Source organism: Myxococcus sp. SDU36, assembly GCF_030168875.1.
In the GTDB taxonomy this organism is placed as follows: Bacteria; Myxococcota; Myxococcia; order Myxococcales; family Myxococcaceae; genus Myxococcus; species Myxococcus vastator.
This window is the reverse complement of record NZ_CP077414.1, coordinates 6,281,752-6,338,967: the sequence shown is the minus strand read 5'-3', so window position 1 is coordinate 6,338,967 and position 57,216 is coordinate 6,281,752. Positions and strand designations below refer to the sequence as shown.

The window sequence follows — 57,216 nt, the reverse complement described above, 5'->3', positions numbered from 1 at the left end:
GCGCACCGTCATCGCCACCGCGGCGGTGCAGAACCTGCTGGGCGGGGATGAGACCATCCGCGGCTGCCGGACGCCGGAAATCATGGCGGACGCGGCCTACGCCATCCTCACCAAGCCGAGCCGCGAGTTCACCGGCAACTTCTGCATCGACGAGGAGGTCCTCCGCGGCGTGGGCGTGACGGACTTCGACAAGTACCAGCTGGTGCCCGGGGCGGAGCTGCTCCCCGACTACTTCATCTGAGGCATGCTCACGGCCCTTGTCAGGGGCGCCGCGTGCGCCGAGGGGATGTCCCCGTGCGGTGTCAGGGCGCGCTGAAGAGGGAGACCTCTCGCAGCGTGCTGATGCTCTGCTTGAAGGGAGGCGGCCCCCCGTCGGGACGCGGCTTCCCGAACCACACGCGCACCTCGCGGACCTCGGGCACGTCCACCGGCAGCTCCAGTCGCACATAGAGCTCCTGGCTGCCCGAGTCCGAGTTCGTCTCGTCCAGGTAGGGACCTGAGGTCGGGTCGGGAAGCACGGGGCTCGTGCTCAGGAGCTGCCAGTCCTTCCCGTCCACCGAGCCCTCCACGTGCAGCACCTGCCCGGGAGGGCCCACCACCCCGGCACCTCGGATGACGACCTGCTGGGGCCGCACCGGCCGCGGCAGGATGAGCGTGAGCTCCGTGGCCAGTGCTTGGGGCGGCCCCGGGGCGTTGACGGCTTCGAGCCGGCCATCCGTGAAGGGGCAGGGGCTCACGACGTTCCGGCCTCCGCGGCAGTCCGCGCCCCGGCTGATGGGCACGCGTCCTTCGAAGGGCAGCCGGAAGGGCGGCGCGTCGTGGACGGCGAAGTAAGGAAGTGACGTGTGGACCCAGACGCGCGTGCCCGAGGAGAACGCCTGGACGTGCGCGTGTCCGTCCGTGAAGTCCTCGAGGAGTTCCGGGCCCAGCCAGGGCGCCTCCTGCTCGCCGGTCCGGATGAGCCACGCGCGTCCCGTGGGGCCGCGCGCCTCCACGAAGTAGCGGGGCTCCGGGATGTCCGCCACCTGCGGCATGTCATCCCACGCCAGCATGACGCCGCCCGGAGCCTCGGTGGCTCGCACGTTGCTGTTCCACTGGCGCAGGGGCGGCGCGTCCGAGTCCCGGTTGAGCTCCATGGCAATCAGGTCCCTGCCACCGTCCGCGCGCGGCGGCAGCACGAGCTGGAAGGCATTGGGGGCCGCCCAAGGGATGGGACGCACAATCTCGTCCGCGCCGGTCTCCCTCGCGGTGAGGCGGTGGAGGAAGAGGCCGGCCGCGTCGGGAGTCACCTCGGCCCAGGGCTCGAAGCGCACGCGGGGCGGCGTGTTCGGCGGGACGGGGACGGGCCGTGGGCGGGTGAGGAGGAGCGGCCCTCCGCGCCAGGGCGAGCCATCCGCTTCCTGCGCGGTGCCGGAGAGGAACACGGGGTCATCCGGCTCCATCGCGCACGCGAGGAGCGACAGGCACAGGGGGAGCAGGGGCGTGAGGCGAAGCATGGTCAGAAGGTCCCCTTCGCGCCCAGGGTGGGCAGGATGACGGGCACGCCGACGGTGCTGACGCGCAGCTTGTCGATGGCGCCCGTGGAGGCCTCCTCGAAGCCGTACTTGCGGCTGATGACCTCACTGCGCGCGGTGACGTTGAAGACGTCCAGGTAGATGTCGAGCACGAAGGTGTCGAAGGCCCAGCTATGGGAGGCGCGCACGTCCAGCCGGAAGAAGGGCGGCAGGCGCCCCACGGCGTCGCGGCTCACGGGCCGCCACTCCGGCGTGCCGTCCTCCGTGGTCCCCGGCTGCATGGTGCGGTAGCCGAACTGGCCGCTCTCCGGACGGCCGGTGTTGAAGTGCGCCACCGCGCCCACGGTGACGAAGGGGAAGCGGTAGCTGAGCGCGGCCTTGAGCGTGTGGGCCTGCTCGAAGGCGTAGGGCAGGTAGCCTTCGGCCTGGCCCACTTCCTCGCCGTTGGGGCCCACGCGCGCGTAGCGTTCGAAGCGCTGGCTCTGGTTGAAGCCGTAGGTGGCCCAGCCGAACCAGTTGCGTCCCAGGGGCCGGCGCACCATCAGCTCCACGCCGTAGGTGCGGCCACGTCCCTGGAGGTCGTCCGCTTCCAGGCCACGTCGACGCAGGTTGCTCAGGACGTCCTCGAAGTTGAACTCGAGCGTGCGCAGCAGCGGGTTGAAGTAGGCCTCCGCGAGGATTTCCAGCTCCGGGCTCGGGCGCCACTCCGCGCCCGCGGAGAGCTGCATCGCGCGTTGCAGCCCCCGGTCCAGCGCGAGCATCTCCCCGGCGGGCACCGGCAGCAACACGGTGGCGGGCTGGTGGTAGAGGCCCCCGCCCGCCTTGAGGGTGAGGGTGTCCGTGAGCGCATGGCGCACCGCGAGCCGGGGCTCCACCGCGAGCATTGTGGGGCTCCCGAAGCCGTGGTAGCTGTCCACCCGCACGCCGGGCACCAGCGTCCAGCGCGCGGAGGGTTTCAGCGTGAGCTGCGCGCCCACGCCCGCGAAGGTGGCCAGGAGGTCGGGCCGGTTGTACGCGTCCGGGCCCTCCACGGGGCCGACGGGCCGGAAGATGCCGACGGCCACCACGTCCGCGCTGCGCCGTTCGAGCTGTCCGAAGAGCTCCAGCCGCGCGGCGTCCGACAGCTCGCGCGTGAAGCCCGCGCGCAGCGCCACGTTGCCCTGCCGCAGGATGTATTCGCCGTCGTACTTGCCGTCGTCGGCGAAGTCGATGCCCAGCTTGTCGTAGCCGAGCGTCAGGCCGAGCTCGGCCTCGCCGCCCGCGAAGGGGTGACGGCCGCGCACGTCCAACCGGTGGAACAGCAGCCCCACGCCGCCGGAGTCCTGATTGGGCGCGCGCGCCGACAGGCCCACCGCGTCCGAGCTTCCCAGCGCGAGCATCCGGAGCTGGCCCTGTCCCACGCGCTGGTCCACGCGGGCCTGGTAGTCCCAGTAGTCCGCGTACATCTTCGGGTCGCCGCCGCTGGTGAGCTGCCCGCCGTTGGATGACGTGTACGAGGACGGCGCGGTGAGGGCGTTGGCCACGCGTGTGACGATGAGGCCCGTGTAGCTGATGCGCGCGGCGGCGGCGACCACGGTGCCCGTGTCCTTCAGCGGCACCTCGAGAAAGACGCCGCTGTGGATGAGGTCCAGGTAGGCGCTGCCGTGGATGCCGTCCTCGCGAGGACGGCTGATGTGCGCGTCCACCGCGCCGCCCAGCAGGCTGCCGTAGCGCGCGGAGGGCACGCCGACCTGGAAGTCGAGCGTCTCGATGAAGTCGGGATGCACCACCGCGCCGCCCACCAGGAGGTGGTACAGGAAGGGCACGCGCACGCCGTCCACGTAGAAGGCGCTGGCGGCGGGCTGCACGCCGCGCACCACGGGGTAGGAGAGGCCGGAGGCCAGCGTCGTCACGCCGGGCATCAGCATCACCACGCGGAAGGGGTCGCCCATGGTGCCGGGGACCTCGCGCAGCTCCTGGTCATGCAGGGTGATGCGGGAGACCTCGGTGCGGGGCCGGTCGCCGCGCACCACCGTCTCGTAGGGATTCAGCGCGAGCGGCTCCAGGCCGTAGAGGACCTCCAGGCGCTGGTCGGCTTCCAGAATCTCCTTCAAGTAGAGGAGCCGGTGTCCGGGCGAGGTGATGTGCAGCGTGTGCTCGCCGGGCGGGAGCGCGAGCTCGAAGTGGCCCCGCGGGTCGGCCTCCGTGACGTGCTCGCCGCTGCGCACGATGGCTCCGGGGAGCGGCTTGCGTGAGCCCTTCGCCCGGATGTGGCCGGTGAGCACGGCGGCGCGGATGGCGGGCTCGAAGTGGTAGGTGAAGGGCAGGCGCACCGCGACGGGCGTGTCCCCCGCCATGGCCGGGTGGAAGCGCAGGCCCGTGGCCGCATGCAGCGCGGCGCGGATGAGCTCGGGCGGAGCGTCGTCTCGCGCGACACGCACGGCCGTGACGTCACCTGCTTCGTCGAGCGTGAGCTCCAGCTCCACCACCACGGAGTGGGTGAGCGGAAAGCCTTCGGGCAGCCTCGCCGGCGAGTTCTCCAGCAGCCTGGGCGGAACGGGTGGGGCGTTCGTGGCTGGCGCTTCGCTGGAGGCCGGAGGCGCCTCGTCAAGGTGGGCGGACGCGTGGGATTGCGCCACCGGCGACATCGCGAGCAGGGCTGATATTGCCAAGCCAACGCCTTGCATGCGGTGCCCCGGACGCGCCCAGTCCCTCCGCGGCCGACGCGAGACCTGGGCTGGCACTCCTGGACTGGATGACCCATCCATCTGGCCTGCTCCGACGCACTGATGCCGGGGGCGTGCTCCATGCGCGCCGCGGGGCTGCTCACACCTTGGGACATCGTGTCATACGCGCCGAGCCCTGGAACCGGGTCGTACAGGGCGGCAAAGACGCTCGAATGCGGGGTTTTGATCAACCTTTTGAGAGGGATATGGCGGGTTGGTGCCTCGGGCCGTGGCGCCTTCCCGGTAGGAGCGCCTGCCGGCTCGCCCGTCCCGGCGCGCGCAGTCTCCATTCGCGCACCGGGGCAGGTGCGATAGGTAGGGGAGCCACATGGACCTGCGGCACCTCCGAATCCTCCTGCTGTCGGCGCTGGGGCTCCTCGCCTCGGCCTGTCCGAGCCCCACCCGCGCCCCCGTCACCAGGCCCGAGGACGCGCTCCTCGGGCTGTCCCGGAAGATGGAGCCCCGGGACGATGGTGACGTCGCGTCCCTGCGGACCGCCGTCGCGGAGAGCCTCGTGTGGCTGCGGAGCCGTCCGTCCGACCACCGCTTCATCTACGGCGCGCGGCAGGTCTCCCTCGCCGAGCTGCGGACCGCCCTGGAGCGCCTGCACGCGCGGCTTCGCGAGGACCTCACGCCGGAGGCGCTGTGGGCCCTGGTCCTGGAGGACTTCGAGCCGATGGAGGCCGCCGGAGGCGAGGACGGCCAGGTGCTCTTCACCGGCTACTACGAGCCCACCATCGAGGCGAGCCTGACGCGCACGGACGTGTACAACGTGCCCATCCACGGGCCTCCGTCCGACTTGATTGAAGTCCCGCTGGAGCCCTTCGCGGAGCGCTTCAAGTCAGAGCGAGTCTTCGGCCGGCTCGACGGGCGGAAGGTGGTGCCGTACTGGTCTCGCGGGGACATCCGTGGGGGGCGGCTCAGCGGACGGAAGCTGGAGCTGGCGTGGGCCAGGGACCCGGTGGCGCTCTTCTTCCTGGAGGTGCAGGGCAGCGGCTCACTGCTGTTGCCAGATGGGAGCCGGCGCCGCATCGGCTACGCCGCGTCGAATGGGAAGCCGTACCGCAGCATCGGCTCGCTGCTCATCCAGGAGGGCGCCATCCCCAAGGAGGCGATGTCGATGCAGGCGCTGCGCGCGTGGCTGGCCGCGAATCCTCAGCAGTGCCACCGGGTGCTCGACCACAACGAGTCCTACGTGTTCTTCCGCTTCCTCAACACCGCGTCGGTGGGCTCGCTCGGGCGGCCGGTGACGGCGGGGCGCTCCATCGCGACGGACGCGCGGCTGTTCCCCAAGGGCGGCCTGGCCTTCATCCACACCGAGCGTCCCGTGCGCATGGCGGATGGCTCCGTGCAGTGGAAGCCGCTGTCGCGCTTCGTGCTCAACCAGGACACGGGCGGGGCCATCCGGGGCGCGGGGCGGGTGGACGTCTTCTGGGGCGCGGGCCCGCGGGCGGAGCTGGCGGCGGGGATGATGAAGCAGAAGGGCCGGCTGCTCTTCCTCGTCCCCCGGCCCGGCCGCGCCGCGCCCCTGGTGGCCCCGGTGCCCGTCACGCCCCCGAAGTGAGGTGCACCGGCGTGGCGTTGGCGCGGCCCTGAATATCTTGAAGGCGCCCGCGTCGGTGATGCCGCGCGCCATGTTCTCTCCGACGGTACGGACCTCGCCGGTAGACAGTGGGCCTTCCCTGCACGGGGGCAGGGAGGCGAGCAGGGGCTTTCGGCCCGCCACCGGGAGACGCAGGTGGCACGCATGCGCCCAAACCGGGCAGTATGGCACCCGTCTCCCTTGTCACGGGTGGCCTGTGCACACCCTGCCCGGCGCGGATGCCGGTGTGGCGCCGTGGGGAGAAGACACGAGGCACCTGGGATGAGCAGCGACGTGGTGGAAACGAAAGACGGAGTGGTTCTTCTCGACTATGCGCAGCTCGCGGCGGGCGCGGACCTGAGCGCCGCCATCGAGCGCGCCTACGGGCATGACGGCATTGGCCTGCTCGTCGTCCGGGGCATTCCCGGGCTGGCCGAGCTGCGCGACAACCTGCTGCCCCTGGGCTTTCGCTTCGCCGCGCTGCCCACCGAGGTGAAGGACCGCTACGTCCACCCGCGCAGCAGCTACTCGTTCGGCTGGAGTCACGGGAAGGAGCTGCTGCGTCCCGGCCAGTTCGACGAGTTCAAGGGCTCGTACTACAACAACCCCCAGTACGACGTGCCGCACACCGACGCGGCGCTCATCGAGAAGCACCCGGAGAACTACCACCCCAACGTGTGGCCGGAGGCGGACTTCCCGGAGCTGCGGCCCGCCTTCATGGCGCTGGGCCAGCGGATGGTGGACGTGGGCGTGCTGGTCGCCGAGCAGTGCGACCAGTACGTGCAGGCGAAGCTGGGCAGCCGCCTGTCACCGGACGCGGCGCTGGCGCGGACGATTCGCGATTCGCGCGCGTGCAAGGCGCGGCTGCTCTACTACTTCGCCATCAACGAGGACGCGACGCCGCGCACGCGGGACTCGTGGTGCGGCTGGCACAGCGACCACGGCTCGCTCACGGCGCTCTGCCCGGCCATGTACTTCGAGGCCGAGCCCGGCGCGAAGGAGCCGGCGCGCAAGGACATCCCGGTGCCGGACCCGGAGGCGGGCCTGTACGTGCGCACGCGGTCCGGCGAGGAGCGCAAGGTCGTCATCCCCAAGGACAGCCTGGCCTTCCAGATTGGCGAGAGCTCCCAGATTGTCACCGGCGGGCTGCTGCGGTCCACGCCGCACGCGGTGCAGGCGCTGGCCCATCCGGCCAGCCGCAACATCTCCCGCGCCACCTTCGCGGTGTTCATGCAGCCGGACAATGACATGCACCTGCGCCCGCCGGAGGGCGTGGACCCCGCCGAGCAGAAGGTGGGCGCCTTCCAGCCCGGCATGACGTTCGGCGACTTCGCCAAGGCGACGTTCGCGAAGTTCTACAACCCCTACGCGTAGCGTGCTCCGCCCCCGCGGATATCCTGCGCCGTTGACCTGAGTGGAGAGGAGACAACCCATGCGTGCTCTCGGATTGGCCGTCGTACTTTCAATGGCGGGGATGCCGGTGGCGGCGGAGGCGGCCTCGCTCCGCTGTGGCCAGACGCTGGTGGCGGATGGGGCGCTCAAGCCCGAGGTGCTCGCCAAGTGCGGGGAGCCGGCGGCGAAGAACTTCCGCACGGTGACGGACTCGGCGGGTTCGGTGACGCCGGACAGGAATACGGGGGGCGTCACGACGGAGCGGCGGACCGTCACCCGGGAGTACGAGGAGTGGACCTACAACTTCGGGCCTCGCCGCTTCATGCAGGTGGTGACGTTCGAGAACGGCCGCCTCATCGACGTGCAGAGCGCGGGCTACGGCGGCGAGTAGCCGGGCCGGGATGGGCCGCCCGGACGGAGAGTGATAGCCTCCGGGTTCCACTTCTGGCGCCGGGGGGCCGTCCGATGATGCACGGGTTTCGCTGGGGCCTTGGCCTGAGTGCCATGGCGGCGGTGCTCGGGTGCCTGGGCCTGTGGCGTGCGGAGCAGGTGGCGCAGCCGGTGCTCGTGGAGGTGTCCTTCCCGGCGTTCGCGCAGCTCCCCTCGCTGCCGCCGCTCCCGCTGCCGCCGCCGACGATGGATGCTCCGGCGGATTCGATTCGGGTTCGGGTCGTCTCCGGGAGCAGCGGTGCGCCGCTGGCGGGCGCCCGGGTGTCGCTCATCCGTGGACTGTTCATGGCCGTGACGGGCGACACGGTGCCCGACGAGACGACGCTGACGGACGCCTCGGGCGTGGCCTTCTTCGAGGCGCCCGGCGCGGGGGTGATGACCGTATGCGCGCGAGGGGGCGGGCACTCCGAGTCCTGTGAGCGGGATGTGGGGGTGGTCTCAGGGGGCTCGCTCTCCGTTGCGCTGAAGCTGCCACCCGGGGCCGTCGTGGAGGGGCAGGTCCTCCAGCATGACGGGACGCCGGCGGCGGGCGTCCGGCTGGTCGCGCCCGGGGACAACCTGCTCGCGGAGATGACGCCTACCGGGTCCGCGACGGATGCGCAGGGCCGCTACAGGCTGGATGGCGTGGCGCCGGGCTTTGTCCACCTGAGGCTCTTCGCGCCCCAGGGGCGGGCGCTCGACCGGGACCCCGGGGCGGCGATGACCGCTGGCGAGGTGCGGCGATTCGACATCCAGCTCGGGGCGTTCGTCCCCGTCACCGTCAAGCCGGTGATGGGCCGCAAGCGTGGGGCGGAGTCGGTGGAGTCCGTTCATGTGAATGTCCGGCTCGAACTCCAGCAGGATGGCACCTTCACGGGCATCGCCGAGTCGGGCCGCCACTCTGTCTCCATGTGGGGCCGCCGGGACGGGCGGGAGGTGGCGGCACGGAAGGACGTGACGCTGGCGCCCGGTGCTCCGGCGGTCATCGTGTTCCCCTTCTCCGAGCTCAAGAGCGCAGGGAGGGTGTTGCCGTGGTTCTCCAGCGACCCTGGCGTGTTCGAGGTCTCCGGCCGCGTCTTCCTTTCGGACGGCACGCCGGTGAAGGGGGCCTGGATTGGGGCGCAGAAGCCCGGTCCACGCGGGCGGCGGTGTGGCAACTCGCCCGATGACCACGCGCACGTCCGCTTCGATGGCCCTGAATTCGTGGTGACGCCCCGGGTGGGAGCAGGGCGAATCTTCGCGTGGCTGCCGGATGGCCGCGCGGGCAGTGCCGCCGTCCGGGGCAGGGAGGGGGAGCGCGTGTCCGTGGACATCCACCTGGAGGAGACGGGCGCCGTCGCCGCGGTGATGGATTTCGGAGACGGCCACCTCTGGGGCAGCCGGCAGGAAATCACCGTGGACGGCCGTTGGGTCGGTGCGTCGCACTACACGCTGTGGGATGGCAGCATCTTCGTGCCGGGGCTGAAGCCGGGCAGACACGTGCTGAACACCTCCAACGGGAGCGTGGCGTTCAACGTCAACGCCCGCGAGGTGACGAACCTGGGCGTGTTGAGACGGCCGCCGGAGCCTGAGGCCGCGCGCTCTGATTCAGAGGTCGCGGCCTCGGCGCCGTGACTACCGCGCCGCCTTCCGCAGCTCGTCGTCGATGATGGCGCGGAAGTGCTCCACCGGACGGGCGCCCGTCACCTGACGGCCGTTGATGAAGAAGGTGGGCGTGCCGGTGGCACCCACGCGCATGGCCTGGGCGACGTCCGCGGACACGTGCGCGTCATGCTTGCGCGAGTCCAGCGCAGCGTTGAAGCGGCCCACGTCCAGCCCCACCTGCCGCGCGTAGCCCTCCAGCGACGCCCGGTCCAGCTGGCGCTGGTTGGCGAAGAGCACGTCGTGGAACTCCCAGAACCGGCCCTGCGCGTGCGCCTCCATGGCTGCCTCCGCCGCCAGCTTCGCGTTCGCGTGCTGCGTCAGGGGCTGGTGCTTGAAGGCCACGCGCAGCTTGCCGGGATACGCGGCCTCCAGCGCCTTCATCGTCGGCACCACGCGGGCGCAGAACGGGCACTCGAAGTCCGAGAAGGCCACCACCGTCACCGGCGCGTCGGCCGGGCCCCGGGACGGCGCGGCGCCCACGTCCACCTGCTGGATGGCCGGCTCCTCGGGCATCATCTGCTGCGTGGGTTGGCTGTCCTTCCCGGCGGAGATGGTGCGTGCGTACACCTCCACCGGCCGCACGCCCGTCCGCACCAGGGCCTCCGCCTTGCTCAGCTCCTCGTCCATCACACCCGTGAAGACCTCCAGCGGCTGGGCCCCGCTGATGAAGCGGCCATTCACGTAGAAGGCCGGCGTGCCGGTGGCGCCCAACTGCATCGCCAGCGCTTCGTCCTGGCGGATGCGCTCCGCCAGCCGCGGGTCGGCGCGGTCCTGGTTCCAGCGCGAGACGTTCAGGCCCACCTTCATGGCGTAGCGCTCCAGGTCGGCCTCGCTCAACGCGCGCGGGTTCGCGAAGAGCGCCTCATGCATCTCCCAGAACCTGCCCTGCTCACCCGCCGCCAGCGCCGCCAGCGCCGCCGGCCGGGCGCGCGGGTGGTTGGCCAGCGGGTGGTGCTTCATCACCACGCGCAGCTTGCGGCCATAGCGCTCCTGGAGCTGCTTCACCGTACCGTTCGCGCGCGAGCAGAACGGGCACTCGTAGTCGGAGAACTCCACCAGCGTGATGAGCGCGTCCTCCGCGCCCGCTGTCGGCGAGTCATTCACCGGCACCTTGTAGACGGTGGGCGAAATCGGCGCACGGGGCCGCGCGCCGGGGGCGGGCGCCTTCGCCGCGACGTTGGCCGCATGGGCCGTTCCCGTGGCCAGCTCCGTGGGACGCGCCACGCGCCCCCCCGCGAAACCCAACGCCAGACCGATACTCAGGCTCACCCAGACAGACGACTTGGACATGGTGTTCTCCAGGAAAAGACACACCCGTGGCGCCGCGGTCCGCCGCGTGACACCACCGGACCAGGCTTGCTCAGGCCCGGCGCCCAAGGAGTGACGCGAGGCCATTCGGAGTTTCAGCGCCGCCTTGAAGAACTTCCGCGCCGCTGACGGTCCCCATGGGAGCAGGCAGGGCCCCGCCAGGTGGGTGGCGCTCCAAGCGCATCCCGGCCAGGCCGGTGGTTGTCCGTCACCCGGCAGGCCCCACCTTTGAAGCAGGAAGGAGGTCAGGGCCTCATGCTGCGCAAAGCAAGCGGGTGGGTGTTGGGCCTCGCGGGGCTGTCGATGCTGCTCTGTGGCGACGCGGCGACCGCGCAAGACACACAGCAGGAGCCCGCGCGGACGGAGCAGGCGCCAACAGGGCAGTCCCTGACTTCGACGGACGCCGCGGCGCTCCAGCGCGAAGTGAATCAGCTTCGCGCCGAGCTGTTGCAGCTCCGCCAGGAGGTGACGCAGCTGCGCGGGCAAGTCGCGGGCACGGGCGGCGCGGGCCTCCCTCCAGGCGCGAGGGTGGTGAGTCCTCAACGGGACACGGCCGCCCAGCAGGACACCGGCGCGCAGCCAGGCACGGGAGGCACCGGTTCCGCGGGCGTCGTCAGCGACGTGCCGCCCGCGGGCGCGGACGTGCCATCGCCTCCCGGTACGGCCGTGGTGGATGCCGTCTACACCGGCGTGGTGCGCGCCGTGGGCGACACGGAGGTGGCCATCGCCGTTGGGGAGGGTCCGCCGCTGACGCTGCGCGTGGACCCCCAGACGCGGGTGTTCCGGGACGGGCGCAACATCGCCTTGCGGAAGCTCGAGCCCGGCGAACAGGTCCGCGCGGTGGTGAACCTGATGGATGAAGAGCGGACGATGGAGATTTCCGTGCTCCCGTCCAATCCGCCCCGGAAGTGAGGTGCCAGGCCCATCCACGCCGCGTCAGTCGCACGCCCGATGCTCGTCCCCGAGGCGGAGGTTCCCATCATGTCTGCTTACGACCGTTACCGTGCACTCCTGAACAAGCTGCGGCTCGCCCGCGCCCGGCACCCTGAAGGCGATTCGCCCGAGGAGGACGGGCTGCTCGACGACATGGATGACGTCTGGATGGAGATGAGCGAGGGCGAACGCTCCGCCATCGCCACCGAAAGGGCCCGGGTGCTGGGCCTCCCCGAAGCCCAGCCCGCGGACTCGGCGGCGCAGCCCTGACGCCGCGGCCCTACTTGCGCACCGGCGGCAGCGAGGAGCCCGCGCCGCCGGACTCCGGCTTCATCCGCCGCGGGCCGGCGTCCCGCTCCCGCGCCTTCAGCACCGCGTGGGAGTAGTCCACCACCGAGGCGAACGACAGCACGCCGATGAGCGCGACCAGGGGCACCACCGCGGGTGGAAACAGCAGCACGCACAGCAGCGTCACCAACTGCAAGGAAGTGACGGCCTTGCCCAGCATCCGCGCCTTCAGCTCGACGGAGCGCAACCCGGGCGCCAGGCGGGCGACGAAGAAGCCCACGGTGGTGCCGACGTCGCGCAGCACCAGCAGCAGCACCGCCACCCCGCTGATGAGCCCGTCCAGGTAGCAGACGAGGAGGGCTGTCATCATGAAGGCGCGGTCGGCCACCGGGTCGATGAGCGCGCCCAGCCGCGTGGCGAGCCCCCTGTGCCGGGCAATCCACCCATCCAGGAAGTCCGTGAAGGCGGCCAGCACCACCAGCCCCGCGCGAACCCAGGCATCCGGGACGAGGATGAAGGCCACCGCCAGGGGCAGCCGGGTCAGCGACAAGGTGTTGAGCAGCGCGAGGCTCGCCTGACGGCGCATACGACTCAAGGTAGTGCTCGGTCCCCGCCGCGCACGTTCCGGGGGCGGCGAGCGTTCAGCGGTAGACCCACCCCCGGGAACACAGGGCAGGCAGGGAGCGGCCGGATTCGAGCGGACGTGAGGGAACTCCAGGCCCGTGAGAGACCTCCAACCCGCGGCGCCACCTTTCGTGCCGCCCTCACTCCTGGAGATGGCTGCTTCGTGTCCGCGTTCGACTGCCCGCCGTGCCCGTCCTCCTCGCCCTTTCCTCCCACCGAGGGCCGCGTTCGTCCGTGGGCCTGGACGCTCCTGTGGGCCTTGTGCCTGCTCCCCGCGCCCGGGTGGACCGCGGAGGAGGGCTCGCCCCGGCCCGCGACGAAGGAGGAGCTGGCGCGCTACGCATGGCTGCCAGCCCAGGCGGTGGTGCGTCCCCTGGAGGCCGCGGTGGCGCCGCCGGAGGGCTACACGCGGGTGCCGGTGGTGAAGGGCTCCTTCGGGGCCTGGCTGCGAGGCCTTCCGCTGCGGCCGGAGGGCACGCCGGTGCTCAGCCACCAGGGCGGGCGGATTCTGGCGCCGGAGGACGCGCGGCTGGCGGCGGTGGCGGAGCTGGACGTGGGCACCGCGAACCTCCAGCAGTGCGCGGACTCCGTCATCCGCCTCCATGCGGAGTGGCGCTGGGCCAGCGGCACGCGGGAGCGCCTGGCCTACCGCTTCACCAGCGGGCACCTGGCGCAGTGGTCTCGGTACGCGGAAGGGGACCGGGCGCGGGTGTCGGGCTCGAAGGTGGCCTGGGTGCGCGGCGCCGCGCCGGATGCCTCACGCGCCAGCTTCCGCGCGTGGCTGGACCTGGTCTTCACCTACGCGGGCACGCACTCACTGGAGTCCCTCAAGGGGCGGCCCTCGCGCGAGGACGTGCGGCCCGGGGACTTCTTCGTGCTGGGTGGAAGTCCCGGGCACGCGGTGCTGGTGCTGGACGTGGCGGCCAACGCGAAAGGGGAGAAGGTGGCGCTGCTGGGGCAGGGCTTCATGCCCGCGCAGGACTTCCACGTGCTCTCCGCCGGAGGCGACACCGGACCCTGGTTTCCGCTGGAGGGCGAGGACGTGGTGACGCCCTTCTGGAAGCCCTTCCCCTGGTCCTCACTGCGGCGCTTCTGACCGCGGGCCTGCCGCCTCGCCGGCCATCCTGGGTGGAGCCCCCCGGCTTCACCTGGACGGCACGGGGCGAGGCCTGGCCTCACGGTGCCATCACGAGTGGAGCGGCTGGCCCAGGCTCGGCTGCTGGGACGCGGTGGCCGCGGCGGCGGAGGACTCCGGCTCACGCGTGAGGTACTGGATGAGGCTGTTCTCCTTGCCCAGGTACGTGTCGAACTGATTCACGCCGTCCTCCAGCAAGCCGGCCTGCTCGAGCTGCGCGTGCATGGCGGGCAGGTTGTAGAAGGGCACGGAGGGGAAGGCGTGGTGGGTGAGGTGCAGATTCACGTTGAGCGGCGCGATGAAGAAGTTCTCCAGCGCGGTGCCCAGCACGTCGCGCGTCTCGCGCGTCTCGTCACCGGACGTCGTCTCCTCGATGGGGTGCTCACCCAGGGCGCGCATCCGGAAGAAGGCCATCATCACCGTCGTCGTCGGCAGCACCCACAAGAGCAGCCAGTGCAGCCACGCGCCCGTCGTCACCAGCACCGTGACGAGCGTGGCCACGTACAGCCAGTAGCGCAGGTGCTCGCCCGCGGAGATGCGGGGCTGGGCGCGGCCCACCAGACGGCCCCAGTACGTCCACGGCAGCACCACCTTCAGGTGGTTGGGGGCGTACAGGCCCAGCGCGTCCGCCAGGAAGACGGCCGTGGCGCGCATCGGCGTGCGGGGGAAGTGCCAGGAGGCGTCCACCAGCTGCCCGGCCAGGTACGGGTCCCGCGCCGTATTCACATAGCGGTGGTGCAGCATGTGCTCGTGCCGGTAGCCCGCCGTCGTCATGTTGAGCGGGAAGGCGCAGAGCAGGTCGCTGACCACGTCCGACACCTTGCGGTTGGACAGGAAGTGGTAGTGCGCCGCCTCGTGCATCAGCGCCAGCAGCGCGTGCTGCCGCGTGGCGATGAGGACGGCGGCCAGCGGCCAGGCCCACCAGCGGTCCACGAAGAGCACGAAGGCAAATGCCGCCACGATGACCAGCCACTGACTGGCCATGGCCCACAGCGCCCGACCATTGTTCACCTGGGACATCTCCCGGGTGATGGCGGCCAGCGCCTTGCGGTCAACTCGGTGCGCGAACTGAATGTCTGCCTCATCCACCACTTGAGCGTACATGTCGGGGGGCTCCTTCTGCTTTACTCGGAAGCAGGGTGTTCCTGGACTCTTTCGCGCGGAAATAGGTGGTGAGGCAAGAAAATTCTTTTCGGAATGCACGCATTCCAGAGTGAAGGGCCTCTTCGGGTCCTTCTGTACCCCATGGGGGTCTGACTTGTCCCGCCCATTCACTCAAGGTGGGGTGGGTTTCTACCCTTCTTTGTGGGAAATCGCCCGCTCCTGGGTGGAGGTCGCAGACCTCCGGACATGAAAAGGGCCTGGAGACCGGTGTGGGTCGCCAGGCCCTCGTTCACTGCGGGGTGGGGGGCTCAGGTGGGGGTCCACGCCACCTTCAGGTGCTTCATCTGCCGCAGCACCAGGCTCTGCCAGGTGCCGAAGTCCTGGCCGGGGACGAGCTTCGGGTCCGGCAGCCGGTCCAGGAGGATGTTCGTCGTGATTTCGAACTGGAGCCGGGCCAGGGGCGCGCCCAGACAGAAGTGGGTGCCGCGGCCGTAGGTGAGGTGCTGGGGCACCTTCTCCCGGTCCACGTCCAGCTTGCTGGCGTGGGGGCAGAGGGCTTCGTCCCGGCTGCCGGCGGCGAAGAGGAGCAGCAGGCGCGAGCCCTGGGGAATCTTCACCCCGCTCAGCTCCACGTCCTCCTTCGCGGTGCGAATCATGGCGTGGGAGACGGAGTCGTAGCGGCTGGACTCCTCGAGGAACTTCGGCACCAGGGCGCGGTCGTCGCGCAGCCGCTGCCACAGGCCATGCTGCAGGGCCACCTTCCAGGCGTTGGCCATCAGCGCGGTGGTGGACTCATGGCCGGCCGACAGCATGGACGCGCCCACGGCCATGACGAGCTCGTGCATGCTCAGCGCCTCGCCGTCGCTCTCCACGGCCACCAGGTAGCTGGTGAGGTCCTCCTGGGGGTGCTTCTTCCGGTCCTCGATGAGGCGGATGCAGTACTGCTGGAACTCGATGACGCCCTTCGCCATCTCCGCCTGGAGCTCGGGGGCCACGTACTCGAAGACGAGCTGCTGCCAGTCCGAGCTCCAGCGCTTGATTTTCCAGACGTCCTCCTGCGGCACGCCCATGACGCCGAGGATGACGTGGACGGGCAGCGGCCAGGCGAGCTGCTGCACCAGGTCCGCCTGGCCGTCCTGGGCGAAGCGGTCCACCAGGGTGGTGGCCATCTGCTGGATGAAGGGGCCCATGCCGGCGATGCGCTGCGCGGTGAAGCCCCGGTTCATCAGGCGGCGCAGGCGGGTGTGCTCGGGCGGGTCCATGCCCAGCAGCACGTGCGCGGTGGGGAAGCCCTGGTCCAGGATGGCCTTGGCCTCGTCCGTGAGGTGGGTGCCGCTGCCCAGCATGTCCCGGTTGGAGTACTGCGCCGGGCTCTTCAGCACCTGGGAGATGTCCTCGTAGCGGCTCACCAGCCACATGTTCAGCATGGGGCTGAAGCTGACGGGCTCGTCCTTGCGAAGCTTCTCGAAGAAGGCGTGTGGGTCCTCCGCGTGGGGGCCGGTGAAGGGGTTGTACTGGGCACCCAGGTGGGGGCAACGGCCCGCGGATGCGTGGGCGGGAACTCCGGTCTCTTCCTGCTTTTGCGCGGACACAGGCATGGCGGGCTCGCCAGACGAGCGCGGCCCCCCGGCACGCGGTTCGTCTGCAACGGGTGGGGTAGCAATGGAGGGGCCAGGCCCCTACAGGCGGTGCGTCAGGGGTGTGGGGAGCCGGCGAGGAACGACCGGGCGGGATGGGGCTCCCCTAGTCCGCCTATACAACGAATCCTGGCTTTATTGCCAGTGAGGGCACACTTTTTCATTTTCACTGGTTTTTGGTATTGACGTTCGATTCCAGTAAAAGTGCGTCCTGTGTCGGCTGGTGTGTGGGAGTTTTACTTGGAGCGCGACTTCCGGGCGGGCCGCGGGCACACCTGGAGCGTGCCCACCGGGTGGGGTGATGGGCGGGGCTCCAGGGCTTGGGGGGGAAATGGGGCGGAAGGCTCAGCCCAGCTTCTTCTTGTGCTTCTGGCGGTGCTGCGCCACCCAGGCGCGCGCTTCTTCGTGGTCCTTCACGAAGGTCGTCTCGAAGCGCGCCTTGCCGGTGAAGAGCATGCCCAGCGCGATGACCTTGCCGAAGGTCTGCTGCACCACGTCCGCGCCGACGTACACGGTGCCCTTGAACCAGTCCGCCTTGCCGTTCTCCGACAGGTAGCGCCGGGGCTCCGCGCCCAGTTGGGACTGGCCGATGTCGGCGATCAGGTAGTAGGGCCCGTATTGCTGGGCAATCTCCCCGTACACGTCGACCGCGCGCTTGATTTCATCCAGGTCGATGGGGCCGATGAAGGTCGCCTGCACGACGTCAGGCGCCTCATAGCGCACCGAGTGGGCACCGAATTTCCATTCCAGTTGCTGCATGTCACTCCCTTCAGAAACCCTGGTGAGCATAACGCCCACCAGGGAATAGCGCGAGATGCATGCCTGTCAATTTGGGCGTGGAATTCCTGACCCACTACCCTGCTTTGCTCTTGAGCCGGAGCCGGTGCTGGGCCACCCAGGCGCGGGCTTCCTCCTGCGTCTTCACGAACACCGTCTCGAAGGTCGACTTGCCGGTGAAGAGCAGCGCCAGGGCAATGGCCTTGACGAAGGTCTGCATGACGATGTCGGCGCCGACGTAGATGATGGCGTGAAACCAGTCGGAGCTGGCCTTCTCCGACATGTACCGGCGCCCGGCCGCTTCGAGCTGCGAGCGGCCGATGTCCGCGATGAGGTAGTACTGGCCGTGCTCGGTGGTCGTCTGCTGGTAGAGCGTCACCGTCTCCTTCACCTCTTCCAGGGTGATGAGGCCGTTGAACTCGGCGATCAGGGTGTCCGGCTCCTCGAAGTGGGCCCGGTGGGCTCCACACTGCCAATCCCGAGGCTGCTGTTTCATCGCTTCCCCCTCCCAGTTGTTCCTGCCTGGGTGAGAATACCGCTGAGGCAGCGTCCAAGCGAATCGTGGCTCTCCCTTGGTTCATGATGACTCACCGGGCGTGATTGGTTTTGCGGGACGCGCCTGGAGGTCTGGAAGGTTTGTTTTCATTCAGTGCGCCAGACTTCCGGGGTGTTGACGCGCGGACCGACTTGGATTCCCGGGCTTGACGGGGATGGGTGTGGCTGGAGTCATGCCCGCGCATGAGACGCGTCTCCACCATCGTGCTCGCGCTGGGCCTCGTCGTGGGCCTGGCCATCTGGGGCTGCCGGCGGCAGGACGCGTCGGGCGAGGCCGGGGGGCGCACGCGGCTGGTCTTCAAGTATCAGCCGCTGTGGGGGCCGCCGGAGCCGTTCCGGGAGCTGCTGGCGCGCTTCGAGCGGGAGCATCCGGAGGTGGAGCTCGTCACGGAGGCGCTGCCCAACGCGTCCGACCTGGCGCACCAGTTCTTCCTCACGGCGCTGGAGGGCGGGGCGCGGGACTTCGACGTGCTGGTGGCGGACGTCGTCTGGGTGCCCGAGTTCGCGCGCGCCGGGTGGATTGCGGACCTGTCCGCGGAGTTCCCGCCCGAGCAACTGCGTGAGGACTTCTTCCCCGGCCCCGTGGAGGCCGTGGTGGTGGAGGGGCGCACGTACGCGGTGCCCTGGTACCTGGACGTGGGGCTGCTCTACTACCGCACGGACCTGGTGCCGCGCGCGCCGCGCACCTACGCGGAGCTGGAGCGCTTCGCGCGCGAGGCGATGGCGAAGACGCCCGGGCTCCAGGGCTACGTGTGGCAGGGGCGGCAGTACGAAGGCCTGTCCTGCAATGTGTACGAGGCGCTGTGGGGGCACGGCGGCCAGGCGCTGTCGGAGGAGGGGCGGGTGCTGCTGGATGACGCGCCCGCGCGCGAGGCGCTCGCGTATCTGCGAGGGCTGGTGGAGCGCGGGGTGTCGCCCGCGACGGTGACGGGCTTCTCGGAGGAGGAGTCGCGGCGGGTGTTCCAGGAGGGGCGCGCGGTGTTCATGCGCAACTGGCCGTATGCGTGGAGCGAGGCGCAGAAGCCGGACTCGCCCATCCGCGGCAAGGTGGGCATCGCTCCGCTGCCGACGGTGAGCGGCGAGCCGGGCGCGGGGGCGCTGGGCGGGTGGCAGCTGGCCGTGAATGCCCATGTGTCGCCGGAGCGGCGGAAGCTGGCGGCGCGGCTGATTGCGCACCTCACGTCCCCGGAGGCCAACCGGGTGCTGGCGCTGAACTACGCGCGCAACCCGCCTCGACCCGCCGTGTACCAGGACGCGCGCCTGCGCGAGGAGGCGCCGTTCATCGCCGGGCTGCTGCCCCTGGTGGAGCGCGCGAAGCCGCGGCCGGTGACGCCGTATTACAACCTGATTTCGGATGTGCTCCAGAGCGAGTTCTCCGCCGCCGTGGCCGGGCTGCGCACGCCCGAGGCCGCGCTGAAGCGCGCGCAGCGGCAGGTGGACCACCTGACGGGGGAGGGGCCGTGAGCCGGCGGGGGAGCATGGCGCGGGAGCGGCGGCAGGCGTACCTGCTGGTGGCGCCGGCGGTGCTGGTGCTGGGCGGCGTGGCGCTGTACCCCATCCTGGCCGCGGTGTGGCTGAGCCTGCACCGCTTCATCCTCGTCTTCGGCGAGCGGCGCTTCACGGGGCTGGAGAACTACGCCTACCTGCTGGGGGACTCGCGCTTCTGGGCGGCGCTGGGGAACACGGCGTACTTCACGGCCGTCGCCGTCACGGTGGAGCTGTTGCTCGCGGTGCCGCTGGCGCTGCTGCTCCAGCGGGCGTTCCCGGGCAGGGGGCTGTTGCGCGCGTCGGTGCTGGTGCCGTGGGCGATTCCCACCGTGGTGAGCGCGCGGCTGTGGGCGTGGATGTTCAACCCGGAGTACGGCGTCATCAACCGGCTGCTGCCCGGACAGGACATCAACTGGCTGGGGGCGCCGGGGTACGCGCTGCACGCGGCCATCCTGGTGGACGTGTGGAAGACGACGCCCTTCGTGGCGCTGCTGGTGCTCGCGGGCCTGCAGGGCATCTCCGAGGACCTGTACAAGGCGGCGCGGGTGGACGGGGCCTCGCCGTGGCGGACGTTCGTGTCCATCACGCTGCCGCTGCTCAAGCCGGCGCTGCTCTTGGCGCTGCTGTTCCGCTCGCTGGATGCATTCCGGGTGTTCGACGCCATCTACGTGCTGACGGAGGGCGGGCCGGCGAACACGACGGAGACGCTGAGCATCTACGCGTACAAGACGCTGATGCGCTCGGGGGACTTCGGGTACGGGAGCACGCTGTCGGTGGCGACCTTCCTGTGCGTGGTGTTGCTGGCGGCGGTGTGGCTGCGGCTGCTCGGGCGTGAGGAGGCGGCGCGATGAAGCGGCCGGGGCTGGGCACCGCGCTGGCGGTGGTGGCGTTCCTGACCTTCTTCCTGGGGCCCTTCTGCTGGCAGGTGCTGACGAGCCTGTGGCCGGATGGCGAGCTGACCCGGCCGTGGCCCTCGCACCTGACGCTGGAGAACTACGCGAGCGTCCTGTGGGGCCGGCCCTTCCTGCGCGTGGTGTTGAACTCGCTGCTGGTGGCGGCGCTGACCACGGGCTTCTGTCTCACGGTGGGGGCCGCGGCGGCGTTCGCCCTGGCGAAGCTGGAGTTCCGAGGCAAGGGGCTGCTGCTGAGCGCGGCGCTGGCGGTGAGCATGTTCCCGCCCATCGCCACGGTGAGCCCGCTGTACCTGATTCTGCGCACGGTGGGGCTGCGGGACAGTCTGGTGGGCCTGGCCTTGCCGTATGCGACGTTCGCGTTGCCGCTGACGTTGTGGGTGCTGACGTCGTTCTTCCGGGCGCTGCCCGACGAGCTCTACCGCGCCGCGCGCGTGGACGGCTGCACGCCGTTCCAGGCCTTCCGGCAGGTGCTGCTGCCTTTGGCCGCGCCAGGGCTGGCGACGACGGCGGTTCTGGTCTTCATCTTCGCGTGGAACGAGTTCCTGTACGCGCTGACGTTCCTCTCCACGCCGGAGAAGCGCACCGTGCCGGTGGCCATCAGCCTGTTCGCCAGCGAGTACCGCGAGCCGTGGGGTGAGATTGCCGCGGCCTCCGTGGTGGCCACGCTGCCCCTGGTGGCGCTCACGGTGCTGTTCCAGCGGCGGATTGTGTCCGGGCTGACGGCGGGCGCGGTGAAGGAGTAGGGGAGCGCGGTCAGTGCTTCGGCGCCGTGAGGACGGCGCGCAGCTCGGTGGCCGCGGCGTCCGGGGTGGTCACGGCCTTGTTGACGAGGGCTTTCAGGGCCGCGGCGCCGAGGTGGGAGAGACGCTCCTCGACATCGGGTGGCTGGGGAATCCCGCGTGCGTTGGCGAAGGTCAGCAGTGTCTCGACGCGCTCGTGCACCTCGACTCGTTTTCTCTCCAGTGCGCGCTGCTCTTCCCAGAACGGTGAATCAATCATGATGTCCCTCAAATAGTGACTGAGCCTGTCCTGCCCGAACCGGCGGGATGCCAGCGTGCCGAGTACCACGAGCAAGTCTAGGCGCTCCTCTGTCGAAAGGCTCGGTGCCTGATGGATGCGGGACTCGGCCCATGCGATTCGCTCAGGCCCCGCGCGAGATTCCAGGACAGAAAGGGGAAGCAGGGCGGTGGCCGCCTGCAAGGCACTCCTCGGGTTCAGGCGGGGTGTGAAAGACTCTGGCCTGGACGATTCAAGGGCTGGACTGAAAATGCCCCTGTGGCGCAGGCTCCGCCGTCTTGACTCAGCCTGTTCAAACCCAGCTTGGTCCCTATCGGCTCCTGCGCCTGCTCGGCAGCGGTGGCATGGGGGAGGTCTTCGCGGCCGTCCACGAGAGCGTGGGCAACCCGGTGGCCTTGAAGGTGCTGTCTCCCTCCGCGGCGGAGGACCCGCAGCGCGTCGCGCGCTTCCTTCAGGAGGCCCGGGCGCTGGCGCTGCTCGAGCATCCGGGCGTCGTCCGCATCCTCCACTGTGATCGTGTCGGCGACACGGTGTACCTGGCCATGGAGCAATTGCAGGGACAGTCGCTCCGGCAATGGATGCAAGCGCAGCCGAACATCCCAATGGCAACCGCGCTGGCCCTCTGCGCGCAGGTGGCTGCCACCATGGTGGACGTCCACGCGCGGAACATCGTCCACCGGGACTTGAAGCCAGAGAACCTCTTCCTGTGCCCGGACTCCTCGCTGGCGTCTGGCTATCGCGTCAAGGTGCTGGATTTCGGCATCGCCAAGGTTCCGGAGGGACAGGCGGACCTGCTGTCCACGCAGGTCCACACGCACGAAGCCACGCTCATCGGGACGTTCCGTTACATGGCCCCCGAGCAGCTCCTGAGCGCCGCGAAGGTGGATGGGGCCGCGGATGTCTATGCGTTGGGCGTGGTCCTCTTCGAACTGCTCGCGGGCCGCCCACCCTTCGACGCGGAGGAGCCGGTGCTGGTCATCGCCGCGCATCAGCGTGAGCCGCCGCCGCCCTTGAAGCAGCTCGCGCCGGCCGTACCCACCGGGCTCGCGTCGTTCATCGCGGACATGCTGGAGAAACAGCCCGCGGCGCGCCCCGACATGACGCGTTGCCGCGCCGTGTTCGAGCGCGCCTGGGCGCTGGATGCGGACGAGTGTCCGGTCCCTGGTCTCGCGCCCTTCACGGAGGCGCACGCGGAGCTCTTCTTCGGCCGGCAGGTGGAGGCGCGCGGGCTGTTGGAGCGTCTGGACGAGGCGCGTCTTGGCACCCGGCGCTGGGTGCAACTGGAGGGGCCGAGCGGGGTCGGGAAGTCCTCGCTCATCCAGGCCGCGCTGCTGCCGGCGCTGAAGACGCTGTCCGCCAAGGCGGAGCCGCGATGGCGCATCGCCACCATGCGACCTTCGGACACGCCGCTCCGTCACCTCGCGGAGGCGCTCGCCGCCGCGTATGCGGACGTCGGCGCCGCCGGGACGCGCGATGGTATCGAGGCCTCCCTGCGGAGCGGGCCGGTCGCGCTCCACGACTTCGTCACGGCGCATACCCCCAGCGAGTGCCGCCTCCTCCTGGTCCTGGAGCCGATGGAGGAGTTGTTCACGTTGGGCAGCGCCGAGCTGGCGGCAATGGACGCGTTGCTCGCGGCCGCGCTGGCCGCGCCCGAGACGCCGCTGCGGCTCTTCACGAGCCTGCGCAGCGACTTCATCCACCGGCTCGAACAGATGCCTTCGCTGCCGCACCACCTCCACGCCGCGGCGCGCTTTCCGCTGTTGCCCATGGGTGACGAGGCCCTGTCGCAGGTCGTCCAGGGGATGGCGGGCCGCGCGAGGCTGCGGCTCAGCGAGGGGCTCGCCGAGCGGATGGTGCAGGATGTCCGGAGCCAGGGCGGGCGACTCCCGCTGCTGGGGCATACGTTGCAACGCATGTGGATGCTCAGCGGTGGCGCTCCGCTGACGCACCAGCACTACGAGCGGCTGGGGGGCGTCGGTGGGGCGCTGGCCCTCGACGCGGAGGCGCTGCTGGAGCGCCTGGGGGAGGAGGGCAAGCAGCGCGCGAAGTGGCTCCTCCTGGAGCTGGTGCAGGTGGGGCGCGGCACGCCCGATACCCGGCGGCCCCGTTCCCGGAAGGACGTCCTCGCGGCGTCGGGAAACGACGGCCTCGCCGAGGAGGTGCTGCACCGGCTGTCCGGAATCCCCCTGGGCCCGTCCCCGGCGGAGCCGCCCGGGCTCCGGCTCATCGTGCTCTCCGGGGAGCGCGACCCGGCCCTCCAGCGCGTGGAGCTGGTGCATGAGACGCTGCTGCACCGGGTGCCATCACTCGTGTCCTGGCTGGAGCAGGAGCGCGTCGTGCTGGAGCGGCAGTCGGACCTGGAGGGCGTCGCGAATGCCTGGGAGCAGGCGCGCCGGCCGCTGGAGGGGCTCCCCACCGGGACGTTGCTGGAGCACTACCGGCGCGGGTTCGACTCACCGGGCCGTTGGGACACCCCCGCCCTCAGTCCCCGCGCGAAGGACTTCCTCCGGGCGGCGGAGCGGCTCTCACGCCGCCGCGTCCGTGCCCGGCGGCTCCTCATGGGGCTGGCGGCGCTCGCGAGCCTGGCCATCTTCTTCTACGCGGTTCGAGCCGAGCAGGAGCGGCGGCACGCGCAGGAGAACCTCCAGCGCCTCGTCAAGGTGGCCGACGGCATCTCCGCGCGCGCGGATTGGGACCTGAGCCGGCTCGCGCACACGCTGGACATCCGCCGGGCCATGCTCACGCAGTTGGACGCGTCCTTGACGGCGTTGTCGACGGACGAGCGGACCCAGCGTCCAGTCCGGCTGGCGGCCGTTCTCGTCGCGCACCGCATGGGGGACGCCGCCTACTACGCCGGCTCCCTCTCTGATGCGGAGCGCCGGTTCTCCGAGGCCCGCCGCATGATGGTGACGGGCCTCGCCGACGGCGACCTGCAATGGCAGCTCGCGCTCAATGACTCCAAGCTGGGGAAGGTCGCCATGGCGCGTGGGCAGTGGGCGCGGGCGGATGCGCACCTGCTGGCCTCCTTGCGGCACATGGAGGCCCAGCCCCAGGTCGGGAAGAGCGCCGTTGATGTCCGGCGCAGCCTCGCGGTGAGCCTGTCCGAGCACGCGGAGCTCCGGTGGGCGGAGGGGCGCGTCCGAGAGGCCGCGGCGCTCCTGGACCGCGCCATCTCGCTGCACGCCCAGAATACCGGCCGCCCCTATGACGAGGCGCTGCTCTCGGTGGTCCTGGCGCAGCGCGGTGAGTTGGCCATTGATGAGGGCTCGTTGGGGGAGGCCGAGGCGGTGGTGGCCCGCGCGTTGCGGCTTTCGCGGAGCGCGCACGAGGCCCGGGGCGGTGAGGTGTTCTACCTCTGGCCGTTGGGGAGCGCCCTGGTCGCGGAGGGGCGCCTCCACGCGGCGGCGGGTCGCCTCCGGGAGGCCGAGGCGCGCTACGCGGAGGCACAGAAGCTGGGACAGGCGCTGCTGGATGGCGAGCCCCCCAACAAGCGCTATGCCCTCATGGCGGCCAGCGCGCTTCAGGGACACGAGGAGGTGTCCGCCGCCCTGGGCCTGGACGTCCCGCGTGCGGAATCCCGTCAGGGACGGTGTACCCTGGTGCGGCGATTCCTGGAGCAGGACCCGGAGGATGTTCGCTTCCAGGCCCTCACCTGTGAAGACGCGAAGCCGCAGCGAGGGGGACGTGATGATTCCGCCATCCACTGATGAGGCGTCGTTCGAGGAGTTGCTCCAGCAGCGCCACCGGCACGGCCAGCCGTCGCGACGCATACACGCTGGCGTCCTGCACTGACACCGTGTCGTGCTGCGTCCAGCGCAATCCAGGCGCTCCCGAAGCGTGCGGCCTCACGGCTACAGAAGCCGCCATGTACATGACTGGCGTCAAGACGGCAATGGACGAGGCGGCCAAGGAAGAAGACGTGCCAGTTGTATGGGACGACGCCCACAACGAAGCACTGCCCGAATGGAAGCGGGAGTGCATCCGGTTCTATGGCGACTGCGAGACGGAACCCGGATGGACGGGCGCCTGATACGACTGCCTCCGGTATTGCGAGGGCCAACATGAATGGCCCACAAACCGGTGCTTCCCACCCAAGAAGAGGCGGAAATAGCCATGCCCGAGGAGCTCGATTGGGAACCCGTGCGAGCCCTCGCGCGTCGCGTGCTGAATGGCGAACGCTTGGCGCTCACGGATGACGTCCGGGAAATGCTGGAGCGCACTGCTCCCGAGGTTGGATTCACCAATGCAGACGCGGCATCCGCCCTCGCGAGTGCCGAGACAGCCGAAGCCTTCCTGCTGGAATGTGCGCGTCGCATCAAGGACGGCTCATGGCGTGTGATGCGTGCGCTTCACCGCATGTATCAGCACAAGCGGACGGGTGACTTCGACAGCGCCCGCCAGGAAATGCGGGATGTACTGGCCGTCGAAGTGGTGCCGCACTACCGCGAGATAGCGGAAGGCCAGCTCGAAGACCTTGAAGACGAGCCGTAACGACAACGGGGGCGCGACTGAGCCTGCCCCGATTCCGTGGGCACCCGAGATGTGGTGGAAGGGTGTCCAATGGCCAGGAAACCGCGACCACGATTCGGTTGGGCGCGAACCAGCGCGTTTTGACCAGCGCCTACTTCGGCTACGAAGCGCCGGGGAACCCGTGGGCGCTTTGGGTTGAACGCAACAACGGCGCGCCGGGTGAGTGTGAGTGCCCCACCGAGACTTCGCCGCGACCGCCGCAGCTTGTCGACGTCCACAAGGTGAAGGTGCCAGTGGACGCGACGCCGCAGGTAGGCTCCGTGCCGGGCGAGCCGACAGCGACGCTCGTCGACTTCGAGGGTGCGCTCACGACGCACAGCACGAGCCTCGCCTTCACGCCCGTGGCGGCCTCGCTCTGCCCCATCTGCGTTCTGAACGAAACCCCTCCCGAGTCGCACTTCGTGGCCTTCGAAATGAATGGCCTCTACGCGGATGGCGCCATCACCGGCCACGGCTACGCCACGTACTGCCCCTCGCTCGACAGCTTGATACGCCGGAAGTAACCGCGACCTGGCTCGCCCGACGGCGAGTCGGACCTGCCCAGGCCCCGACATGGGGTCCGGGCCCTCGGTGCCTTGAGCGACCCGACGTCGGCAGCGCAGCGTTCCGGATGGGCCTGTTTTCGCGCAAGGTGCGATGGCCGCGCTGAAGACAGGCAACCATTTCGGCATGGCACACGAGTCCGCTTCGGGGGCTCTCCGGCCTGCCTGTTTGATACACATGCAGACACCAGATTTGACGGCATTGCCTGAGAAGTGCTACTGAGGAGCGCAATCAAAGCGCCTCGCTCCCCATCAAACCGTTCGAGAACCGCTGGGCGCTCACCCGAAAGATTCGAGCAGCAGCATGTTTGGGCGCGTCGGTGGTGACCAACGTGGTTGTCATTGACCGGCGTCTTCCCATGACGCGCCATCTGGTTCTGCTGGGAGGTCCTTCCGCCCCCACGGGCGGACACACTGCCCGAGCCGCCCATTCACCTGAAGCTGGAAGCGGGCGAGGGGCCCCCCGATGAGTCACCCCGACAACGGCATCCCGGCACCCGACGCGCCCGCGGAGCACACCCGCCCTGTGGCGCTCGTTTCCTCCTCCCCGATTGCACCCGCCGAGGCGCGAAGCATGGCGCCGTGGCGGGTGGACCTGGCCGCCGGAGCCGGCACCAGCGCGCTCTTCGTCGGGGCCTGGTTGCTCATCAATGGCTATGAGTTCGGGACCATTGACCATGCCATCCACCTGCCCTACGTCCTTCGGGCGCAGTCACCGGACTTCCTTCCCGGGGACCCGCTCGTCGAGGCAGGCAGCCACCACCCTTCAATGCTGTGGACGGGGCTCGCGTGGATGACCCGGTGGCTGCCCATCGAGCCGCTGTACTTCGTCCTGCACCTGGCCTCGGTGCTGGGGCTCTTCTGGGGCACGGTCCGCCTGGCCCGGGCCCTCTATCCGGGGGGGCTGGGACGGTGGGCGGCCGTGCTCGCTCCGGCCGTCATGGTGGTGCCGAAGCTGACGCTCACGTGGATTCCCACCTTCGACAACCACCTGCTCAACCGAACCCTCGCGGTAACCGTTCACCGACTCATGCTGCGTGCGCGGGCTGAGGGACCTCCGCAAGGGGAAGCAGCGAGGGAGGCGGCAGGCTCCGGCGGTGCGTGCGCAGCGTGTCCGTGAGGAAGTCCAGTACGCCCCGCTCTTGCAGTTTGAGCGTGGTGACTGCGGTGAAGATGCGCTCGACGAAGCAGCTGCCCTCGGGGCCTTGCGTCCCGAATGACGTCTTGCGGTACATGACGGCGTGGCGGATGCACTGCTCGCCGAAGTTGTTCGTCGGCTCGATGCCGGGCACGTCAACAAACGTCCAGAGACACTCCTCCAACTTGAGGATTTCCCGTGCCATGCCCGACGTCTTCTTCTCCGCGCGCACCTCGGCCTGTCGCAGCAGTCGGCCCACCGTGCGTCGTACCTTCGTCATCCGCTGTTCGAAATCCTCTCGCGCCAGAGTTCCGTCGCGCACCCGGTGCCACCACTTGAACAAGCGGTGGCGCTCGCGCATCAACCGAGTGCCCAGACGGCCGCCCTCGCCTCCTCGGTCGATGAAGCCTTGGAAGTCGCGCGTTATGTGGCTCCAGCAGAGTTGACGCAGCCCCTTGTCATACCAGTCATACCCGCTCCACCTGTCCGTGGTGAGGAAGCCCAGGAAGCCCTCCCCTAGCAGGGCTTTGGCCACCTTGCCGCCACGGCTCCGCGCGATGTGGAACACCACCACCAAGGCCGTGGCGGCCACCCACAACCAGGCACGATGGCCCCGGCCCTCCTTACGCCCCTCCACCCATCCCGTCTCGTCCGCGTGGGCCTCGTCGGCCGCCTGCACGTATGCGAGGGCCTCGGCCACCGCTGGGGCCAATGCGTCCGTCATCTCCCCTTCGAGATTCACCACGCTGCCCACCGACAAGTCCACGCCCACCATGTCCGAGAGGGCATCCTTCACCAGCCGTTTGGACAGCCGGTACTTGCCTACCAGCAGACTGGCCAGCGCCCCCAGCCTATCCCCGAAAGCGCTGCGAGCGTGCGCGGGCACTGGCTGGCGCGTCAGCGTGCCGCACGCGCGGCACTCCAGGGCGTGGCTGCGGTACTCGGTGACGACGGCCGACAACGGCGGCACTTCCACTACTTGGTGGCGGCGCGGCTCGCAATCTCTGCCCACCAACCGGTGCCCGCAGCCTTGGCACTCCTTGGGCACCAACTCGACGACGTGCTGCACGGCTTCGGGCGGCAGGAGACTTCGCTCATGTTTCTTGTGCCCTGGCTGACCACCGGGGCGGCGGCCCGTGGGCTTCTTCAGCGGGCGCGGCGTGCCGGGGGCGTCCGCGGAGGGGGGCTTCGAGGAGTTGCTCGAATTGAGATTCAGCCGCTCCTTCAACTGCCGGTTCTCCTCGCGCAGCTGCCGGTTCTCCTCGCGCAACCGCCGATTCTCTTCCTCCAGGTGCGCGATGCGCTCCAGCGCCGCTTCCAGCAGCGCCTCCAGCTTCGCAATCCGCGCGTCCCGGGGGTCGAGTTCCGCCACGAGTGGCGGTGTGTCACGCCGCGGCCAACACCGTCGAGCGCCGTCCCGCCCACCGTCCGCTGCCCCGATGTCTCTTCAAGCAGGCACCAGCCGGTGAACGGTTACCCCTCGCGCTGGGCCCGGAGCTGCTGGCCCTGGCGTTGGCCGCGTCGGGCCGATTCCCGGCGGCCTTCCTGCTGACCGGCGCCGTGTTCATCATTCACCCGACGACGGCCAGCCATACCGCGCTGCTCATCTGGTTCGCCGCGCTCGTGGACCGCCGTCACCATCGGGCGCTGTTCACCGGGCCGCTGTGCTTCCTGCTCGCCGCGTCGCCGCTGCTGGCGCAGATGCTCCTGCGCGGCAGCCATGGCGGGGTGCCATTTCCCGCGCCAGATGACTGGATGCACCTCAACCAGCTCCAGCTCTTCTTCCACCACTTCCCCTCGACCTGGAGTTTCGAGGGCCACTGGGCGCAACTGGCGCCGCTCACCTTCATCCTGGGCGCGTGGCATGCCAGGGCGCTGCCGCGGGCGGTTGTCGGCTTCCTCCTGGGCACGTTCGTCGCCTGCCTGGTGGGCTGGATGGGCCTGGAGTGGCTGCGTCACCCCGCCGCGCTGCACCTGCACCTGCAACAGGCCTCCCGGTTGATGAACTTCGTGGCCGCCGTCTGCGGCGCGGCGTGGGTCGTGAAGACGTGGGCCTGGCCGCTGCGCCGGCCGCCGTTCGCGGCGCTGGCGCTGCTCTCCTACGTGTTGGACTACAACGTCCCCATCGTCGCCCTGGGACTTCTCGAAGGGGTGCTCGGGCGTCGACAGGAGCGGGACGTCGCCATGCCGCCGCGCTGGGCGCCCTCGGCGGCGGTGCTCGGCGTCGTGGCCAGCATGTGGCTCTTCGCCCAATTGCTCGAGCTGCCCGTGCCTCAGGTGCAGGTCCGCTTCGATGCGCTACCCGGCAGCCGGGTCATGGCCTGGTCACGCGAGCACCTGCCGGAGGATGCCGTGGTGGTCATTCCTCCGTACTTCACGCATGCCATGACGACCTACCGCTATGGCGCCCGACGCCAGGCGATTGGCACGTACAAGGACGGCTCCGAGGCCAGCTTCAGCATGGCGTTTCTTCGTCAGTGGCGGGAGCGCATGGAGGCGCTCTGTGACTGCCAGCCATTCAACGTGGCCCCGGACGCGTCCCCGCTCCAGGCGTGGCTTTCCAGTCAGGATGCCGTCCTTTTCGGCTACCGGACCGCGGATGCCTCCCGGTTCCGCGAGCTGGCCCACCGCTTCGGCGCAACCCATGCAGTGGTGGAGCGCTCGCCGCAGCACGAGGAGCACCGCATGCCGCCGGCTCCGGGGGCGGAGCAAGCCCCCGTGGTACAGCCAGAACTGCCGCTGCTGTATCAAGACGATGAGTTCGCGGTGTACCGGATTGTCCCCGCGCCCTGAAACGCCGCTGGGATGAAGGGGTGACAGACTCGCGAGACTCGCGTGGCACACGCCATGAGCACCTGGGCCTGTTGGGGCTGGTGGTGGCTGGCTCCGCCGCGGGCAAGAAGGGGCTGAAGCAGGCCACTCAGATGGCGGGGATGTGGGAGCGCGGACGCGCAAGCGGCTGCAGTCGGTGAAAGGCTCGAACTTTGGGGTGGTGACGGCCGACGCGGGGCTGACGGCCGCGCAGAATGCAGCCTTGGTGCGGGAGGCCGGCAAGCACTGCTGTTTCGGGCCGAAGGCCAACCAGCCCACCGACGACGACAGGCGGCATTGGCCACACCGGACTGAGGGCTCGCCGGCCCTCCCTCCGCTTCTGGCCGCCACTTTCCTCCATGCGCACGGCGCCCCGGCCGAAACTGGACAGCCGTTGGCGGAGGATAGTGTCGACTTCCTGGCGGGCCCACTGCGCAAGGACCGGGCACGTTCGTACAGGGAGGCGCGCAGACCTGCTTTCCCCCGCTGCCCACCAGGGACAGGCGCTACATTCCCAGCAATGCCTCTCGTGTTCCTCCCTGACGCCGAGACGCTGTTCCTCTGGGGCCCCGAGCCCTTGCCACGCGCGCTCGACGGCCTGGCGGAGCTGGGCGAGCGTGCCTCCGCGCTGCTCGTGACGCCCGAGGGACTCCAGGAATGCAAGGGGCGCGGACTGCCCCTGCTCTCCACCGTGGAGCGGCTCGCGGTGGCGCGGACCTCCGAGGCCGAGTCCTTCCCCGGCTCCATCGCCCTGTGGACGCTGGCCAGCAAGCTCGCGCTGGAGCTCGTGGCGCGTGAGCGCGTCGTGCCCACCCTGCTGCGGCGGGCCGAGGGCATCGAAGCGCGCTGGGCGGCGGCGCTCTCCGCCTCCGAGGACGCCGGCCGCGTCGCCGCGCTCGCCCGGAGCATGCCGCCCGGCGCGCACGCCGTCCCCGCGGGCCCCAAGACGGACCGCGCCGTCTGGGCCCCGGACGCCTTGCTGCGCGCCTTCCTCGACGCCACCGTCGATGCCTTCGTGCGCGCCGCGCGGGGTGCGCCTTCGTTGTCGTCCCGGCGCCCGTCGACCTGGGACGAGCGCTGGCGCGAGGCGCTCACCAGCGCGCGCCGCGACTTCGAGCCGGAGGGCTTCGCAGAGCGCTCCGTCGTCGACGAGCTGACGCGCTGGAGCGAACCCGCGCTCGGCGCCCGGGACAAGCTGCGCGCGTGCTTCCGGCTGGAGCCCCCGAAGGCGGACGGCGAGCCCTTCGTGCTGAGCTTCCACCTCCAGTCCCCGGACGACCCGAGCCTGCTCGTCCCGGCCGCGGACGTCTGGAAGACACGCGGGCGCAGCCTGGAGAAGCTTGGCCGCGCCTTCCGGGATCCGCAGGAGTCCTTGCTGGAGGCGCTCGGCCGCGCGGCCCGACTCTTCCCGCCGCTGGCCCTGGTGCTGGAGAGCCCACGCCCCCAGGCCCTGCTGCTGGAGCCCGACACCGCGTGGATGTTCCTCTCCGAAGGCGCCCGCGCGCTCTCCGACGCGGGCTTCGGCGTCATCGTCCCGGGCGAGCTCACCTCCTCGGGCCGGCGCCGCCTGCGCCTGCGCATGCGCGTGGGCGCGGGCACGAAGGCCGCGGGGGTCGTCAGCGGCGCCGCCGGGCTCGGGCTCGACGCGCTGCTGCGCGTGGACTGGGAGGCCGTGCTCGGCGACCATCCCCTCACCGCCCAGGAGCTGGCGCTGCTCGCCCGGCGCAAGGCGCCCCTGGTGCGCTTCCGCGGCGAGTGGGTCGCCGTGGCGCCCGACGAGCTCGACGCCATCCAGCGCCACCTGGCCCAGGGCCCCGGCCGCATGGCGCTGAGCGAGGCGGTGCGTGTGTCCCTGCTCGGCGAGACGCGCCACGGCGCGCTCCCCGTCACCGTGCTCGCCACCGGGGCGCTGGAGGCGCGCCTGCGCCAGCTCCGCGAGGGCGGGGCCACGGCCCAGGACGCCCCCCGCGCGCTGCGCGCCACGCTGCGGCCCTACCAGGCGCGCGGCCTGCACTGGCTGGACACGCTGGCCTCGCTGGGGCTCGGCGCCTGCCTCGCGGACGACATGGGCCTGGGCAAGACGGTGCAGGTGCTGGCGTTCCTGCTGCGGCGGCTGGAGCAGGCGCCTGACGAGAAGCACCCCACGCTGCTGGTGGCCCCCACCTCCGTGGTGGGCAACTGGGAGCGGGAGCTGGCCCGCTTCGCCCCCACCCTGCGCCTGACGCCCCACTACGGCGCCGAGCGGGCCCGCGCGGCGCGCGCCTTCCCCCGCGCGCCCGGCGCTGTCGTGCTCACCACCTACGGCCTGCTGCGCCGGGACGCCGCGCTGCTCGCGGGCGTGGACTGGGGCGCGGTGGTGCTCGACGAGGCGCAGAACATCAAGAACGCGGCGTCCGCCACCGCCCGCGCGGCTCGGGCGCTGCGCGCCACCCAGCGCTTCGCGCTCACCGGCACGCCGGTGGAGAACCGGCTGGCGGAGCTGTGGTCCATCCTGGAGTTCACCAACCCGGGCTTGCTGGGGCCGCTGGAGACGTTCCGGCGCGAGCTGGCGCTGCCCATCGAGCGCCACGGCAACCCGGAGGCCGCGGCCCGGCTGCGCCGCCTCGTGAGCCCCTTCGTCCTGCGCCGCCTCAAGAGCGACCCGGCCATCATCTCGGACCTGCCCGCCAAGAACGAGATGAAGGTCGTCTGCACGCTCACGCGCGAGCAGGCCACGCTCTACAAGGCGGTGGTGGACGAGGAGCTGCGGCGCATCGAGGAGGCCGACGGCATGGAGCGCCGGGGCCGCGTGCTCGCGCTGCTGCTGTACACGAAGCAGATCGCCAACCACCCGGCGCAGTACCTGGGGGAGTCCGGCCCGTTGCCGGGGCGCTCGGGGAAGCTGGCGCGCGTGGTGGAGATGCTGGAGGAGGCCCTGGCCGCTGGCGACAAGGCGCTCGTCTTCACGCAGTTCCGGGAGATGGGAGACAAGCTGGTGACGTACCTGTCCGAGCGCCTGGGGCACGAGGTGCTCTTCCTGCACGGCGGCACGTCTCGCAAGGCGCGCGATGAGATGGTGCGGCGCTTCCAGGAGGAGCCCCACGGCCCGCGCGTCTTCGTGCTGTCCGTCAAGGCGGGGGGCACGGGGCTCAACCTGACGGCGGCGAACCACGTGTTCCACTACGACCGCTGGTGGAACCCCGCCGTCGAGGACCAGGCCACGGACCGCGCGTACCGGATTGGCCAGACGCGCGCGGTGCAGGTCCACAAGCTGGTGTGCGCGGGCACCGTCGAGGAGAAGGTGGACCGCCTGCTCGAACAGAAGCGCCAGCTCGCCGACACCGTCGTGGGCACGGGCGAGCACTGGGTGACGGAGCTGGACACCACCGCGCTGCGCGAGCTGTTCTCCCTGTCCGAGGGCGCCGTCGCGGATGAAGGCGAGGAGGACGGGGACGTCGCGCGCGAGCGTGCCCCGCGCCCGAAGGGCCGGACGCGCGTGAAGAAGGCGGTGTCACGATGAGCGGCAGGGACTTCTGGGGCTGGCCGTCCACGCCGAAGCGCCCGCCGCCCGCGCACGGCATCAAGATGAAGAAGGCGGGCACCACCTGGTGGGGCCAGCGGTGGCTGGAGGCGCTGGAGCGCGTCCTGGGAGGAGACTCGGGGCGGCTGTCCCGGGGGCGGACGTATGCGCGGGCGGGGCGCACGCATGACCTGGTCGTCCAGCGCGGCAAGGTCACCGCGCGGGTGACGGGCTCGCGCCCGAAGCCCTATGCCATCTCGTTGACGCTCAAGCCGCATGACGAGGGCGTCTGGGAGAAGGCCATCGCGGGGATGGCGGGCAAGGCGCAGTACGCCGCGGAGCTGCTCGCGGGGACGATGCCCCAGGCCATCGACGAGGTCTTCCTCGCGGCGGGCGGCAGCCTCTTCCCACGCAACCGCAAGGAGCTGATGACCGAGTGCTCGTGTCCGGACTGGGGCGACCCGTGCAAGCACGTCGCCGCGACGCACTACGTCCTGGGCGAGGCGTTGGACCGTGACCCGTTCCTCCTGTTCGAGCTGCGCGGCCGGACGAAGGAGCAGGTGCTGAGCGCGCTGCGGGCCGCGCGTGGGGCGGGCTCGGCCGGAGAGGTGGAGGCGCCGCGCGGCGCGGCGAAGCGGAGGCGGGCGGCGCCCGACGCGACCGTGATTCCGAGCGTGAAGCCGGGCAAGCTGACGCGGGCCGGCTACGACGTCCCGCGTGAGCCGCTGCCGGCGCTGAGCTTCACCTTCGACGCCCCCACCGCCCACGGCATGGTGCTGCGGCAGTTGGGGGCGCCAGCGTCCTGGAGCGCGAAGGACGCGCCCGGGGAGGTGCTCGCGCCCCCGGTCCGCGCGGCGGCGGAGCTGGCGCGGCGCATCGCGCTCCAGGAGCCCGGGGAGCCGGACGCGCCAGCCAAGGCGCCGCGGGGCCGGAGCCGCGCGAAGCCGCCGGCGCCTCGCGCGAAACGTGGGAAGCGCGGCTGAGCGCGCGTCAAGGCCGTGGGGTGGTGACTGGACTCACCAGGGCACGAACGCCTGTCACCAGCTCGCGCGCACGCGGAGGGGACCTTGGCTCCACCCGCGGCCCGCAACCGCTGGGATTGTCAGGGCATCCTGGGTGCGGCTCCCTGACGCTTCGTCTGGCCCGGGAGTTGCTGTTGGGTTCAGCCTGTCTCCCGCGACACGCCCTCAACCCCATCGACTTCAGGAGTCCCTCCCATGAAAGGCATCAAGCTCGGCGGCTTGTTCAAGAGCCCCTCCGTCCCCAAGAGCCCCTCGGCCTCCGGCAGCGGGACGAACAAGCCGAGCACCCCTCCGGCCGTGGAGTCGAAGCCCACGCCCAAGCCGAGCCCCATCCAGGACGGGTTCGACGCGCAGGGCAGCAAGCCCTCCACCAGCAAGGTGAACACCCCGCCCACGCAGCAGCCGGGCAAGGACGTCACCTCGTCGTTCGGCGCGAACCCGCTGGGCTACTCGGGGCAGAACGTGCTGAACGCCTACAACATGTTCCCGGGCGGCGCGCCCCAGGGCGTGGCCCTGCCCACCGCCCAGAAGCCCTTCGTCAACGCCAATGACTCGAAGGTGACGCTCAACGCCCACCAGCACCAGGGCAACACGAACCTGTCCGTCTCGCCCGCTGGTGGCCAGGGCATCCCCGCGCACTACATGCACTACCTCTCCACGGGCGAGGGCAAGTTCGCGGGCATCCAGGGCGTGCCGCTGCACCCGCGTCCGGGCGAGCCGAACACGGTGGTGACGGGCGCGCTCAACGGCTGCGCCGTCCACGCCCTGCACGACACGAAGAACAACAACCTGTCCTTCCTCCACCACGCGGACTACTCGAAGAACGGCAAGGCGGAGCTGGACGGCTTCCTCTCGCAGCACCCGAACCTCAAGCCGGCGGGGAGCCTCACGCCTGGCGACTACTCGCACCCCACCGGCAAGTACGGCGACCCGACGGGCGCCACGCCCTTCATCCAGTACTCCCAGGGGGCTGGCGGCAGTCCAGGGCAGTGGAACATCGTCGGTCAGCTCAACACCTACAAGAACGGTGGCACCCCGGGGGGCCGCCCCGAGCTGATGCGCCCCACGGACCTCCAGGTGCCCTTCATGCAGACCATCCCGGTGGACGTGCCCTGAGCTGCCGCTGGGCTCGCCGTTGAGTAGCGGGTCGCCCTGGCCATCCGTTGGATTCCAGCCGCGCGTCCGCCGCGTCCGTTCATGAGGCCACACAGGAAGGTGGCCTCCCGGTGCCATGCGCCGCTTCGTGCATAGGGTGCGCACGACGCATGGCCACCCTGGACTCCTCAGCTCCCTCCTGGCTCACGCGCGGTGCGCTGTTCAGCGGCAAGCTGCTCGTCATCGCCGCGGCGGTGGTGGCGCTCGTGCTGCTGCTGGCGCGGCTCTACCTCATCGTCCTGCCGACCGTGGGGGCGTTGCTGCTGGCGACCTTGCTGCATCCCCCCGTCCGGTGGCTGTCAGACCACCGAGTGCCCCGGTCGCTCGCGACGCTGTTGGCGCTGCTGGTGCTGCTCCTGGTGGGGGCGGCGGGGATGTTCCTGCTCGTGCCCCGCATCGTCCAGGAGGTCAGCGCGGCGGGCTCGAACGTGCAGGCGGGGCTGGAGGGCCTCGTCGCGAGGATGACGCAAAAGCTCCCCGTGTCCCGGGAGCAGGTCGACGGCCTGTTCGAGCAGGGGCTCGACTTCTTGAAGTCGAACGTCGGGCGCATCACCACCGGCGTCCTCGCGGGCGCCAACTTCGCAGCGCAGGCCGTGGCGGGCCTGTTGCTGACGCTGACGCTGCTGTTCTTCTTCGTGAAGGACACCGAGCGGCTCGGGGGGTGGGTGCTGGCGCGGGCCTCTCCGGAGCGCAGGGACACCGTGCGCGCGGTGGGCCTGCGCGCCTGGAAGACGCTCAGCGGCTATCTGCGCGGCGTCGTCACCATCGCGCTGGCGGACGCGGTGGGGATTGGCGCGGGCCTGGCCATCATCGGCGTGCCGCTCGTTCTCCCGCTGGCGGCGCTCACCTTCGTGGGCGGGTTCTTCCCCGTCATCGGCGCCACCCTGGCGGGCGGGGTCGCGGTGCTGGTGGCCCTCATCACCAACGGGCCGCTCGACGCGCTCCTGGTCCTGGCCGTGGTGCTGGGCGTGCAGCAACTGGAGGGAAACGTCCTGGAGCCCCTGGTGATGGGACACGCGGTGCCGCTGCACCCGGTGGTCATCCTGCTGTCCATCACCGCCGGAGGCGTGCTCTTCGGCGTGGCCGGCGCCTTCCTCTCCGTGCCCGTCGCCGCGGTCCTCTCCGCCGCGGGCAACGAGCTGCGCCTGCGCAACGAGGCGCGCGTCCTGGAGAAGCCTTCGACGATTGCACCGCCGTGAGCCGGCGGCGGCGTCAGGGGAAGTGGTCCACCACCTGGGCGTTGGACCACGGATGCGCGCGGGTGTGGCCGGGGCGGGAGCCGGGGTACTTGGACATGCCCGTCTCGTTGCCCAGGATGAAGCACACCGGGTACTCGCTGCCGTCCGGCGTCCTCACGCGCGTGTAGCGGCCCTGGATTTTCTCGCCGCCCGTCCAGATGCGCCCGTAGAAGAGCGTGTTGGCTGGGAGGCGGTCCATGGGCTCATCGAGCCGGCTGGTGATGGGGCCGTCGCTGACGACGATGCTGTAGTTCGTCTGGTACGAGTCGTCCGGCTGTTGAATGTCGAGCTGGATGTGTCCGCGGGACCTCAGGTCGAGCCCGAGCTGACGCATGGACTCCAGGGCTTCGGGAGGGCAGCGCGCGGGCTCGGGCCGGACCTGCGTGCTTGAGCAGGCATTGAGACTGGCCGCAGTGAATGCAGCCAGCAAGTAACGGTGGAGTCGGGGGGCGCAGCGCGCGAGTGGCTCGGTCGTGGACATGGCATCTCCCGGCCATGGCGGCTCGGCGGTGGAGTACGGAAGGGCCGTGGCGGGTGTGCCAGTGTCGACTGGTCCTGCGGTGCGCGCCAGTTGCTGAACAGGATGGGACGGAGCGGGCGCGCCATGCGGCGGGCCCAGGAGCATCAGTCCCCAGGCCATACACGCAACAAACCGCAGGACTCCGGCGACTCGCAGCCACCGGCCCTTGGGCCGCGGCTCCAGCGGGCCCGCTGGGTCCGTGCGAGGTTGTGTCTGGACCTCCGAGAACACCCGGCGTCGTAGCCAGCGGCCCATGCGATGGTGCTGAACCCGGGCCGCGCGCAGGGCGCTCGCATGAATGAGGGCCACTTCCTCTCCCGGTGCCACGGGGCCCCAGGTGTCCTCGTCGCGTGTCGTGCGGGTCGCCGTGGAGGGCCCCTCGTACCAGCCGAACAGCGGAACGTCCCAGTCCGGTCCCGCGTGAGCCTGGGCCTGTTGGACTTCCCGGGCGAGGTCTCCGGCGCTGCGCGGCCGGGCCTCGGGGGCGAACGCGAGCAGTCCCTCAATCCAGCGTGCGAACGGCTCGGGCACACGCGGGTTGAGGGCACGCAAGGTGGCGGAGGTCACTGGGGCGTGCGCCTTGTCCAGGACGAGCGGCGGATACTGCTCCACCACCAACCGGTGAAAGGTGACGCCCACCGCGTACAGCTCGTCCGCCACCGTGTAGAGATAGTGCTCGGAGCGGGCGGCCTGCCGTGGAGCCTGCATGCTCCAGAGGATGGCCTGGGGACTGCGATAGGGGCCGGTCCCGGGCGGTAGCCGTGCGGCGGAGGTGATGGGGGCGGCACGGGGGTGCCAGCCCGCGCCCCAGTCCAGCACCACCAACCTTCCGCGCTGCTCGACGCGGAGGTTCTCCCCCTTGAAGTCGCGGTGAAGCACCTGTCTGCGATGCGCGGCGTCCAAGGCCCACGCGGCCTGCGCCAACAGGCCGGCGACGTGTCTTGCTGTCGGATTGCGCGTCCGAGACCAGTCATACAATGTGCGGCCTCGCACGTACTCCATCACAAGGTAGGGATAGGCGGCGGCCCCAGCGCGCCAGATTCCCTGCGCTCGCAGCCGCACCACGCCAGGATGGCGGAGCAGGTGAAGCGTTCGTGCCTCGCGCTGGAAGCGTGGGTCGCTGGGGGCGTGGGCCAGCTTGAGCGCGTAGCTGCGGCCTTCGGAGCGCGAGCGCACCTCATACACCGTGCCGTTGCCGCCGCCTCCGATGCTGCGCTCCACGCGCCAGCGCTCCACGCGGGTACCGGCAGGCAGGGCCTGTGGAGACAGCACGAGGGGCCCTGGGGAAGATGAGTCCGACTCCAGTCGCATGACGGGTTCCTTTTCGGCTGTCGCGCACGTCTATGGTTGCAGGCGCGCCCATCGCGCACCGCGACGCCGGCCCGTGTCCCAAAGCTCCAGCGCGTAGGCGTGGGGTGGGCGCTTGGGGGCGGGCCACTGCACGACGGCGATTGCGCTCTGTCCGGGGCGCAGACGCGGCTCCTGCAACAGGAGGGGCAGCTCCATCGCCTCGCCTGTTGGCCGCCCGTTCGAGTCCAACGCTGTCAGCCGCGCGATGCCCGGCTGCCAGGGCGCCTCGCCCGGTGGGTTCTCCAGCTTCACCGCGAGCGCCACCCACGAGCCGGAGCGGTAGCTGTCAAGCTGGCGGACCTTGAGTTCCGCCTCGCTGGCTGGGTCATCCATCCACTTGACGAGGACCCCCTTGGGGTCAATGGCGCCAGAGAAGACGGCGCTCGCGAGCCCTGGTTGCGGCACCGGCCGCCGCGCCGTGGCCAGCCGGGCCTCCAGCAGTGCGTTGCGCTCACGCAGCGCCACCAGCTCGGCTTCCAGTTGCGTCACGGTGGCGGGGTGGCGCCGGACATCGACGACCGAATCCACCACGTTGGCCTCGGTGGTCAGCTCCAGGACGAGCCGCTGGGGCGCGGCTGCGTCCGTGAAGCGCAGCACCAGGGGCGGAACGCCCTGGGCTGGGATGGCGACGGCGGGCTGAAGCAGCAGATGTGACCCGGTGACGTCCAGCCGGGTGAACAGCCCGCGCAGGGCCTCGGGCAGCTCACCTTCCAGCACGGCGTCCGAGTCGAGCAGCACGGTCGTCACCACGCCGGGCGCCAGCCGGAGCCGCTGGACAGGCTCACCCGCGCCCGCGCTCAGGGCGACGGCCCGCTCGACACGCCGCCAGCGTTTCGTGTTCGGCGCCTGGGCCAGCGCCGCCGAACCCAACAGGAGCACCACCGCCGTCATCACCAACGAGCCAGGGGGGAACACGCAGGGGCAACCTCCAGGGTTCTAACCTACTCGACAGGGATGACACGGCGGGACGCCTGAACGCGCCTCCGTCTGGCACCTTGGAATGGGCGATGTCTACCTGAAAGGTAGTCAGGTTCGCGCAGGACGTTCAGCGGTCGTCGGGAGCGCTCCCGGGCCGCGCCGGAAGAAAAAGCACCGGGCCCGCGATGGGTTGCCCCGCGTGTTGGCGTCTTCCACTTCGAGCGCCGCCTTCCATACCCCTGGAGAGGTATCCACCGCCGTCCCTGGCGTCGCTATGAGGGAGCGTCATGGGAGAGCAGAGCGCGTCTCGTCTGGAGGGCGACCGTTATCAGCACCTGCTGAGCTGGTACGAGCTGCTCCGGCTGCTCGACGCGGGCAGTCCCTTCTCGCACGGCTACGTCGAGCACCCGGAGGCGGGCTCGGCGGACGACGTGACGCTGCACGCGCGGCCCGGTGCTGGCGTGGCCAGCCGGTACATGCAGGTGAAGTGGCACGTCGACCACCGGGACACCTATTCCCTGGCGAGCCTGGTGACGCCGCCTCGGGTGGGCCGCTCCCTGCTGCGGAAGCTGCTGGAGAGCTGGTTGGTGCTGCGTCCCCTGGGGCCCGTCGAAGTCTGGCTGTTGAGCAACTGGTCGTCGTCGGCGGACCTGGGCCGCTATCTGCATGGCAGGGACCACTGCTTCACCGACGCGTTCTTCGAGCAGCCGCCACGAGGCGCCCTGAAGGAGCACTGGGCGGCGTGGGAACAACGGCTCTGCGTGCCGGCCGAGACGCTGCGGGCGTTCTGCAAGGATTTGCGCTTGCGGCTCGGCGTGGGTGGCATCGCCGACGTGGAAGAGCAGGTGGACGACCGGATGGGGCGGCTGGGCCTGCGCATGGGACGGCAGCCGCGCGCCATCGCGGTGGACGGGCTCCGGGAGTGGATTGAGGTCGGCGGCGGCAGGAAGTACGTCACCCCGGAGTCGCTGCGGGAGGCCCTTCGCGCGTGGGGGCTGCTGGCCTCACGCGAGGACGCGCCCGCCGTGAGCCTCTGGATTCATGGGTGGGCGCGACGTGTGTGGGAGCAGCCTCCCACCGAGGAGCTGGACTGGACGCCGCACTTCGACCGCGACGCGCGGACGGTGCCGTCGGAGGCGGTGTGGCGGGACGCGCTGCTGCCGTCGCTGCTGGCCGCGCGACAGCGGCTGTCGAGGCGGCCTGACGGCGCGTTGATTGACCTGCGGGGCAAGCTGCCGCTGAGCACGGTGCTGGCGGTGGGCTTCCACTTCCCGGAGGTGGGCGGCTACCGCTTCCGCGTCGGGCAGCCCACGCGGGGAGAGACCTTCTTGTGGCGCTCGGACGCGAAGCCGTCTGCGCGCAGGTTGCGGGTCACCGGGCACGAGGGCAACGCGGACGCCACGGGGCTGCTGGTGGTGTTCCAGGTGACGGGGGACGCGCGCGCGGACGTGGAGCGCTTCATGGCCGAGCGGCCGGGGCACTTCCGCGCCGTGCTCTACCTGGAGCCGGAGGACGGGCCGCATGACGGCGCCGTCGGCTCGGCCGCGGACGCGGTGGCGTTCGCCGTCCAGGCGCGTGAGCAGCTCCGGCGCGCGCGCAACGAGCTGCGCACGGCGGTCACGCACCTCATCCTCTACGCCCCCGCGGCGTGCTGCGTGTTCCTGGGGCAGCGGCTCAACGCCGTGGGCCCTGTCGTGTCCTACGAGCGCACCGGCGCAGGTGGCTACGCGCCGGCGCTCACGTTGCAGACGGGGTGAGCCCATGCCGCCGACTCCAGCCCCCGCGCTTCGTACTGAGTGCAGCACCCTCCGGAGAGGTCCTTCACATGTCTGCCATTGACCTGATGTTCCCCGTGCAGGGCGGCCCGGTGCCGATCGACCATGCCTATCCCCTGTTTTCTTCGCTCTCCCGCCGCGTTCCTGGACTGCATGAACGCAAGGATGTGGGTGTCTTCAATCTGCGCGGGACGCGGATGGGTAGGCAATGGCTCCGGATGGAGGGCGGCACGCTGCGGTTGCGCTGTGGCCCGGAGGCGCTCGCGGACCTGCTGGCGTTGGCGGGGAGCTCGCTGGCGCTCGCGGGGCAGGCGCTGCGCTTGGGGATGCCCACCGTCTACCCGCTGCTGGCGACACCGACGACGCTCTCGGCGCGAATCGTCACCTTCAAGCACGCGATGGACGAGGCGACGTTTCAGGCCTCCACGCTGAGGTTCATGGCGGCGCTGGGGTGTTCGGGGACGCCCTCCGTGGGGCGCCGGCGCATGGTCTCCATCGCCGGGAACAAGGTGATTGGCTTCGCGCTCACCGTGAGCGGGCTATCACCCGAGTCCTCCCTGTTGCTCCAGGAGCGCGGACTCGGCGGACGGCGCCACATGGGCTGTGGCCTCTTCCTGCCCCCACGTCTTCGCGTGGCCTTGAATGCGGCGGAGGGCGAGGCGGTGGGGAACTCCATGTGATGGCGGCCACGCACCTGCTGGCCAAGGGCGTCCGGCAGGGCGCCGTCCCCGTCACGCTCAATGTAATTCTGAGAGGCATTGGGCAACTTTATCCGAGGCTCATCGTTACGGCTTGGTCCAGCCATGCGCGCAGCGCTTCGCCTTCAATCCGGACGGGCGCGTTCTCGTGACCCAGATCAACCCAGGAGGCTTGGGCCGCCTGTAGTCCGACGGCGCCGTGGAGCGCTGCCCCGGAAAGCCGCGCGCCGTGAAGGACCGCGCCTTCCAGAAGTGCGCCTCGGAGGTTCGAGGACGCGAGGTTGGCGTTGACCAGGTAGGCGCCGCGAAGGTCCGCGCATTGAAGGTCCGCGCCTTGGAGATCTGCTTCGTAGAAGCTGGCTCGGAGCGCGTTCACATGCGTCAGAATGGCCCCGCGAAGCACCGCATGGTCCAGGTTGGCCTTTGAAAGCTGCGTCCTGGAGAGGCTGGCATTGATGAAAGATGCGGACGCCAGGTTGGCGTGGGCGAGCTCCGCCATGTCCAGACTGCATCCATCCAGGCGTGTCCCAGGAAGCGCGGCCTCCGATAGCTCTCGCGACGACAGGTCGAGTGAGGACAAGTCAGCGTCCTCCAGGTGGAGACGCTTGCCTTGCTGTCCCACGGAACGCAGCCATTCCGCATGCCAAACCAATGCATTGATGAGCTCCGAATTCATGGTCGCACTCTGATCCAGTTGAGCAGTCATGGGTTCAACATATGCACTGCACGGCGAATTTTTCGGGCCGACCCCGAGGCTGGCTTCCCACCGCGCGTCCCCAGATAGGCTATGCTTTCGCGAATGGCCAATACCGTTGGCGTGAACAAGATGTCCGTTGTCACCAAGGACTCCATGGTGTCACCGTCGCCTTTCCGGACGTGTGCAAGACGCCAGGTCCCGCGGGGCCGGTTCCCATTCCCTATCCCAACATCGCCAGGTCCTCGGATACCGGCCAAGGTACCAAGAAGGTCTCCGTGGAAGGCAGCCCGGTGTGCGTGAAGGACTCCCACTTCAAGACGAGCACCGGAGACGAAGCTGGCACCGCGGGCGGCGGCGTGGTCTCCGGAAAGACGAAGGGCAAGGCCGAGTTCGTCAACTACTCCTTCGATGTGCAGTTCGAGGGCAAGAACGTGGCGCGCGCCTTCGACCTCATGCTGCACAACGACAAGAACACGCCCCCCGCGCCGCTGATGCAGCCGCCTGTCGTCGGGCTCGGCAAGCGACCCGAGGAGCTCCCCTGCGATACCTGTGGGAAGGAGCTCTAGGCCATGGACGCGTCCCATCGCAGCGGCAAGCCCCGCGCCAGGCAGGCCTTCTCCGAAGAGCGCATCCTCGCGCCGCGAGTGGGGTGGTTGGCCGGGGCGAGCGCGAGCGGGGCGCTGCTGGTGGACTTCGAGGGCAACCGGAGCGGTCCGCTTCCTGCGCGCACCACGGTGGCACTGGCGCCAGACGTCATCCGGCGCGCTTCGGTGGAGCGGCAGGGGGCGCTCCTGCTCTTCGAGAAGGGGGACCCCGCTCTGCCCGTCCTCGTCGGGCTCCTTCAGCGCGACAGCCCCGCGCCGCTCACGGAGGCCCTCCTTGAGTCGCTGGGCACAGGTCCAAAGGAAGCCCAGGTGGATGGCAAGCAGGTGCACATCGACGCACGGGAGGAAGTCACGCTGACGTGTGGCAAGGCGAGCCTCACCCTGCGGCGCAACGGTGACGTCATCCTGCGCGGCGTCAACATCCGGACCGAGGCGGAGCAGGTGCAGCGCATCAAGGGCGGGAAGGTCCAGGTCAACTGAGCAGGTGCCCTGGGGATGCCGCTGGCGCAGGCAATGAACCGCGGCACCTGGAGCGGCTCGGGGCGTCGCAGTCCTTCTGGAGGCAGCCATGGGGAAGACGTCACAGACCACGGCGAGGAAGAACACCGTCAACAAGGTTCCCCTCAAGAAGAAGAGCGTCAGGAAGAAGGCTGCTGGAGGGACGGTGAGCAAGAAGGCCGCGGTCGCGAAGAAGCCGAAGCCTCCGCCTTCACCGCACTCCTGGGAGGGCTCCTACCTCGCCGATGACCACGAGCACGGCTGCGTCAGCCGGCACATCAGCGCCTATACGATGAGCAACCTGTGCAGTCACCGCCACCAGGCGCGGCTGAAGGCGCAGCAGACCCCGGCGAAGTACACATGGCCGGCGGATGCCGACAAACAACCCGACACCGCTGGGGCGTGGGACATCACCGTCGACGGCAACTTCGAGACCAGCGCCCGAACGCCCTTCTACCATGAGTCGCATCACATCGTGGCCAACGCGGAACTCAAGGCCGCTGTGATTGACGCGGGCGAGGGCATTGAACCCAGGGGGCGTGTGCCGCTGATTGTCCGCTCGGGGCTGATGCGGGAGGGCTACAACCTCAACAATCAGCTCAACATGATCATCCTGCCGATGGTGAAGTACGCCGCAGTGGCGCTCGGCCTGCCGCTGCATCGCAAAACACCCCTCCACTTCCACCACGCGACCTACAGTTCGTACATCAGGAAGCAATTGGTGAAGCTCTTCGCCTGGGTCAAGAAGGCCGCTGCCGACCACGAGGTTCCGGAATACGAGAACACGCGTGATGCGGTGGAGACGCTTTCAAAGGATGTCTATCCGCGGTTGGTCGCGGCTGGCGAAGCCATGAAGGCTGGCGACATGGCGGGAGATTCGCTGGAGGACATTCCTCACCACTTCCTCGGCAAGAACCGGGACCAGAGTGTAGACATGATGAATGGCTTTGCGCCCTGAGCGAGGGCACCTCACCTCCCAAGGAATTGATTGAATGATGCGATTCCGGCTTCTCGACACAATGGGCAACGCCAACGACCGGGACCTCTGCTTCCTCATCCGGTTCGTCGAGGGTGTCGAGGGCAAGTCCTATACCACCAACCTCGGAGAGCGGTTGAGCCCCTTCTATCCGAAGGATGCCCGCATCCCGATGAGCCCGGAGCACCCGGGCATCAAGCTGTCAGCACTGATTGGCAATGAGCGGAGCATGTTGCTTGCCTCCTCCTCCTTCAAGGAGGCCATCCAGAAGCACTGCACGAACGAGGTTGAATATCTCCCATTCACGCTCTACGACCACCGCAACCGCCCCTACAGCGACGACTACTTCATCATCAATCCGATTGGCACCTTCGACTGCCTGGACCTCGAGGCGAGCGATATCTCCTGGAGCAAGAATGCTCCGAAGAAGGTCCTCCGCATTCGCGAGTACGTCCTGGACCGCGCGAAGATGCAGAGCGCACCCCAGCTCTTCCGGGTGGACGGGGACCCGTCCGAGTATGTCATTGGCCGGGAGTTGGCGCGGGAGATGTACGACCGCAAGCTCACCAACATCCGCTGGACGGAGCTGCGCTTCAGCGACGAGCCGAAGACATGAACGAAACCCTCTCTCCATCCTCCCCTCGCGCCGTGACGCGCCGCCCGCCGCTGCTGTGGGACGTGCTCGCGGAGCACCTGGAGGAAGCCAGCTTCCTCTGGACGCAGCGGGAGCGGGCGATGGGCTCCCCGGAGGACACCCTGCCCGAAGTCGAGGCGGGTGATGAGGCCCGCCTGCGAGCCCATCTGGACGGGCTTCGCGTAGGGGGACCGCCGGTCGCGCTCCGGTTGCTGCGGCCCGCGCTGGAGAGCGAGGAGCCCGGATGTGTGTCCTCCGCCGCCTTCGTGTTGCTCGCGTCCGGCGAGCAGGCGCTGGTGCTGGAGCGGTGGGTGGAAGACGCGGAGCGGCGCCCGTGGCTGCGGCACGCGCTGGCGCTGTGCGAGCGCCCGGAGCTGGACGCCGCGCTGCTCGAACTGCTGCCGCGTCTGGCGCCAGCGCTCCAGGCCGAGCTGCTCGACGTCCTCGCCTTCCGGCACGTCGACGCGGGCCCGCTCCTGGAGCGCCTGACCCTCGCGGACTCGGAGCCAGCGCTCCTCGCGGCCGCCTTCCGCGCCGCGCGGGTGACGCAGCCGCCGGTGCTGGCGACCTGGCTGCGCAAGGGGGTGGAGGACGTCCGGCCCCTCGTGCGTGATGCCGCCATTGAAGCAGGGCTGCTCCGGGGCCTGCGCGCGGCCTGGCAGTCCTGCCGCGGGCTCGCGACAGAGGGGGCTGCGCCTCGCCTGGCGATGCTCGCGCTGGCGGTCGGCGGGGCTCCCGCCGACGTGGAGGAGCTGGTGCGGGCGCTGGACAGGCCCGAGCTGCGCGCGGAGGCCCTGTGGGCGCTCGGCTTCAGTGGACGGCTGGCGGCGGCGGACGCGGCCCTGGCCGTGCTGAAGGAGCCGGCGCCGGAGGTGGCGTGGCTGGCCCTGCGGACCTTCTCCGTCATCACCGGCCTGTCCACGGAGGATGTCTTCACGCGCGAGGAGGACGAGGACGACGTGGCGCCACCTTCAGGCGCCGTGTCCTCCTGCCTGCCGCCACCGGAGCACCGTCCCGTTCAGGTCCACGTGGCCCAGGTGGAGCGGTGGTGGGCGCGGGCCCGCGACCGCTTCAAACCGGACGGCCGCTACCGGGATGGCGTGCCGTGGACACCCGAGGCGCTGCTCCAGGCCCTCCACCTGGCGCCGATGCGCCACCGCCCGGCGCTGGCCTTCGAGCTGGCCGTCCGGAGCCGGGGCGCCTGCCAGGTGGAGACCCGGAGCTGGTGCGGACACCAGCGCGCGCGGCTCCGGGCCGCCGGGGCGCTGTCCCTGGAGCGGCTCACGCGCGGCTTCGACGGGTGGATGAACGCATGAGCGCGCCCCGTGAGCCCCACCCGCGAGCCGTGCTCGGGGTCATCACCGCCATCGGAGCCGTGACGTCGGTGGGACGTGATGCCGCCTCGGCGTGCGCCGCCATCCGGGCAGGCATCTCCCGTCCGCGCAGGGTGAGCCACTTCCAGGTGTTGGAGCCGGAGACCCAGGACACCGTCCCACTCACCGCGCACCCGCTCCAGGGCTACACGGACGGCTTCGTGGGGATGGGGAGGTGGCTGCGCCTGGCGCGAGGCTGCCTCCGTGAGGTGTTGGAGACGCCGGGGCTTCCTCGCCCCTCCGACGCGAAGTTCTGGGGCCGCACGGCGCTGCTGATGGTCATCCCCTCCATCCATGATGAGGTGTTCGAACTGGAAGGGGAGGATGGCCTGGACGGCGTCCGCGAGCACTGCCTCCGCCCGCTCCGGGACGCGCTGGGGCTGTCCCTGCCCGACGCGAATGTGTGGGTGGTGGACCAGGGGCCCGCGGGAGTGGCGGCGGCGGTCCAGCAGGCTTCGGGCGAGCTGTGGCGGGCCGGCTTCAAGCGAGTCCTGGTGCTCGCGGTCGACTCCCTGCTGGAGCCCGAGACGCTTCAGGTGCTCGACGAGGAGGGCCGCCTGAAGGTGGGCGACAATCCCGTGGGCCTGATGCCCGGCGAGGCCAGCGCGTGCTTCCTGTTGGAGCAGGAGGGCGAGGCGCGCCAGCGTGGCGCGGCGCCGCTGGCCCTGGTGACGGGCGTGGCCACCGCGCAGGAGCGCCTCCACCTGTACGCGGGCCACGTCAGTCAGGGCGAGGGGCTCGCGGCCTGCATCCTCGATGTGCTCGCGCGCGGCCCGAGCCCGGCTCTCTTCGAGGGGGACGTCTACTCCGACTTGAACGGCGAGGAGTGGCGCGCGCGGGAGTGGGGGACCGCGCTCGTCCGCGTGGGGGAGGCGCTGCACGCGCCGAACGTTCATCTCCCCTGCGTGTCGGTGGGGGACGTCGGCGCCGCGAGCGGAGCGCTGGGGGTCTGCCTGGCGGTCCACGGCTTCGTCCGAGGACTTTCCCGGACGGGGCAGGCCCTGGTCGTCTCCAGCTCCCCCTGGGGCACCATGGGCTGTCTGCGTCTCCACTCCGCGGGGGCCTGACGCCCGGCCCTCATCCCCGCTTCGAGGTGCGCCCATGGCCTCCCGCTTCCTGCCCGCCGTCATCGAAAACGCCCTGGACGACAACCGGGCCCTGCGACGGGTGCTCGTTCGTGGGACGGGGCGTGCGCGGCACATCCTGACGTTCTGCGGCAACTGCCGCATCGCGGGCATCGGCGCGCTCTTCCTGACGGGCACCTCGGAGCCCTTCCTCCACCGCCTGCATCAGAGTGGGCGGGCCTTCGCCCACTACCTGCGCAACGTGGGGAACGCCGACGTGCGACTGAGCCTCTCGCGGCCCTTCTTCGACGCGGTCGGCGCGGGAGACTTCGACGGCGCGGCGCTGATTGCACAGCACGCGCGGCGGACCTGGGCCCAGGGTGAGGAGTACGAGGAGGACTTCCTCTTCATCGAGTTCCTCATCCAGCACGGCGTGCTGGGGGCCAAGGTGGCCGACTGCGAGGACCTCCTCGCCCGCTACGAGCGCGCGCTGCGCGGCGCCGAGGACCTCCGGCTCGACGTGTGCCGGGCCCTGCTCCAAGCAGACGCGGAGGCCTTCAATCAGGCGCTCGCGTTGTTCCTCTCGGACAGAAAGGACCGGCTGGAGGCGCAGGCGGAGACCACGACCTTCCCCGAGGAGCTGCTCGCCACCGAGTGGAACTTCTCCCTCGAGGGACTGGTGCTGGCGCGGCTGGCCGAGCGCAGCGGGCTGGAGACCGAGGAGGACTACCTCCACGTCCCGTCACTCGCACGCGCGCCGGCCCGGACGCGGCCGGGTGAAGACTCGTGGATGGAGGGCGACTGAGGTTCGTGCCGGCCCCGGCCTCCGCGGAGGGGGCTCCTGCCTTCAGGAAGACAACTCCCTGGCGAGCGCCTTCGCCACGAAGCCCTGACCCGGTCCTCCCTCCGCGAGCAGCGCACGGAAGCGCTCCCTCGCGCCCTTGGCGTCACCCAGCCGCTCGGCTGCCGCGAGCGTGGCCTGGTACGCGTCCCGCACATCGAGGCTGGTGACTTCGTAGCCGTAGCCCTGCACGAGCCAGTGGAGCGCGAGCAGGCCCGCTCCCAGGGCGAAGGCGGGCTGCTTCTGCACGAAGGCGTGGGCCGCGCGCGTCAGCGTCTTCGGGTCGCAGGGCGTCTGGCGCGCGAGCCCGAGGGCCTCGTCGTAGAGCCCCGCGTCCTTGGCCGCCGCGAACCACTTGCCCTCTTCTCCCGGTGTGCTGCGCACGAGGTCCGCGAGCACCTCGCTCGCGGCCTTGTGTGGATACTTCCTGGCGACAGCGCGAAAGGTCGCCAGGTAGGTGCCACCCTGGTTGGCGAGGTGGCCATAACGCTGGTACGCCTCTTCGGCGCGCCCCGCGGCCAGCAGCAGGGCCTCGCAGGCGCGCGCCACGGCGTAGGGGTTGTTGTTCAGCCCGCGCTCCGCCTCGGCGTAGCGAAGGGCCTCCTCCGTCCGACCCTGCGCCGCGAGCGCCTTCACGCCGTACTGGCGGTCATGCCACATCTTGTACGGCGCCAGCTCCAGCAGCGCGAGCACGTCGTCGTAGCGCCCGGCGGCGACGAGCGCGCTCAGGCAATTCGAGGTGCCCTTGAAGAAGCTGTGCAGGTCGGGCGAAGGCGACCAGGCCAGCCGCACCGTGCCGATGAGGTTGTCGGCCCAGGCCGAGGCGACGTCTGGCGCCGCGCACAGCGCGCCCCAGTGGTGGCCGAGCGATTCGATGTAGGGGATGTCGTCGGCCTGGTAGGCCTCCCAGAGCCGCTCCAGCCACGCGTCGCGGGCCGCCGCGTCCACGGGCGCGCTCGCGATGAGGGGCACGAGCTCGGCGATGGCGTGGTTGACGGCCGTGCCAATGGCGCCCGAGGAGCTGTCGACGTGCGCCAGCGCGGGGGACACGCGCTCCAGGAAGAGCACCGCGCCCTCCGCCGCGAGCACGGGGTCCTTCTTGGCGGCCTGCTTGATTTCCGTCACCGCCTGCTTGACGCAGGTGATGGCCGGCTGCGACTTCCAGCCGAAGGCGTGACGGCGAAAGCGCGCCTTGAACTCCCACTTGTGTGCCACGGCCTTCACCCTCACCGAGTGTCCTCCTGTCCGTGAAGGGGGGACTGGCGCACCCGGCACGGCGCCCGGGCGCGGCGCGCGAGCTTGCCGGTGCGGGGCGCGAGGAGCAAGGCAGCGGAGCGCCCAACCCACTTCCTTTTCACTTCACGCGAGGACTGTCGCGAGGCATCAGGTCATCCCTGACGACTTTCTCCAGAGCCCTTATTTCGGCATCAGTCAGGGTGCTGAAGTACTTGGTACGCTTGCCCTTCGACAGGCGGCCTCCATTCTGGAGGCAGAACTGGACGAAGCGGTTGCGTGCGGTGTCCGGCATCTCAACAAGGTTGTCGAGCTTCTCTCTGGCTTTGCGGTACCGGACGATGAACTCCAGTTCGTCGCGAAACTCCGTCCGGATGGTTTCCTCTGTCCAGCGATAGAGGTCCTCCGCCATTCGCGTGAAGTCCACGTAGCGGTAGAAGCCACTGGTCTTTCCTGTGACGGAAAGGCGTCCCTCCTCATCCAGCGTGTGGTCCACCAGGTTCATCAGCGGCTTGGAGAAGGATTCGAGGCAGGCGTCATACTGCGCCCGTCTCTGCAGCATGATGGCGGAGATGGGGAAGATGAACCCCTTCGGCGTGAATCCCGCCCGGGAGAGGATGTAGTGGATGAGCAGTCGGTGAAGCCTGCCATTGCCATCCTCAAAAGGGTGGATGAACACGAAGCCGAAGGAGATGGCTGCCGCCTGAACGACGGGGTCCGTTTGGGACGCCATCATTCGCTCCATCGAGGCGAGCAGTCCGCGCATCATCCGAGAAACCATCTTGGGGCGCGGCGGGATGAAGTGGACACGCTGACGCAGGCCCACTGACTCACCCACGTAGTTCTGCTCCGTGCGGTAGCCGCGCTCTCCAAAGCGCTCGTCCACGATGACGTTCTGCATCTGGACCAGCGCGGCTTGATTCAAGGTGCTTCGCTCTGGAAGTTCGCGCAACAGGGAGACGAACCGCGCGGCGCGCTTCTGGCTGGGCTTTTCCCTCTCGATGTTGAACGAGGAGCGAGTCTCTTTCGTATAGAGATAGTCAACCGCGCGGCGAAGCGCATCCTCGTCGTAGGACGCCACGATCTGGGCGGCCTCCATTGCGAGCCGCTTCGCCTCGAACTCGCGCAGGACAGGCGTCCTGCGCACCATGGGGCAGAAGTTCAAGTTGCCCAGGAGGTTGTCGCGCACCCGGTGGCGCCGACTGTTCACCGGCTCCGCCGTGTAATAGCGCTTGGGGTCGAGCAATTCGACGTAGTTGCCCTGGGTTGCATCCTCAATGGGCAGCCGCCGTCCCGTCAGGAACTCGTAAAGGAACCACAACCGACGGGTGTTCTGGCCCGTGGGGCGCATCTGAATGTGGCGGCACAAGGCGTCCTCGAAGGCTCCTTGCTTCACCCTACGGAACAGGGCGGCGAGGACCTCAAGGGAGACACCCTCATGCTTGAGCGCGAACTCCAGATGGTCACAAAGCGAGGGGCCCGGGTCATACGCGTTCGAGTAGGTGACGAAGTCTCGTCCGTCCTTGCTCTCCACGTGCTTGCCCGCGACCGCCGCGCACATTGAGTACTGGTGCGAGGGATAGACCTGAAGGTCATGCTCCTCGATGACCCTTGCGTATCCGATGGGCTTGACCAGGCGCGGAAACATTCCTCGGTCCCAGGGTGGGTTCCTACCTACATCTTCGAGCGCATGACGAGGGCGGTGGAGCGGCGAAGAAGTCGATAGATCCGGCCCGATTACCCGCGACTCCGCTACATTTTTGTAAATATCATTAGATTGAAACCCCGGCGCTGAATTTTTATTACGGAATTGAGCGGTGGCCAGGCAGGCGGTGGAGCCCTGCCCAGGCAGCCGCTGGCGCGTGCTCACCGGCGGCTCCAACCCCACGTACAACTGGGGCGCGCTGCGCTGAAGCGCGGGCCCGGCGGGCCCTGCGCGAGAAGACGGCTCAGGCGCCCGCGGCGGCGACCTCGGCCCAGAGCGTGTCGCCCTCCAGCACCTGGTTCAGCGGCGCGCGCCGCTCGGAGACGCGCAGCAGCACGGCGGCGAGCTGGTCCAGGTGGATGGGCCGCATGTTCCGCAAGGGAGGCAAGCGGGTGAGGGCGCGCAGCACGGGGTGGATGTGGTGGTACTCGCCCTCGAAGGCGGGCGGGCGCACCACCGTCCACGGGATGCCGCTGTCGCGCACCAGCCGCTCCGCCTCCGCCTTGGCCTTGAGGTACGCGCCCACCGGCCGGCCCGCGCCCACCGAGCTGAGCAGCACCAGGTGGTCCGCGCCCGCGCGCTTCGCCGCCTCCACCAGCTGCCGCGTGGTGCCGATGTCGCTCGTCTCGTAGGTGTCGCCGGCGCTGAAGCGCTTGCGCATGGTGCCAATCAACTGGAGCACCGTGGTGCAGCCGCGCATCATCTCCACCAGCGTCTCGCCGTCAGACAGCTCCACCACGGCCTTGTGGGGCCAGGGGCGGACCCTGTCGCTGTCCGCGCTCTTCGGCCGTACGTGCGCGAGGACAGGCGGCGCACCGCGCGACAGCGCCTGTCGCATCAGCGTGCGGCCCGTGGCGCCCGTGGCGCCAGCGACGAAGAGATGACGAGAGGGCGTGTTCATGGCGGACCCCAGCGGAAGACGGACGGCACGTCGAGCAAGCCCGCGCGATGACCCGGGCCGTCGCCTCTTCATCACACTGCGTCGCACGAGCCCAGCGCGGCGTGGCGCTCCGTGTCGGATGAGGCACACGCCGCGGCCCCAGGCCGGGTGTTGAACAACCATCAAATGACAGTCACCCACCCGGTGTGCGCTGGCCTGCCGGCCCGCGGTGGTGGCGGGCTTCGATGGGGGGCGCTTCCTGGCGGGGCTGGAGGCCAGCGGGGGCAAACATCCCGGAGGGAGGGCGAGGAAGCGGTGTACGACATCGCTTGGAGCTGAGCATTGACGGGTGGGGCGTGCTAGTGACGGCCTGAAATGTCGACGCCTTCGCCCACCCCCTCTTCGTCCACGGGTTTCTCGGATACCCAGGCCCAGCTCTCCGCCACCCTCCGCGCGCTGTCCGCGCGGCTGCCCGAATCCCTGACGGTGCGGGAGCTGATGCAGGCGTGTGGCGAGCAGGGCCTGCTGCTCTTCTGCTGCATCCTGACCTTCCCCTTCCTGCTGCCCGTGTCGATTCCGGGCGTGTCCACGGTGTTCGGGCTGCTCATCGTCCTCATCGGCGTGGGCGTGACGTTCAACCGGACGCCCTGGCTGCCCCGCAAGCTGCTGGACAAGCCGCTGCTGCGCACCAACCTGGCGCCGGCGTTGGACAAGGGCGCGGAGGTCTTCACCAAGTACGTGGACAAGATGAGCAAGCCGCGGCTGCTGGCGCTCACGCACGGCTCCAGCACCAACCGCTTCAACGGCTTCATGCTCTTCTTCGCGGGCGTGCTGCTGATGATGCCGTTCGGCCTGATTCCCTTCAGCAACACGCTGCCCGCGCTGGCCGCGCTCTTCTTCGCCATCGGCATCCTGCAGCGCGACGGCTACTTCATCCTCATGGGGCACGGGATGACGGTGGGGACGCTCACCTACTTCACCGTCCTCATCTACGGCGCCGTGCAGGGGGGCCGCAGCCTGGCCAGTGTCTTCGGCGGAGGCTGAGCCCGTGCCTGGGTAGTGGCTGACCTGCCGCCCAGGCTCGCCTTCCTGGCCCGGTGCGCCGGGCCTGCCGGTGTGTCGGGAATCAGTCCTACCGCCGCCGGGGGTTCCCGATATCATCGGGGCGGGCGGCCCCCCTCTGATGCGGCAACTTCCTCACGAAACCCGGCACCCTCCGGAGGATGCGGCGCGTCGCCACGCGGAGGGCGAGGTCGTGGGCGGCCGTTACCGCATCCTCGACTTCCTGGGCCGGGGCGGTGCGGGCACGGTGTGGCGCGCGCAGGACCTGCTGGCGGGCCCCGTCGCGGTGAAGCGGCTGCACCAGACGCTGGAGGACCTGGCGCGGCTGCCCCGGCTGCCCGAGGGCGAGTACACCCCGTCTTCCATTGCCCGGCACGAGCTGGCGCTGTCGCTGGCGCACGAATTCCAGACGCTCGCGTCGCTGCGCCACCCGCACGTCATCAGCGTGCTGGACTACGGCTTCGACGCCGAGCACCGACCCTACCTGGCCATGGACCTGCTGGAGGACGCGCGGCACCTGGTGCAGGCGGGCACGGGGCAGCCCTTGCGCGTGCAGGTGGGGCTGCTGGTGCAGACGTTGATGGCGCTGGCATACCTGCACCGGCGCGGCATCATCCACCGCGACCTCAAGCCCGCCAACGTGCTGGTGGCCCACGGGCAGGTGAAGGTGCTGGACTTCGGCCTGGCGGTGGGGCGCGAGCACGTCCACCGCGCGCAGCCGGGCGGCACGCCGGGCTACCTGGCGCCGGAGCTGTTCGAGGACCAGCCGCCCTCGGAGGTGACGGACCTCTTCAGCGTGGGCGCCATGGCCAGCCAGATGATGTTCGGCCGGCTGCCGCATGCCGGACAGGTGCCCTCGCCGCCGGACTTCCCGCCCGCGTTGAAGGCCGCGCTGGAGCGGCTGGTGTCGCCGGACCCGAAGCTGCGGCCCCGCGACGCGGACGCGGTGATTGCCGAGCTCTGCGCCGCCACCGGTGAGCCGGTACCGCCCGAGTCCGCCGCCGCGCGCGAGAGCTTCCTCCAGGCCGCGCGCTACGTGGGCCGGGTGGCGGAGCAGGCGCGGCTGTCCACCGTGCTGGAGTCGGCGATGGTGGGCCGCGGTGGCGCGTGGCTGGTGGGTGGGGAGAGCGGCGTGGGCAAGTCGCGGCTCCTGGAGGAGCTGCGCGCGCTGGCGCTGGTGAAGGGCGCGGTGGTGCTGCGGGGCCAGGGGGTGGCGGCGGGCGGCAGCCCGTACCAGGAGTGGCGTCCGGTGCTGCGCTGGCTGGCCATCCTCACCACGCTGAGTGAGCGCGAGGCCAGCATCCTAAAGCCGCTGGTGCCGGACCTCGAGGCGCTGCGGGGGCACCCCGTCGCGGACCCCGCCGAGGTGGGCGCGGACATGGTGCAGGCGCGGCTGCTCCAGGTGGTGGAGGACGTGTTCGCGCGGCTGACCCAGCCCGTGGTGGTGGTGCTGGAGGACCTGCACTGGGCGGGCGATGAGTCGCTGCATCTGCTCTCACGGCTCGCCACGCGGGCGGCGCAGCTGCGCCTGTTGCTCCTCGGCAGCTTCCGTGACGATGAGGCGCCCGCGCTCCCCTCGGCGCTGCCGGGCTTGTCGCTGCTGCGGCTGCCTCGGCTGGACGCTCGGGAGGTCTCCATCCTCAGTGAGTCCATGATGGGCGCCCCCGGAGCCCGGCCGCACCTGGTGGACCTGCTGCTGCGCGAGACGGAGGGCAACCCCTTCTTCCTCGTGGAGGTGGTGCGGGCGCTGGCGGAGGAGGCGGGAGGGTTGGACCGGCTGGGGGACATGGCGCTGCCGGAGCGCGTCTTCGCCGGCGGTGTGCGCCGGCTGGTGCAGCGGCGGCTGGAGAAGGTGCCGGTGCCGTCGCGCGAGCTGCTGCAGGTGGCCGCCATCGTCGGGCGGCAGGTGGACGTGCCGCTGCTGCGACAGGCCGCGCCGGAGGTGGACGTGGAGCGCTGGCTGACGGACTGCGCGGCGGCGGCGGTGCTGGACGTGGCGGATGGGCGCTGGCGCTTCGCGCACGACAAGCTGCGCGAAGGGGTGCTGGATGACTTGCCCGTGGATGCGCGGCCCGCGCTGCACCGGCGCGCCGCGCTGGCGATGGAGGCGGCGCACGGGCAGCGCGCGGAGTGGACGGCGGCGCTCACCTACCACTGGGGCATGGCGGGGGATCCGCTGCGTGAGGCGCGCTATGCGCGGCGCGCGGGCGAGGAGGCTCTTCGCGTGGGCGCCTGCCGCGAAGCACTGCCCTTCCTCACCCGGGCGCTGACACGGGTGACCGAGGTGGGGGGCGACGCGATGACGTTGGGGCACCTGGAGGCGCACCTGGCGGAGACGCGCTTCCAGTTGGGGGAGCTCCAGGCCTTCCGTGAGCATGCGGAGCGCGCGCTGCGGCACTTCGGCTGGCCGGTGCCGTCCAGCCGCATGGGCTGGGCGCTGGGGACGCTGGGGCAGGGGCTGCTGCGGCTGGCGCAGAGCTCTCGGCCGGAGGACTACGACGAGGAGACGGAGGAGCGGCGGCGGGTGCGGCGCGTGGCGGGGCGGCTGTTGATGCGGCTGCTCGATGCGTTCATCTATGCGCACCAGGCGCTGCCCGTCCTCTGGTCCGGCCTGCGCGCGTTGAACCTGTGCGAGCCGGCGGGCGCGTCGCCGGAGCTGGCGCGGGGCTATGCGAGCATGGCGGTGGTGGCGGGCACGCTGCCCATCCGGTCGGTGGCGGAGACGTGGTCCCGCCGCGCGTTGGAGGTGGCCGAGCGCGTGGGCAGCCCCGCGGACCTGGCCTTCGTGCTGTGCCGCAACGCCGTGTATGGCGCGTACGTGGCGCGGTGGGCGGAGGCCGAGGCGTGGCTGGAGCGGGCCATGGGCATCGTCGACTCGGTGGGGGACGTGCGGCTGGCGGAGGAGTGCCGCGCGCTGCTGACGGTGGTGTCGTGCTACCAGGGGAAGTTCGCGCGGGGCCTGCCGCTGATGGCGTGGCTGGAGCACTCGGCGCGGCGGCGTGGGGCGCTCCAGACGGAGCACTGGGCCTTGCACTACCAGGCGCACATCCACCTGCGGCTGGGCGACTACGCGAAGGCGCGCGCCGCGCTGGCCCAGACGCTGGCGTGGACGGAGGCGCAGGGCGGGCAGACGGACCGCATCATCGTGGAGGGGACGCTGGCGCTGCTGCGGCTGCGTGAAGGGGACGCGGAGGGGGCTCGGGCCGCGGCGGAGCAGGCGCTGGCGAAGCTGTCGTCCGGCAAGCCGGTGGCGCACTTCGTCTACTTCGGCGTGATGACGGTGGCGGAGGTGCTCCTGACGCTGTGGGAGCGGGGCGCGGAGGCCTCGCTGGTGGCGAGCGCCAAGGCCGCGCGCCGGCAGGCGGAGGTCTTCGCCAAGGTGTTCCCCTTCGGTGAGGCCGCGGCG

The 57,216-nt window shown here is 70.2% G+C and carries 47 protein-coding genes and 2 pseudogenes (2 of these 49 cut by a window edge); 33 read left to right on the top strand and 16 right to left on the bottom strand.

Annotation, left to right across the window (positions count from 1 at the left end; all coding sequences use genetic code 11):
- Positions 1-241: the 3' portion of an SDR family oxidoreductase gene (locus KGD87_RS25640; protein WP_140796131.1), read on the top strand. Its footprint begins 581 nt before the window's first position; 241 of the gene's 822 nt are visible here — the last part of the coding sequence; the start codon falls outside the window, past its left edge; it ends in the stop codon at positions 239-241.
- A 61-nt stretch (positions 242-302) separates the two neighbouring features.
- On the opposite strand, the gene KGD87_RS25635 is transcribed toward KGD87_RS25640, so the two are convergent.
- Both KGD87_RS25635 and KGD87_RS25630 read right to left on the bottom strand, forming a co-directional pair.
- The gene (locus tag KGD87_RS25635; protein WP_284663296.1) at positions 303-1,496 is read right to left on the bottom strand and encodes a hypothetical protein; all 1,194 of its coding nucleotides are present in this window, start codon (positions 1,494-1,496) and stop codon (positions 303-305) included.
- A gap of 2 nt (positions 1,497-1,498) precedes the next feature.
- Positions 1,499-4,165: a TonB-dependent receptor domain-containing protein gene (locus tag KGD87_RS25630; RefSeq protein ID WP_284663294.1), complete on the bottom strand. Its 2,667-nt coding sequence runs from the start codon at positions 4,163-4,165 to the stop codon at positions 1,499-1,501.
- A gap of 382 nt (positions 4,166-4,547) precedes the next feature.
- Between KGD87_RS25630 and mltA the strand changes: the two genes are divergently transcribed.
- From mltA to KGD87_RS25610, 4 genes are all read left to right on the top strand, one after another.
- Positions 4,548-5,783 (top strand): murein transglycosylase A, encoded by a 1,236-nt coding sequence (mltA, locus tag KGD87_RS25625; protein WP_284663293.1) that lies wholly within the window; start codon positions 4,548-4,550, stop codon positions 5,781-5,783.
- A gap of 312 nt (positions 5,784-6,095) precedes the next feature.
- On the top strand, positions 6,096-7,175 hold the full coding sequence (locus KGD87_RS25620; protein ID WP_284663291.1) for a 2-oxoglutarate and iron-dependent oxygenase domain-containing protein: 1,080 nt from the start codon (positions 6,096-6,098) through the stop codon (positions 7,173-7,175).
- Between the two features lie 58 nt (positions 7,176-7,233).
- Positions 7,234-7,584: a DUF2845 domain-containing protein gene (locus KGD87_RS25615; protein WP_284663290.1), complete on the top strand. Its 351-nt coding sequence runs from the start codon at positions 7,234-7,236 to the stop codon at positions 7,582-7,584.
- A 74-nt stretch (positions 7,585-7,658) separates the two neighbouring features.
- Positions 7,659-9,236: an MSCRAMM family protein gene (locus KGD87_RS25610; RefSeq protein WP_284663289.1), complete on the top strand. Its 1,578-nt coding sequence runs from the start codon at positions 7,659-7,661 to the stop codon at positions 9,234-9,236.
- On the opposite strand, the gene KGD87_RS25605 is transcribed toward KGD87_RS25610, so the two are convergent.
- Positions 9,237-10,556, bottom strand: coding sequence for a DsbA family protein (locus KGD87_RS25605; RefSeq protein ID WP_284663288.1), 1,320 nt, complete (start codon positions 10,554-10,556; stop codon positions 9,237-9,239).
- Positions 10,557-10,829: 273 nt separating this feature from the next.
- On the opposite strand from KGD87_RS25605, the gene KGD87_RS25600 reads away from it, so the two are divergent.
- Positions 10,830-11,486 (top strand): hypothetical protein, encoded by a 657-nt coding sequence (locus KGD87_RS25600; protein WP_284663286.1) that lies wholly within the window; start codon positions 10,830-10,832, stop codon positions 11,484-11,486.
- A 69-nt stretch (positions 11,487-11,555) separates the two neighbouring features.
- Positions 11,556-11,777 carry a hypothetical protein gene (locus KGD87_RS25595; RefSeq protein ID WP_240358715.1) on the top strand — a complete coding sequence of 74 codons (222 nt, stop codon included), beginning with the start codon at positions 11,556-11,558 and terminating at the stop codon, positions 11,775-11,777.
- 10 nt (positions 11,778-11,787) lie between these two features.
- Here KGD87_RS25595 and KGD87_RS25590 read toward each other — a convergent pair whose 3' ends face one another.
- Positions 11,788-12,381, bottom strand: coding sequence for a CDP-alcohol phosphatidyltransferase family protein (locus KGD87_RS25590; protein WP_284663285.1), 594 nt, complete (start codon positions 12,379-12,381; stop codon positions 11,788-11,790).
- Positions 12,382-12,498: 117 nt separating this feature from the next.
- On the opposite strand from KGD87_RS25590, the gene KGD87_RS25585 reads away from it, so the two are divergent.
- A complete protein-coding gene (locus KGD87_RS25585) occupies positions 12,499-13,515 on the top strand; it encodes a DUF4846 domain-containing protein (RefSeq protein WP_284663284.1) in 1,017 nt (338 codons plus the stop codon).
- A gap of 90 nt (positions 13,516-13,605) precedes the next feature.
- On the opposite strand, the gene KGD87_RS25580 is transcribed toward KGD87_RS25585, so the two are convergent.
- From KGD87_RS25580 to KGD87_RS25565, 4 genes are all read right to left on the bottom strand, one after another.
- Positions 13,606-14,658, bottom strand: a complete 1,053-nt coding sequence (locus KGD87_RS25580; RefSeq protein WP_284663283.1) for a fatty acid desaturase family protein — start codon at positions 14,656-14,658, stop codon at positions 13,606-13,608.
- Positions 14,659-14,966: 308 nt separating this feature from the next.
- Complete coding sequence (locus KGD87_RS25575; protein ID WP_284663282.1) at positions 14,967-16,256, bottom strand: cytochrome P450; 1,290 nt, start codon at positions 16,254-16,256, stop codon at positions 14,967-14,969.
- Positions 16,257-16,640: 384 nt separating this feature from the next.
- Positions 16,641-17,054 (bottom strand): STAS/SEC14 domain-containing protein, encoded by a 414-nt coding sequence (locus KGD87_RS25570; RefSeq protein WP_205507878.1) that lies wholly within the window; start codon positions 17,052-17,054, stop codon positions 16,641-16,643.
- A 94-nt stretch (positions 17,055-17,148) separates the two neighbouring features.
- Positions 17,149-17,568, bottom strand: a complete 420-nt coding sequence (locus KGD87_RS25565; protein WP_284663281.1) for a SpoIIAA family protein — start codon at positions 17,566-17,568, stop codon at positions 17,149-17,151.
- Positions 17,569-17,810: 242 nt separating this feature from the next.
- Between KGD87_RS25565 and KGD87_RS25560 the strand changes: the two genes are divergently transcribed.
- The 3 genes from KGD87_RS25560 to KGD87_RS25550 are packed head-to-tail and all read left to right on the top strand — an operon-like array spanning position 17,811 to position 20,772.
- The gene (locus KGD87_RS25560; protein WP_284663279.1) at positions 17,811-19,091 is read left to right on the top strand and encodes an ABC transporter substrate-binding protein; all 1,281 of its coding nucleotides are present in this window, start codon (positions 17,811-17,813) and stop codon (positions 19,089-19,091) included.
- Positions 19,088-19,966 (top strand): carbohydrate ABC transporter permease, encoded by an 879-nt coding sequence (locus KGD87_RS25555; RefSeq protein ID WP_284663278.1) that lies wholly within the window; start codon positions 19,088-19,090, stop codon positions 19,964-19,966. The genes KGD87_RS25560 and KGD87_RS25555 overlap by 4 nt, the downstream gene beginning before the upstream one ends.
- Positions 19,963-20,772 carry a carbohydrate ABC transporter permease gene (locus KGD87_RS25550; RefSeq protein ID WP_284663276.1) on the top strand — a complete coding sequence of 270 codons (810 nt, stop codon included), beginning with the start codon at positions 19,963-19,965 and terminating at the stop codon, positions 20,770-20,772. The genes KGD87_RS25555 and KGD87_RS25550 overlap by 4 nt, the downstream gene beginning before the upstream one ends.
- Positions 20,773-20,782: 10 nt before the next feature.
- Here KGD87_RS25550 and KGD87_RS25545 read toward each other — a convergent pair whose 3' ends face one another.
- Positions 20,783-21,103, bottom strand: a complete 321-nt coding sequence (locus KGD87_RS25545) for a hypothetical protein (protein ID WP_284663275.1) — start codon at positions 21,101-21,103, stop codon at positions 20,783-20,785.
- A 221-nt stretch (positions 21,104-21,324) separates the two neighbouring features.
- Here KGD87_RS25545 and KGD87_RS25540 point away from each other — a divergent pair, with 221 nt between their 5' ends.
- The 5 genes and pseudogenes from KGD87_RS25540 (at position 21,325) to KGD87_RS25520 (ending at position 27,238) form a co-directional block, all read left to right on the top strand.
- Positions 21,325-24,753 (top strand): serine/threonine-protein kinase, encoded by a 3,429-nt coding sequence (locus KGD87_RS25540; RefSeq protein WP_284663274.1) that lies wholly within the window; start codon positions 21,325-21,327, stop codon positions 24,751-24,753.
- A pseudogene (locus tag KGD87_RS25535) lies at positions 24,753-25,157 on the top strand (hypothetical protein). The gene KGD87_RS25540 and the pseudogene KGD87_RS25535 overlap by 1 nt, the downstream one beginning before the upstream one ends.
- A gap of 2 nt (positions 25,158-25,159) precedes the next feature.
- Entirely contained in the window at positions 25,160-25,537 is a 378-nt protein-coding gene (locus KGD87_RS25530; RefSeq protein ID WP_163782470.1) for a DUSAM domain-containing protein, read from the top strand.
- Between the two features lie 62 nt (positions 25,538-25,599).
- A complete protein-coding gene (locus KGD87_RS25525; protein WP_284663270.1) occupies positions 25,600-26,079 on the top strand; it encodes a hypothetical protein in 480 nt (159 codons plus the stop codon).
- A 505-nt stretch (positions 26,080-26,584) separates the two neighbouring features.
- Positions 26,585-27,238 (top strand): hypothetical protein, encoded by a 654-nt coding sequence (locus KGD87_RS25520; protein ID WP_284663268.1) that lies wholly within the window; start codon positions 26,585-26,587, stop codon positions 27,236-27,238.
- Here KGD87_RS25520 and tnpC read toward each other — a convergent pair.
- Complete coding sequence (gene tnpC / locus KGD87_RS25515; protein WP_284663267.1) at positions 27,147-28,628, bottom strand: IS66 family transposase; 1,482 nt, start codon at positions 28,626-28,628, stop codon at positions 27,147-27,149. The genes KGD87_RS25520 and tnpC overlap by 92 nt on opposite strands.
- A gap of 2 nt (positions 28,629-28,630) precedes the next feature.
- On the opposite strand from tnpC, the gene KGD87_RS25510 reads away from it, so the two are divergent.
- From KGD87_RS25510 to KGD87_RS25485, 6 genes are all read left to right on the top strand, one after another.
- Complete coding sequence (locus tag KGD87_RS25510; protein ID WP_284663265.1) at positions 28,631-30,049, top strand: DUF6798 domain-containing protein; 1,419 nt, start codon at positions 28,631-28,633, stop codon at positions 30,047-30,049.
- A 20-nt stretch (positions 30,050-30,069) separates the two neighbouring features.
- The gene (locus KGD87_RS25505) at positions 30,070-30,228 is read left to right on the top strand and encodes a hypothetical protein (RefSeq protein WP_284663263.1); all 159 of its coding nucleotides are present in this window, start codon (positions 30,070-30,072) and stop codon (positions 30,226-30,228) included.
- Positions 30,229-30,587: 359 nt separating this feature from the next.
- The gene (locus KGD87_RS25500; RefSeq protein WP_284663262.1) at positions 30,588-33,566 is read left to right on the top strand and encodes a DEAD/DEAH box helicase; all 2,979 of its coding nucleotides are present in this window, start codon (positions 30,588-30,590) and stop codon (positions 33,564-33,566) included.
- Entirely contained in the window at positions 33,563-34,549 is a 987-nt protein-coding gene (locus tag KGD87_RS25495; protein WP_284663260.1) for an SWIM zinc finger family protein, read from the top strand. Before KGD87_RS25500 ends, KGD87_RS25495 begins: the two co-directional genes overlap by 4 nt.
- Positions 34,550-34,783: 234 nt before the next feature.
- On the top strand, positions 34,784-35,704 hold the full coding sequence (locus KGD87_RS25490; protein ID WP_284663258.1) for a hypothetical protein: 921 nt from the start codon (positions 34,784-34,786) through the stop codon (positions 35,702-35,704).
- Between the two features lie 149 nt (positions 35,705-35,853).
- Positions 35,854-36,942 (top strand): AI-2E family transporter, encoded by a 1,089-nt coding sequence (locus KGD87_RS25485; RefSeq protein WP_284663256.1) that lies wholly within the window; start codon positions 35,854-35,856, stop codon positions 36,940-36,942.
- A 13-nt stretch (positions 36,943-36,955) separates the two neighbouring features.
- Here the strand turns inward: KGD87_RS25485 and KGD87_RS25480 are convergent, their stop codons facing one another.
- Both KGD87_RS25480 and KGD87_RS25475 read right to left on the bottom strand, forming a co-directional pair.
- A complete protein-coding gene (locus KGD87_RS25480; RefSeq protein ID WP_284663254.1) occupies positions 36,956-38,812 on the bottom strand; it encodes a serine/threonine protein kinase in 1,857 nt (618 codons plus the stop codon).
- Positions 38,813-38,842: 30 nt separating this feature from the next.
- The gene (locus tag KGD87_RS25475) at positions 38,843-39,766 is read right to left on the bottom strand and encodes a DUF2381 family protein (protein ID WP_284663252.1); all 924 of its coding nucleotides are present in this window, start codon (positions 39,764-39,766) and stop codon (positions 38,843-38,845) included.
- A gap of 290 nt (positions 39,767-40,056) precedes the next feature.
- Here KGD87_RS25475 and KGD87_RS25470 point away from each other — a divergent pair, with 290 nt between their 5' ends.
- Positions 40,057-41,526, top strand: a complete 1,470-nt coding sequence (locus KGD87_RS25470) for an SAVED domain-containing protein (protein WP_284663251.1) — start codon at positions 40,057-40,059, stop codon at positions 41,524-41,526.
- A 68-nt stretch (positions 41,527-41,594) separates the two neighbouring features.
- Positions 41,595-42,224 carry a type I-MYXAN CRISPR-associated protein Cas6/Cmx6 gene (cas6, locus tag KGD87_RS25465; protein WP_284663249.1) on the top strand — a complete coding sequence of 210 codons (630 nt, stop codon included), beginning with the start codon at positions 41,595-41,597 and terminating at the stop codon, positions 42,222-42,224.
- Positions 42,225-42,312: 88 nt separating this feature from the next.
- On the opposite strand, the gene KGD87_RS25460 is transcribed toward cas6, so the two are convergent.
- Complete coding sequence (locus KGD87_RS25460) at positions 42,313-42,918, bottom strand: pentapeptide repeat-containing protein (RefSeq protein WP_284663248.1); 606 nt, start codon at positions 42,916-42,918, stop codon at positions 42,313-42,315.
- Between the two features lie 123 nt (positions 42,919-43,041).
- Between KGD87_RS25460 and KGD87_RS25455 the strand changes: the two are divergent.
- The 7 genes and pseudogenes from KGD87_RS25455 to KGD87_RS25425 all read left to right on the top strand — a co-directional run bounded on the left by KGD87_RS25455 (position 43,042) and on the right by KGD87_RS25425 (position 48,894).
- Positions 43,042-43,505: pseudogene (locus tag KGD87_RS25455) on the top strand (DUF4150 domain-containing protein).
- 3 nt (positions 43,506-43,508) lie between these two features.
- On the top strand, positions 43,509-44,024 hold the full coding sequence (locus tag KGD87_RS25450; RefSeq protein ID WP_284663244.1) for a DUF6484 domain-containing protein: 516 nt from the start codon (positions 43,509-43,511) through the stop codon (positions 44,022-44,024).
- A gap of 88 nt (positions 44,025-44,112) precedes the next feature.
- Positions 44,113-45,000: an AHH domain-containing protein gene (locus tag KGD87_RS25445; RefSeq protein WP_284663242.1), complete on the top strand. Its 888-nt coding sequence runs from the start codon at positions 44,113-44,115 to the stop codon at positions 44,998-45,000.
- A 34-nt stretch (positions 45,001-45,034) separates the two neighbouring features.
- Positions 45,035-45,634: an imm11 family protein gene (locus KGD87_RS25440; protein WP_284663240.1), complete on the top strand. Its 600-nt coding sequence runs from the start codon at positions 45,035-45,037 to the stop codon at positions 45,632-45,634.
- The gene (locus KGD87_RS25435; RefSeq protein ID WP_284663239.1) at positions 45,631-46,968 is read left to right on the top strand and encodes a TIGR02270 family protein; all 1,338 of its coding nucleotides are present in this window, start codon (positions 45,631-45,633) and stop codon (positions 46,966-46,968) included. Before KGD87_RS25440 ends, KGD87_RS25435 begins: the two co-directional genes overlap by 4 nt.
- Positions 46,965-48,092, top strand: a complete 1,128-nt coding sequence (locus KGD87_RS25430; RefSeq protein WP_284663237.1) for a hypothetical protein — start codon at positions 46,965-46,967, stop codon at positions 48,090-48,092. Before KGD87_RS25435 ends, KGD87_RS25430 begins: the two co-directional genes overlap by 4 nt.
- Positions 48,093-48,126: 34 nt before the next feature.
- Positions 48,127-48,894: an Imm49 family immunity protein gene (locus KGD87_RS25425; RefSeq protein WP_284663235.1), complete on the top strand. Its 768-nt coding sequence runs from the start codon at positions 48,127-48,129 to the stop codon at positions 48,892-48,894.
- A gap of 42 nt (positions 48,895-48,936) precedes the next feature.
- Here KGD87_RS25425 and KGD87_RS25420 read toward each other — a convergent pair whose 3' ends face one another.
- The 3 genes from KGD87_RS25420 to KGD87_RS25410 all read right to left on the bottom strand — a co-directional run bounded on the left by KGD87_RS25420 (position 48,937) and on the right by KGD87_RS25410 (position 52,769).
- Positions 48,937-50,160 (bottom strand): hypothetical protein, encoded by a 1,224-nt coding sequence (locus KGD87_RS25420; protein ID WP_284663234.1) that lies wholly within the window; start codon positions 50,158-50,160, stop codon positions 48,937-48,939.
- Between the two features lie 124 nt (positions 50,161-50,284).
- A complete protein-coding gene (locus tag KGD87_RS25415; RefSeq protein ID WP_284663233.1) occupies positions 50,285-51,811 on the bottom strand; it encodes a Fic family protein in 1,527 nt (508 codons plus the stop codon).
- A 301-nt stretch (positions 51,812-52,112) separates the two neighbouring features.
- On the bottom strand, positions 52,113-52,769 hold the full coding sequence (locus KGD87_RS25410; protein WP_284663231.1) for an SDR family oxidoreductase: 657 nt from the start codon (positions 52,767-52,769) through the stop codon (positions 52,113-52,115).
- 354 nt (positions 52,770-53,123) lie between these two features.
- Here KGD87_RS25410 and KGD87_RS25405 point away from each other — a divergent pair, with 354 nt between their 5' ends.
- Positions 53,124-53,792 carry an exopolysaccharide biosynthesis protein gene (locus KGD87_RS25405; RefSeq protein ID WP_284663229.1) on the top strand — a complete coding sequence of 223 codons (669 nt, stop codon included), beginning with the start codon at positions 53,124-53,126 and terminating at the stop codon, positions 53,790-53,792.
- A 139-nt stretch (positions 53,793-53,931) separates the two neighbouring features.
- A protein-coding gene (locus tag KGD87_RS25400; RefSeq protein ID WP_284663228.1) for a serine/threonine-protein kinase crosses the window boundary here: on the top strand, positions 53,932-57,216 show its 5' portion. Its footprint extends 255 nt past the window's final position; the window shows 3,285 of its 3,540 coding nt (coding positions 1-3,285); it begins with the start codon at positions 53,932-53,934; the stop codon falls past the right edge of the window.

Coding starts and splice junctions, on each gene's coding strand:
- KGD87_RS25575 (WP_284663282.1), bottom strand. CDS start 16,256: ATGCCTGTGTCCGCGCAAAAGCAGGAAGAGACCGGAGTTCCCGCCCAC.
- cas6 (WP_284663249.1), top strand. CDS start 41,595: ATGTCTGCCATTGACCTGATGTTCCCCGTGCAGGGCGGCCCGGTGCCG.
- KGD87_RS25565 (WP_284663281.1), bottom strand. CDS start 17,568: ATGAAACAGCAGCCTCGGGATTGGCAGTGTGGAGCCCACCGGGCCCAC.
- KGD87_RS25450 (WP_284663244.1), top strand. CDS start 43,509: ATGGACGCGTCCCATCGCAGCGGCAAGCCCCGCGCCAGGCAGGCCTTC.
- KGD87_RS25435 (WP_284663239.1), top strand. CDS start 45,631: ATGAACGAAACCCTCTCTCCATCCTCCCCTCGCGCCGTGACGCGCCGC.
- KGD87_RS25580 (WP_284663283.1), bottom strand. CDS start 14,658: ATGTACGCTCAAGTGGTGGATGAGGCAGACATTCAGTTCGCGCACCGA.
- KGD87_RS25405 (WP_284663229.1), top strand. CDS start 53,124: ATGTCGACGCCTTCGCCCACCCCCTCTTCGTCCACGGGTTTCTCGGAT.
- KGD87_RS25485 (WP_284663256.1), top strand. CDS start 35,854: ATGGCCACCCTGGACTCCTCAGCTCCCTCCTGGCTCACGCGCGGTGCG.
- KGD87_RS25425 (WP_284663235.1), top strand. CDS start 48,127: ATGGCCTCCCGCTTCCTGCCCGCCGTCATCGAAAACGCCCTGGACGAC.
- KGD87_RS25460 (WP_284663248.1), bottom strand. CDS start 42,918: ATGAATTCGGAGCTCATCAATGCATTGGTTTGGCATGCGGAATGGCTG.
- KGD87_RS25590 (WP_284663285.1), bottom strand. CDS start 12,381: ATGCGCCGTCAGGCGAGCCTCGCGCTGCTCAACACCTTGTCGCTGACC.
- mltA (WP_284663293.1), top strand. CDS start 4,548: ATGGACCTGCGGCACCTCCGAATCCTCCTGCTGTCGGCGCTGGGGCTC.
- KGD87_RS25415 (WP_284663233.1), bottom strand. CDS start 51,811: ATGTTTCCGCGCCTGGTCAAGCCCATCGGATACGCAAGGGTCATCGAG.
- KGD87_RS25530 (WP_163782470.1), top strand. CDS start 25,160: ATGCCCGAGGAGCTCGATTGGGAACCCGTGCGAGCCCTCGCGCGTCGC.
- KGD87_RS25600 (WP_284663286.1), top strand. CDS start 10,830: ATGCTGCGCAAAGCAAGCGGGTGGGTGTTGGGCCTCGCGGGGCTGTCG.
- KGD87_RS25635 (WP_284663296.1), bottom strand. CDS start 1,496: ATGCTTCGCCTCACGCCCCTGCTCCCCCTGTGCCTGTCGCTCCTCGCG.
- KGD87_RS25595 (WP_240358715.1), top strand. CDS start 11,556: ATGTCTGCTTACGACCGTTACCGTGCACTCCTGAACAAGCTGCGGCTC.
- KGD87_RS25495 (WP_284663260.1), top strand. CDS start 33,563: ATGAGCGGCAGGGACTTCTGGGGCTGGCCGTCCACGCCGAAGCGCCCG.
- KGD87_RS25570 (WP_205507878.1), bottom strand. CDS start 17,054: ATGCAGCAACTGGAATGGAAATTCGGTGCCCACTCGGTGCGCTATGAG.
- KGD87_RS25480 (WP_284663254.1), bottom strand. CDS start 38,812: ATGCGACTGGAGTCGGACTCATCTTCCCCAGGGCCCCTCGTGCTGTCT.
- KGD87_RS25490 (WP_284663258.1), top strand. CDS start 34,784: ATGAAAGGCATCAAGCTCGGCGGCTTGTTCAAGAGCCCCTCCGTCCCC.
- KGD87_RS25605 (WP_284663288.1), bottom strand. CDS start 10,556: ATGTCCAAGTCGTCTGTCTGGGTGAGCCTGAGTATCGGTCTGGCGTTG.
- KGD87_RS25610 (WP_284663289.1), top strand. CDS start 7,659: ATGATGCACGGGTTTCGCTGGGGCCTTGGCCTGAGTGCCATGGCGGCG.
- KGD87_RS25520 (WP_284663268.1), top strand. CDS start 26,585: ATGAGTCACCCCGACAACGGCATCCCGGCACCCGACGCGCCCGCGGAG.
- KGD87_RS25500 (WP_284663262.1), top strand. CDS start 30,588: ATGCCTCTCGTGTTCCTCCCTGACGCCGAGACGCTGTTCCTCTGGGGC.
- KGD87_RS25440 (WP_284663240.1), top strand. CDS start 45,035: ATGATGCGATTCCGGCTTCTCGACACAATGGGCAACGCCAACGACCGG.
- KGD87_RS25410 (WP_284663231.1), bottom strand. CDS start 52,769: ATGAACACGCCCTCTCGTCATCTCTTCGTCGCTGGCGCCACGGGCGCC.
- KGD87_RS25445 (WP_284663242.1), top strand. CDS start 44,113: ATGGGGAAGACGTCACAGACCACGGCGAGGAAGAACACCGTCAACAAG.
- KGD87_RS25430 (WP_284663237.1), top strand. CDS start 46,965: ATGAGCGCGCCCCGTGAGCCCCACCCGCGAGCCGTGCTCGGGGTCATC.
- KGD87_RS25615 (WP_284663290.1), top strand. CDS start 7,234: ATGCGTGCTCTCGGATTGGCCGTCGTACTTTCAATGGCGGGGATGCCG.
- KGD87_RS25550 (WP_284663276.1), top strand. CDS start 19,963: ATGAAGCGGCCGGGGCTGGGCACCGCGCTGGCGGTGGTGGCGTTCCTG.
- KGD87_RS25470 (WP_284663251.1), top strand. CDS start 40,057: ATGGGAGAGCAGAGCGCGTCTCGTCTGGAGGGCGACCGTTATCAGCAC.
- KGD87_RS25560 (WP_284663279.1), top strand. CDS start 17,811: ATGAGACGCGTCTCCACCATCGTGCTCGCGCTGGGCCTCGTCGTGGGC.